At 43.0% G+C, this 46,853-nt stretch carries 48 protein-coding genes and 3 tRNA genes; 21 read left to right on the forward strand and 30 right to left on the reverse strand.

Features of this window, described 5'->3' with window-relative positions:
- Positions 1-72: 72 nt before the first annotated feature.
- The 3 genes from BUB28_RS15575 to BUB28_RS15585 are packed head-to-tail and all read right to left on the reverse strand — an operon-like array spanning position 73 to position 3,056.
- Positions 73-867, reverse strand: a complete 795-nt coding sequence (locus tag BUB28_RS15575; protein ID WP_072952444.1) for a TIGR02452 family protein — start codon at positions 865-867, stop codon at positions 73-75.
- A gap of 12 nt (positions 868-879) precedes the next feature.
- On the reverse strand, positions 880-1,977 hold the full coding sequence (locus BUB28_RS15580) for a metallophosphoesterase (protein ID WP_072952445.1): 1,098 nt from the start codon (positions 1,975-1,977) through the stop codon (positions 880-882).
- Positions 1,965-3,056, reverse strand: a complete 1,092-nt coding sequence (locus BUB28_RS15585) for an iron-containing alcohol dehydrogenase family protein (protein ID WP_072952446.1) — start codon at positions 3,054-3,056, stop codon at positions 1,965-1,967. Before BUB28_RS15585 ends, BUB28_RS15580 begins: the two co-directional genes overlap by 13 nt.
- 230 nt (positions 3,057-3,286) lie before the next feature.
- Between BUB28_RS15585 and BUB28_RS15590 the strand changes: the two genes are divergently transcribed.
- Positions 3,287-4,477, forward strand: a complete 1,191-nt coding sequence (locus BUB28_RS15590; protein ID WP_242940013.1) for a glycoside hydrolase family 5 protein — start codon at positions 3,287-3,289, stop codon at positions 4,475-4,477.
- A gap of 29 nt (positions 4,478-4,506) precedes the next feature.
- Here BUB28_RS15590 and BUB28_RS15595 read toward each other — a convergent pair whose 3' ends face one another.
- Together BUB28_RS15595 and BUB28_RS15600 are read right to left on the reverse strand one after the other, a co-directional pair.
- Positions 4,507-5,814, reverse strand: a complete 1,308-nt coding sequence (locus BUB28_RS15595; protein WP_072952447.1) for a hypothetical protein — start codon at positions 5,812-5,814, stop codon at positions 4,507-4,509.
- Positions 5,815-5,837: 23 nt separating this feature from the next.
- On the reverse strand, positions 5,838-6,416 hold the full coding sequence (locus tag BUB28_RS15600; protein WP_072952448.1) for an RNA polymerase sigma factor: 579 nt from the start codon (positions 6,414-6,416) through the stop codon (positions 5,838-5,840).
- A 222-nt stretch (positions 6,417-6,638) separates the two neighbouring features.
- Between BUB28_RS15600 and BUB28_RS15605 the strand changes: the two genes are divergently transcribed.
- From BUB28_RS15605 to BUB28_RS15630, 6 genes are all read left to right on the forward strand, one after another.
- Positions 6,639-7,106 carry a DUF2975 domain-containing protein gene (locus tag BUB28_RS15605; protein WP_072952449.1) on the forward strand — a complete coding sequence of 156 codons (468 nt, stop codon included), beginning with the start codon at positions 6,639-6,641 and terminating at the stop codon, positions 7,104-7,106.
- A 15-nt stretch (positions 7,107-7,121) separates the two neighbouring features.
- Positions 7,122-7,328 (forward strand): helix-turn-helix domain-containing protein, encoded by a 207-nt coding sequence (locus tag BUB28_RS15610; protein ID WP_028517547.1) that lies wholly within the window; start codon positions 7,122-7,124, stop codon positions 7,326-7,328.
- Positions 7,329-7,339: 11 nt separating this feature from the next.
- Entirely contained in the window at positions 7,340-7,708 is a 369-nt protein-coding gene (locus BUB28_RS15615; protein WP_072952450.1) for a hypothetical protein, read from the forward strand.
- 98 nt (positions 7,709-7,806) lie between these two features.
- Positions 7,807-8,100 carry a hypothetical protein gene (locus tag BUB28_RS15620; RefSeq protein WP_072952451.1) on the forward strand — a complete coding sequence of 98 codons (294 nt, stop codon included), beginning with the start codon at positions 7,807-7,809 and terminating at the stop codon, positions 8,098-8,100.
- 12 nt (positions 8,101-8,112) lie between these two features.
- Positions 8,113-8,508, forward strand: coding sequence for a hypothetical protein (locus BUB28_RS15625; protein ID WP_072952452.1), 396 nt, complete (start codon positions 8,113-8,115; stop codon positions 8,506-8,508).
- A complete protein-coding gene (locus BUB28_RS15630; protein WP_072952453.1) occupies positions 8,498-10,021 on the forward strand; it encodes a DUF4153 domain-containing protein in 1,524 nt (507 codons plus the stop codon). The genes BUB28_RS15625 and BUB28_RS15630 overlap by 11 nt, the downstream gene beginning before the upstream one ends.
- Before the next feature lie 415 nt (positions 10,022-10,436).
- Here BUB28_RS15630 and BUB28_RS15635 read toward each other — a convergent pair whose 3' ends face one another.
- Together BUB28_RS15635 and BUB28_RS15640 are read right to left on the reverse strand one after the other, a co-directional pair.
- Positions 10,437-11,711, reverse strand: coding sequence for a sensor histidine kinase (locus tag BUB28_RS15635; protein WP_072952454.1), 1,275 nt, complete (start codon positions 11,709-11,711; stop codon positions 10,437-10,439).
- A 1-nt stretch (position 11,712) separates the two neighbouring features.
- Positions 11,713-12,426, reverse strand: a complete 714-nt coding sequence (locus BUB28_RS15640; protein ID WP_072952455.1) for a LytR/AlgR family response regulator transcription factor — start codon at positions 12,424-12,426, stop codon at positions 11,713-11,715.
- Positions 12,427-12,773: 347 nt separating this feature from the next.
- On the opposite strand from BUB28_RS15640, the gene BUB28_RS15645 reads away from it, so the two are divergent.
- On the forward strand, positions 12,774-13,733 hold the full coding sequence (locus BUB28_RS15645) for a glycosyltransferase family 2 protein (RefSeq protein WP_072952456.1): 960 nt from the start codon (positions 12,774-12,776) through the stop codon (positions 13,731-13,733).
- A 184-nt stretch (positions 13,734-13,917) separates the two neighbouring features.
- Here BUB28_RS15645 and BUB28_RS15650 read toward each other — a convergent pair whose 3' ends face one another.
- On the reverse strand, positions 13,918-15,195 hold the full coding sequence (locus tag BUB28_RS15650) for a sensor histidine kinase (protein ID WP_072952457.1): 1,278 nt from the start codon (positions 15,193-15,195) through the stop codon (positions 13,918-13,920).
- 2 nt (positions 15,196-15,197) lie between these two features.
- A complete protein-coding gene (locus BUB28_RS15655) occupies positions 15,198-15,875 on the reverse strand; it encodes a response regulator transcription factor (protein ID WP_072952458.1) in 678 nt (225 codons plus the stop codon).
- 199 nt (positions 15,876-16,074) lie between these two features.
- Between BUB28_RS15655 and BUB28_RS15660 the strand changes: the two genes are divergently transcribed.
- From BUB28_RS15660 to BUB28_RS15675, 4 genes are read left to right on the forward strand one after another with little or no spacing between them, the layout of a single operon-like run.
- Positions 16,075-18,264, forward strand: a complete 2,190-nt coding sequence (locus BUB28_RS15660; RefSeq protein ID WP_072952459.1) for an extracellular solute-binding protein — start codon at positions 16,075-16,077, stop codon at positions 18,262-18,264.
- Positions 18,265-18,266: 2 nt separating this feature from the next.
- Positions 18,267-19,124 carry a carbohydrate ABC transporter permease gene (locus BUB28_RS15665; RefSeq protein WP_072952460.1) on the forward strand — a complete coding sequence of 286 codons (858 nt, stop codon included), beginning with the start codon at positions 18,267-18,269 and terminating at the stop codon, positions 19,122-19,124.
- Positions 19,121-19,972, forward strand: a complete 852-nt coding sequence (locus tag BUB28_RS15670) for a carbohydrate ABC transporter permease (protein WP_072952461.1) — start codon at positions 19,121-19,123, stop codon at positions 19,970-19,972. The genes BUB28_RS15665 and BUB28_RS15670 overlap by 4 nt, the downstream gene beginning before the upstream one ends.
- A 4-nt stretch (positions 19,973-19,976) precedes the next feature.
- Complete coding sequence (locus BUB28_RS15675; RefSeq protein WP_072952462.1) at positions 19,977-21,374, forward strand: efflux RND transporter periplasmic adaptor subunit; 1,398 nt, start codon at positions 19,977-19,979, stop codon at positions 21,372-21,374.
- 155 nt (positions 21,375-21,529) lie between these two features.
- On the opposite strand, the gene BUB28_RS15680 is transcribed toward BUB28_RS15675, so the two are convergent.
- The 6 genes from BUB28_RS15680 to BUB28_RS15705 form a co-directional block, all read right to left on the reverse strand.
- Complete coding sequence (locus tag BUB28_RS15680) at positions 21,530-22,060, reverse strand: hypothetical protein (protein ID WP_072952463.1); 531 nt, start codon at positions 22,058-22,060, stop codon at positions 21,530-21,532.
- A 212-nt stretch (positions 22,061-22,272) separates the two neighbouring features.
- Complete coding sequence (locus tag BUB28_RS17170; protein WP_175547874.1) at positions 22,273-23,427, reverse strand: proline-rich domain-containing protein; 1,155 nt, start codon at positions 23,425-23,427, stop codon at positions 22,273-22,275.
- 62 nt (positions 23,428-23,489) lie between these two features.
- Entirely contained in the window at positions 23,490-24,395 is a 906-nt protein-coding gene (locus tag BUB28_RS15690) for a PP2C family serine/threonine-protein phosphatase (protein WP_242940014.1), read from the reverse strand.
- A 35-nt stretch (positions 24,396-24,430) separates the two neighbouring features.
- Complete coding sequence (locus BUB28_RS15695; RefSeq protein ID WP_072952465.1) at positions 24,431-25,312, reverse strand: vWA domain-containing protein; 882 nt, start codon at positions 25,310-25,312, stop codon at positions 24,431-24,433.
- Positions 25,313-25,356: 44 nt separating this feature from the next.
- Entirely contained in the window at positions 25,357-26,700 is a 1,344-nt protein-coding gene (locus BUB28_RS15700; RefSeq protein ID WP_072952466.1) for a protein kinase domain-containing protein, read from the reverse strand.
- Between the two features lie 20 nt (positions 26,701-26,720).
- On the reverse strand, positions 26,721-27,764 hold the full coding sequence (locus BUB28_RS15705; RefSeq protein WP_072952467.1) for a leucine-rich repeat domain-containing protein: 1,044 nt from the start codon (positions 27,762-27,764) through the stop codon (positions 26,721-26,723).
- Between the two features lie 514 nt (positions 27,765-28,278).
- Here BUB28_RS15705 and BUB28_RS15710 point away from each other — a divergent pair.
- The 5 genes from BUB28_RS15710 to BUB28_RS15730 all read left to right on the forward strand — a co-directional run bounded on the left by BUB28_RS15710 (position 28,279) and on the right by BUB28_RS15730 (position 34,432).
- Positions 28,279-29,403, forward strand: a complete 1,125-nt coding sequence (locus BUB28_RS15710) for a substrate-binding domain-containing protein (RefSeq protein ID WP_072952468.1) — start codon at positions 28,279-28,281, stop codon at positions 29,401-29,403.
- A gap of 15 nt (positions 29,404-29,418) precedes the next feature.
- Positions 29,419-30,624, forward strand: coding sequence for a GGDEF domain-containing protein (locus tag BUB28_RS15715; protein ID WP_072952469.1), 1,206 nt, complete (start codon positions 29,419-29,421; stop codon positions 30,622-30,624).
- Between the two features lie 206 nt (positions 30,625-30,830).
- On the forward strand, positions 30,831-31,388 hold the full coding sequence (locus BUB28_RS15720; protein ID WP_072952470.1) for a hypothetical protein: 558 nt from the start codon (positions 30,831-30,833) through the stop codon (positions 31,386-31,388).
- A 196-nt stretch (positions 31,389-31,584) separates the two neighbouring features.
- Positions 31,585-32,679 carry a GumC domain-containing protein gene (locus BUB28_RS15725; RefSeq protein ID WP_072952471.1) on the forward strand — a complete coding sequence of 365 codons (1,095 nt, stop codon included), beginning with the start codon at positions 31,585-31,587 and terminating at the stop codon, positions 32,677-32,679.
- Positions 32,680-32,719: 40 nt separating this feature from the next.
- A complete protein-coding gene (locus BUB28_RS15730; protein ID WP_072952472.1) occupies positions 32,720-34,432 on the forward strand; it encodes a [Fe-Fe] hydrogenase large subunit C-terminal domain-containing protein in 1,713 nt (570 codons plus the stop codon).
- Between the two features lie 81 nt (positions 34,433-34,513).
- On the opposite strand, the gene BUB28_RS17545 is transcribed toward BUB28_RS15730, so the two are convergent.
- Positions 34,514-35,482, reverse strand: a complete 969-nt coding sequence (locus BUB28_RS17545; RefSeq protein WP_081373570.1) for a leucine-rich repeat protein — start codon at positions 35,480-35,482, stop codon at positions 34,514-34,516.
- Positions 35,483-35,716 carry a leucine-rich repeat protein gene (locus tag BUB28_RS17665; protein WP_081373571.1) on the reverse strand — a complete coding sequence of 78 codons (234 nt, stop codon included), beginning with the start codon at positions 35,714-35,716 and terminating at the stop codon, positions 35,483-35,485.
- A gap of 379 nt (positions 35,717-36,095) precedes the next feature.
- On the opposite strand from BUB28_RS17665, the gene BUB28_RS15745 reads away from it, so the two are divergent.
- Positions 36,096-37,817 (forward strand): MutS-related protein, encoded by a 1,722-nt coding sequence (locus tag BUB28_RS15745; protein WP_072952473.1) that lies wholly within the window; start codon positions 36,096-36,098, stop codon positions 37,815-37,817.
- Between the two features lie 141 nt (positions 37,818-37,958).
- Here BUB28_RS15745 and BUB28_RS15750 read toward each other — a convergent pair whose 3' ends face one another.
- From BUB28_RS15750 to BUB28_RS15770, 5 genes are all read right to left on the reverse strand, one after another.
- Positions 37,959-38,714, reverse strand: coding sequence for an N-acetyltransferase (locus tag BUB28_RS15750; RefSeq protein ID WP_072952474.1), 756 nt, complete (start codon positions 38,712-38,714; stop codon positions 37,959-37,961).
- Positions 38,715-38,854: 140 nt separating this feature from the next.
- Positions 38,855-39,724, reverse strand: a complete 870-nt coding sequence (locus BUB28_RS15755) for an AraC family transcriptional regulator (RefSeq protein ID WP_072952475.1) — start codon at positions 39,722-39,724, stop codon at positions 38,855-38,857.
- Positions 39,725-39,838: 114 nt separating this feature from the next.
- Complete coding sequence (locus tag BUB28_RS15760) at positions 39,839-40,300, reverse strand: hypothetical protein (RefSeq protein WP_072952476.1); 462 nt, start codon at positions 40,298-40,300, stop codon at positions 39,839-39,841.
- Positions 40,297-40,935, reverse strand: a complete 639-nt coding sequence (locus tag BUB28_RS15765) for a methyltransferase type 11 (protein WP_072952477.1) — start codon at positions 40,933-40,935, stop codon at positions 40,297-40,299. The genes BUB28_RS15760 and BUB28_RS15765 overlap by 4 nt, the downstream gene beginning before the upstream one ends.
- The gene (locus BUB28_RS15770; protein ID WP_009983273.1) at positions 40,932-41,444 is read right to left on the reverse strand and encodes a P-loop nucleotide/nucleoside kinase family protein; all 513 of its coding nucleotides are present in this window, start codon (positions 41,442-41,444) and stop codon (positions 40,932-40,934) included. The genes BUB28_RS15765 and BUB28_RS15770 overlap by 4 nt, the downstream gene beginning before the upstream one ends.
- On the opposite strand from BUB28_RS15770, the gene BUB28_RS17175 reads away from it, so the two are divergent.
- The gene (locus BUB28_RS17175; protein WP_175547875.1) at positions 41,431-41,601 is read left to right on the forward strand and encodes a hypothetical protein; all 171 of its coding nucleotides are present in this window, start codon (positions 41,431-41,433) and stop codon (positions 41,599-41,601) included. The two genes, BUB28_RS15770 and BUB28_RS17175, sit on opposite strands and share 14 nt — an antisense overlap.
- Before the next feature lie 570 nt (positions 41,602-42,171).
- Here the strand turns inward: BUB28_RS17175 and BUB28_RS15775 are convergent.
- From BUB28_RS15775 to BUB28_RS15795, 5 genes are all read right to left on the reverse strand, one after another.
- Positions 42,172-42,909 (reverse strand): ATP-grasp domain-containing protein, encoded by a 738-nt coding sequence (locus BUB28_RS15775; RefSeq protein ID WP_072952478.1) that lies wholly within the window; start codon positions 42,907-42,909, stop codon positions 42,172-42,174.
- Positions 42,910-43,040: 131 nt separating this feature from the next.
- Positions 43,041-43,115 (reverse strand) — tRNA-Gln (locus tag BUB28_RS15780).
- A 117-nt stretch (positions 43,116-43,232) separates the two neighbouring features.
- Positions 43,233-43,306, reverse strand: a tRNA-Cys gene (locus BUB28_RS15785).
- 101 nt (positions 43,307-43,407) lie between these two features.
- Positions 43,408-43,481 (reverse strand) — tRNA-Gln (locus BUB28_RS15790).
- 33 nt (positions 43,482-43,514) lie between these two features.
- Positions 43,515-43,745: a helix-turn-helix domain-containing protein gene (locus BUB28_RS15795; protein ID WP_028519945.1), complete on the reverse strand. Its 231-nt coding sequence runs from the start codon at positions 43,743-43,745 to the stop codon at positions 43,515-43,517.
- A gap of 446 nt (positions 43,746-44,191) precedes the next feature.
- Here BUB28_RS15795 and BUB28_RS15800 point away from each other — a divergent pair, with 446 nt between their 5' ends.
- Positions 44,192-45,082, forward strand: coding sequence for a Fic family protein (locus BUB28_RS15800; RefSeq protein WP_072952479.1), 891 nt, complete (start codon positions 44,192-44,194; stop codon positions 45,080-45,082).
- A 7-nt stretch (positions 45,083-45,089) separates the two neighbouring features.
- A complete protein-coding gene (locus BUB28_RS15805; RefSeq protein ID WP_072952480.1) occupies positions 45,090-45,587 on the forward strand; it encodes a methylated-DNA--[protein]-cysteine S-methyltransferase in 498 nt (165 codons plus the stop codon).
- A gap of 51 nt (positions 45,588-45,638) precedes the next feature.
- Here BUB28_RS15805 and BUB28_RS15810 read toward each other — a convergent pair whose 3' ends face one another.
- The 3 genes from BUB28_RS15810 to BUB28_RS17185 all read right to left on the reverse strand — a co-directional run.
- Positions 45,639-46,259, reverse strand: a complete 621-nt coding sequence (locus tag BUB28_RS15810; RefSeq protein ID WP_072952481.1) for an MBL fold metallo-hydrolase — start codon at positions 46,257-46,259, stop codon at positions 45,639-45,641.
- 32 nt (positions 46,260-46,291) lie between these two features.
- Positions 46,292-46,582 carry an ATP-binding protein gene (locus BUB28_RS15815; protein WP_072952482.1) on the reverse strand — a complete coding sequence of 97 codons (291 nt, stop codon included), beginning with the start codon at positions 46,580-46,582 and terminating at the stop codon, positions 46,292-46,294.
- Positions 46,579-46,853: hypothetical protein (locus BUB28_RS17185; protein WP_207647070.1), on the reverse strand; the 275-nt coding region annotated here is incomplete at its 5' end. The genes BUB28_RS17185 and BUB28_RS15815, both read right to left, overlap by 4 nt.

Below are 46,853 nucleotides of genomic sequence, written 5' to 3' on the forward strand. Positions count from 1 at the left end.
TCTTCAGAAAGGTTTCCCCCGATAAATAGTATAAGCTTCTATATTAGTACCACGGCTAAGTATACCAGCTTTTTATTGTTCCAATATTTCCTTGAAGATTTTATACTTCTTATCGTTTTCGCCTGAGTAAATAGCGAAGCATACGTTATCAAACAGCTTTCCGTACTCCTCGTCTATAATGACCTTTCTGAAATAGCCTGCAACGTCCTCGGATTTATTGCCGAAAGCTCCGCAGCCCCATGCGCCGAGGACAATATTCCTATGACCGTGCTCTGCGGCGACTGCAAGCAATATCCTTATGCGTCTTGTCATGGCTTCGGCTATTTTCTTGTTTGAAGCAAATATAGCCGCACCACGTTTGTTCGGAGCAGGAACAGTTATAACAGAAGCCATGAAGGGAGTTTCCAGCAGCTCGCATCTGTGATCGCGGAATACACATACATCAGGAGAATATAGCATATAATCCGACTCTATGGGATTTATATGGAGATTATTGTACCTGTACATCTCTTTAGCCTTATCTGAGGTTATAGAAGCATAAAGGGTACTGCATCTGCAAAGAGCCTCCTCCTGAGCATTTGCGCCAAGTCTGAATCCGCCGCCTGCATTATGAGCATTGGCGAAGTTCATAACAAACGGGCGTTCAAATCTGCTTGCGGCTGAGAAAGAGTCCTCCTGAGTAACGGTAATATCACACATTTCGTCACCGTCTATAACGAGAGCTTCTATAAGCTCTGTACCTTTTTTTGGGGAAATAACTTCAACTGCACGGGAATCACCGCTAAGGTCTATGCGGTTGTCGTCCAGCTCGTAAAAGCCGTTTTCGGTAATTTTTATGGTCTCATTTGCAATAGAAATATTGTTCATAAGCTCACCTTCTTAATTTTTTACGTCAATGACAACATATTCAGAGACACAGCCTGTCTTGAAGGGGATAGCCCAGCCTGAGATGCCCGAGGTAACGATGAAATCAGTATTGTCTATGGTCTTTGAACCGTATACGAAATCGTTTGCACCTATGAGGAGACCGATATAGCCTGATGGCCATATATGTCCGCCGTGGGTATGTCCCGAGAATACAAGGTCTGCACCCACAGCAGCTTCGTTGTCGTAGTCGTTGGGCTGGTGGTCGAGAACAAGCTCAAACTTGGAATTATCAAGGTCTTTAGTGAGAGTTTTGATGTCCTTGCGTTCCTTGTAGTGCTTGTCAAGTCTGCCGACTATGCGCAGAGAGTCGTTTACCTCTGCGGTCTCGTCCTCAAGGACTATAACGTTATTTTTCTTCAGCTCATTTTTCATGTCATCAACAGTGAAGTCACGTTTGCTTGCAAAATAGCCCTTGTCGTGATTTCCGACTGTGAAATAAACGCCATAGGTGGTTTTTAATTCACCTAAAGCCTTGCAGGCTTCCACCATATCTGCACGGCAGGAATCATCGTCAACGAAGTCTCCTGTGACCACTACGATATCAGGATTTTCAGCCTGTATACGTTCCATTTCCTTTGCGAACTTTTCACCGTCAAGGGTTATGCCTAAGTGAGAGTCGGCAATGCCTACTATCCTGAGACTACCGTTTGCAAGGGGCTTGTCCGTGTGGAATGTATAGGCAGTTCTTACCACATTATGGGCGTTATACCAGCCAAAAGCAAGATAGACCGCAGTGAACAGTATAGTGAAAACGCCTTCTGCATAGAAACGGCGTTCTTTTTTTGTTATCCTGCGGATAATTTTTCCTATGAGGTCTGCCACAAGCCAGAAGGCTATGAGGTGGAGCAGTATGATTATCACCGCATAGGTGTTTATCACGGCAAAGCAGCATATTCCCCCGAGTGGCAAAAGACACAGCAGCCATGAGAGCTTCTTGTGCTTTTCGGCTATTTTCTGAATAATACCAAATTTATGAAATCTTGTGATAAGATAAAATGTGCCGCTGAGACATACTATAAGCAGAACTGCGAAAATTATCAGCCAGAACATATGACACCTCCCGTAATATCATGGATAATGTCTGCATCAGCCCTGTAGGGGCAGACAGCAAGCTTTTTAGGATTGCAGAGCAGTTTTTCTGCCGCTTGTTCCAGAAGCTCCGCTGATACGTTAACAGGGCTTATGTCAGCAATGAACTTTCCAAGCTCGTCCGTATCTGCAAAGCCTGTCAGGGACAGAACCTGTTCGCGGTCTGAGGGGGCTGCGTTTCTGATATATCCGCTCTGAAAAGCTCCAACAGCAGCACCGTGAGGGATACCGCCTTCATAGGTGAGAGTATAGCTGAGGGCATGAGGCAGGGAAGTACCTGTCTGTGCGATAGCCATTCCACCAAAGGTAGAGGCGGTAAGCAGGTCGTTTGCAGTATCTATATCAAGGGGAGCATCGCCTGTGAGGAAGTCCTTGCAGCTTTTCCAGAGCTTCATTCCGCTTTCTGCACACATACGGCTGAATGGTGATGCGGAAACGTTTATATAGCTCTCTATCATATGGCTGAGAGCGTCCACGGCAGTATTTGCAATAAGCTGTTTCGGCGCGGTAAGCAGATACTTTCCGTCGCAGAGAGCAATATCGGGGAATACCTTGTGTACCATAGATAGCTTTGTTTTCAGGTCGTGTCGTGTGAGCACGGCTACTCCTGTGACCTCGGAGCCTGTTCCGCAGGTGGTGGGGACAGCGGCTAAGGGGAGATGCTCCGGGACAGCAGAATTGTCATACATGAGCTCCCACGAGCTTTCGGGATTTTTCATCATTACTGATACAGCCTTTGAAGCATCAAGAGCAGAGCCGCCGCCTATTCCTATAACAAAGTCCGCACCTTTGGTCAGACCAATATCCCGAGCTTTCATTATAGTCTCAACAGAGGGATTTTCTTCTGTCTCATTGAAAACAGTATACTTCACCCCGTTCATATCGAGCACTTTTGTAACATCGGCAAGTGAGCCGTTTTTTTGTGAAGAATTATGTCCTGTGACTATAAGTGCGTGAGTACCGAGGGCTGCAATATCTCTGCCGTGAGAAATAACGCAGTCAGGCTCATATATTACCTTTGTAGGCATATAAAACATCATTTTTTTACCTCACTTAGTATAAAAAATACGCATTTGATATCCTAATTATTATTTTACTTGTTTTGATGACCCGTGTCAATACATGGGTAGAAAAAACGCTTTTTTGTTGCATATAATCTTCTGTTTGAACTGACAGTTGAAAATGCTGAGCATAATATGTTATAATGAGGTGTAGCATAAAGCTGATATAAAAGGACAGGATATGTTCTGCGAAAGGAGATACCGACGTAATGGATACAACTGACAATAGAATATTTACAGCTTCGTCGGCTGATATCGCGGAAAAAATGGGTGTTGGCTGGAACTGCGGCAATACCTTTGAGGCAAATATCGGCGGTATCCCTGATGAGACCGTATGGGGAAACCCAAAGGCTTCGCAGGAAATGATAGATGCTGTTGCCGATGCAGGCTTCAATACCGTAAGGATACCCATAACCTACCTCAGCAAGATAGACGATGATAACGATTACAGGATAGACCGTGAATGGCTCGAAAGAATAGCAGAAGTAGTGGATTACTGCTATAAAAGGGATATGTTCGTGATAATCAATATCCACGGTGATGCTTATCATACCATAAAAGGCGGCTGGCTGTTCTGTGATGAGGAAAATCAGGACGGCATAAAAAAGAAGTTCGGGGCTGTTTGGAAGCAGGTGGCTGAGCGCTTTGCCGACCGTGACGAGCATCTGATATTCGAGAGCATGAACGAGGTCTTTGACGGCATATACCATGACCCTGTGCCCGAGTATTACGTGAATATCAATGAGTATAACCGTATATTCGTTGATACTGTCCGCGACTGCGGCAAAAACAATACTCACCGCTGGCTGATGGTCTGCGGCTGGAATACCAATATAGACTATACCTGCGGGGATTACGGCTTCTGTTTTCCTGAGGATAAGGGCAATACTGCCAATGAAGGAAGGCTCATCCTTTCGGTGCATTTCTACGACCCGTGGGACTACTGCGGCGAGGAGGGCAAGGACGTTTTCCTCTGGGGCGAAAAGGGGCAGGGCATATCCGAAGAGTACGGACTCTCTCCCGATAGTGTTGCCAACTGGGGGGACGAAAATCATTTGCAGTTTCAGTTCGCAAAGCTGAAAAAGAAATATATTGATAAGGGCATACCTGTTGTTTTGGGTGAATTCGGCTGTATCGACAAGGGCATAGCAAATGAGGCTATAGCAGGCAAGATAGAGGAAAACCGTGCATACTACAACGGTTATGTTGCCGGAACTGCCGCAATTAACGGTATCACGCCTATATACTGGGATAACGGCTATAACGGACGGTATGGACTTGCACTCTTTGACAGACGCAAGCTGGTTCAGACTCAGCCTGCTATCATAGAAGCTATAGTGAAAGGCGTAAAAAATAAAGACCCTATGGCAGGTCTGTGTATAAGTAATAAAAAGAACTGAAAAAGCTCCCGATATCGGGAGCTTTTTTATCAGTTTATTTGTTTTATTGACACATTGGTCAATTTAAATCCGGAACGATCATGTATACTCTTGTCATAGGTAAATCCGTCACATGAGAATATTACATTGCCCTTGAATTCAAGATAAGCTTTTTCATTTTTATCTTTTATTATACAGTACGTCTTACAGCTTATATCATCATCATTGCTTAAAATAATAATATCTTCTTCCAGATCATTAGTAAACAGATTCTTTGTGATCATAAGGTCATCGACTTTATAATCCTCACAAACATTTATGAAATAGTCCTTTACAGCGTATGCTGCTGCGCTTTCCATATTACGTCCCACATCTATATCACTGATCTTCCATTCGCCGTTTTCGCAGACAAAGTCGAATTTGAGCTTTGTGCCGACTCTTGAATTGTCACTTTTGACAAACGGAGCAAAATTAGCAAATATAGTTGCCGAGAAAGAATCATCGTCTTTCTGTGTTATATGAGGATAGCTTGAATAGCTGCTGCCCTCCGGCATCTTGTTATAGAAGTTGGAAACGTAAAATCCGCCGTTATAGGTAATAAAATCCATTGAATGATAATTCACATCTACAATGTCTATCTCTGAGTTGTTTTCGTATTTGCTGAGATCAACATCGAAATCCGAGCAGAGATAAAGGTAAATATTATCAGGATTTATTATAAGTGTCTCATAGTTTGAGTTTGAGAAAGAATTTACTTGTAACAGCCTGTTGTAAAGCTCGTCTGTAAATAACCCCTTTAAAGCATTCTTCAGATCTTCGCCTGACTGGAAATCAGCATCAGTTACTCTGTAGAATTTTTTTTCTTCAGCTTTTCTCCACGGCATATCGGAAGTGTAAACATTAAATGTAAGGGTGTCATCTTTATCTACACTCAATGCATGATAATAATACTTATTTTCGATTTCGGCAAATTTGTTTGTAAACTGGTAAGCTATATTTTCGTATTCGGATAAGAGCTCGTCTTCTTTATTTGTGACCCTTTCCGTAACAGCTTCGGTAGTTTCAATATTTGTGTTTGCAGTAGAATTGCTTTTTCTGTATTTCATAAATGCTGTACCGCCTGAAACTCCTGCTGTCAGTATTGCAGCCGCAGCTGCTATGCTTGTTAATCTGGACAATATTGGTCTGTTGTATTGCTCGACTCCTCTTACCTCTGTATCTTCTGTATTCTCATCGAAAACCACATTATTTTTTTCTTGGTTATCCATGTTGTACTTTTTTTCGCTCATTGCAAAAATTCTCTCCTTCTCAGCTTCAGTGAGAACAGGGAATTCCTCCGAAATTTTGTCAATGATCATGTTATCAATCTCCTTAAATAAACTCAAATCAATCCCTCCTTGCCAATGCCTGCTTCAGCGAGAAGTGATTTAAGTCGTTGTTTTGCGCGGCTGCTGCGTTTCTGAACGGCAGCAGATGACATAGAAATACTTTCTGCGATCTCTTTAGCTGTCCTGTTGTAATAGTACTGTTGGATAATAATAGTTGAGTCGGGCTCTCCCAATTCCTTGATCTTTCCGAGAATGATACGTGATTGTTCCTTTTTTTCTGAATTTTCCATGAGTGAGTCATCAGAGCGTAGTTCTTCCATATTGTCTTCATCAATTGAGAAATTTCTGTTGTTATGGACGCTGAGTCTGCGAAAAGCGTCAATAGCGGTATTTCTTGATATTGTACCTATATATCCCTTGAGGTTACCTGAAAAGTCCGTATTTACGTCGAAACGCTTATATAATTTCATAAAGATATCACTTACACAATCCTCTATATCCTCACGAGTCCCACAATTCCTGAGGATATCTATAACGATCGCATAGACATAGTTACAGTAACGATCAAAGACTGCTCTGTGACATTTGGGTACAGACTGAGACATAAGCTCTTTCAGTTCGGCATCTGTCATCAGAAACTCCTCCTTTTTTTGAATGCATTCAATAAAAATAATCGAATGAATAGGTTAATTTCAGACACCTTATTATACAATTTTTTCATATAAAAATCAATCGTTTTGAAAAACAGAAAAAAATTATTGAAAAACGATAATTTTCTATTGACAAATGATATTTTGTGTGTTATACTATAGTCACAGTAAGAAAAACGAAAAAACATGAAGGAGCGAAGATATATGTGGAATAACAATAAATCACTGTTTTTATCCCGCGTACTTACTATAACGGCAGCAGGTGTGGCGATTTTCGTTGCATTTTTCATACCTACAATAGCCGAATGGTATCAGTACATGATGACGGTTGAAGCAGCAGGCATACTTGACAGGGAAACGATGTATGTGCCTATGTGCATTACCCTTTACGTATGCGATGCTCTTGCACTTGGAGCGCTGTGGAATTTGCACGTACTTCTCGGCAATATCAGCAGGGACGAGGTATTCATACCAAAGAATACAAGCTGTCTGAGAAGGATATCATGGTTGTGTATGGGAGCAGGGTCGGTATGCATCATATTCGGGCTCTGGAGCTCCATATTTGCCTTTGTAGGAATGGTGGCTATAATGTTCGGGCTTATCATGCGCGTGCTGAAAAACGTGTTTGAGAAGGCTGTAGAGATAAAGTCGGAAAACGACTTTACTATATGAACGGAGGTGCTTTCCATGCCGATTATAGTTAATCTTGATGTAATGATGGCAAAGCGGAAGATGTCCTCACAGGAGCTTGCGGAAAGGGTAGGCATAACGACGGCAAATCTTTCGATACTGAAAACAGGCAAGGCAAAGGCTGTGCGCTTTTCGACTCTTGAAAAGATATGCGAGGAGCTTGAATGTCAGCCGGGGGATATACTGGAATTCAGACGCGAGTAAAGGGGGCAGACATGAAATTCATATGGAAATGCCTGAAAATAATGGTAGGAATGATATTTATATGCGGAGTTGTCGTAGCAGGCTATACAGCCTTTCAGATAAAGCAGTATCAGAAGGTGCCTGTGATAACTCCAAAGGAGCAGCTTGCATTTTCGGCAAATTCCGAGATATATATAAGTGAAATGGCTGATTTTGAGAGCTGCTACAATGCGGAGATAATGAGTGCTGAATGGGAAGACGGCGGATACGAAAAGCTTACGATAATGAGCGACGGAAAGTCTATAATTATCGGAGACAGAAAAGGCAGGCTCAATGTCATGGTAAAGGCTAAAGGGGACAGACAAGATATTTCGTGCGAGATCTGTCTTACAATAAAATAGTGCAGAAATAATACAAGGGTAAAGAATTTCTGCGCATCGGGGCAAATTCTAAACATAGTATGCAGATATTTATAATAGGCTTTTGAGGAGGGATCGGTATGAAAAAAACGGCGGTAAACAAGGTACATGAGCTGAGATACACATATAATATCGACATGGCGCTGTGTATATTTGATTTTCTTATCTGCTCGGTGCTGTGCGCAGGTGGCAGCGAATATGTGAATATTGCAGGCGTTATAGCTCTTATTACAGCTGTCATACCCATAGGCTTCAGAAGGCTTTACTTCAAGGACGAGATTATCCCTAAGTCGGTGGGGGCTGTTATGACGGTTTACAGAGTGCTTCTTGGTGGACTTCTGCTGTACGGCATAGATTATTTTCTTGTAGCATAAGGAGTGATAAAAATGAAAGAGCAATGGAAAAAGGTTCGTTACTGGTTTTTGATGTCCTTGCTTACTACAGTTCTTATATTCATGCCGATGATGATATTTTTTACGGTATACTGCGTTATGAACTTCATTTGCAGTCTTGTAACGGCAGTAGTGGTATCTTTTGACAACAGCGCAAAGCCTTATGTGTGGTTTTCTGGTACGGCGGTATTCATAACGATACTGCTGACTGTATATATGGCAGGTGATATTGCTGCTGCTGAACCAGGCTCATGGACAGCTGCCGGAGAGTTCATGGCAATAATACTTCTTATGCCCATACCGCTGATAACGGGACTGAGAACATACAGAAAAGGAAAAAGAGAAGAAGCAGAAATGCTTCAGAATGGAGGAGACAGTTATGGAGAATAATATGCTGAGCGGATTTAATGAGAGCAATGCTTTTGCAGCACAGCATGATGAAGGCGAAAAGCCCGAGTATACAAGGTCGGAGGTGATACTTTCCGTATTTGTGATGATAGCGTCATTTTGCTTCATTAGGTATGTGCTGTTTCATTTGATGGGATTTATCACAACGGGGCTTTTCATAGCAATCATTTCCGCGGCAATCATCTACATGAAGAAAAAGAAATATGAGTTTTCGGGCTTCAATAAGCTTTTGGCGGCTGTACTCTATATTTTCAGCATGGTATTTTCGATAACGGCGAATAATCTTGTAAAGAATCTTGACGCTGTATTTCTCATAGGTGTAGGAGCGTATTTCGTGTACTCTGTGGGAGCTTCAAACAATAAAATAGACCGCTTTTTACCTTATGCCATGTTTAAAGCATTATTGGAGTATCCTTTTTCACATTTCGGCACGCAGGGAAAAATAACCTCAGATGCCATTTCAAGCTCAAAAAAGGGCTCGGAAGCAAGGTATATACTCTTAGGACTTATTATTACTGTGCCTCTTACAGCAATAGTTGCGGCACTTCTTATGGCGGCAGATGACGGACTTGAGCGTATGCTAAGCGGCATAGCTGACCATATTTTCGGCAATGGTTTCTGGGATATCGTGCTTCAACTCATATTGGCAATACCCTGCTCAATGTATCTTTTCGGACTGCTTTACGCAAATGCTCACCGTAACGAGCTGAATAAATTAAACGAGCAGGCTTGCACTCAAAAAATATACAATATGCGTTTTCTCAGCAATCTTGTGGTATATACGGCAGTAACTCCCATATGCATACTTTATGTTTTATTCTTTATATCACAGGCAAGTTATTTCCTTTCAGCCTTTACAAATTCACTTCCCGAGGGCTTTACCTATGCGGACTATGCAAGACGAGGATTTTTCGAGCTTTGTGCAGTTGCAGTCATAAACCTTATAGTTACCTGCTTTGTGAGCCTTTTCTCAAAGAAGGCAGGCAAGGAGAAGCCGCTTGCTCTTAAAGTCTACAGCGTTATGATAAGCGTTTTCACACTTATCCTTATAGCTACAGCTATGAGCAAAATGGTAATGTATATCAGCAGATACGGTCTCACAGCACTGAGATTATACACGAGCTGGTTCATGGTACTGCTGGCAATAGTATTCGTGCTTATCATTGTTAAGCAGTTCAGGTTCGATATGAAGCTTTCAAGGGATATATCAGTAGTATTTTTGTTTATGTTCGGACTTTTGTGCTTCTGCCGTCCCGAAGCTGTTATAGCAAAGTACAATATCGAGATGTACAAGTCGGGCAGCCTTGAAGAACTTGACACAGATACGCTTCTGAGAATGTCCGATGATGCAGTTCTTACGGCATATGACGAAGGTGTGCTGACGGCTGAGGAGATAAAGGAATATAAACTGGATAGGATATATCTTGTAGGGTACGGTGATACGCTGAAAAAGTACAATCTATCCTCTGTGATACTTGAAATGAAAATGAACTGAAAACAAAAAAGCTCCCGAAAAAACGGGAGCTTTTCGCTGTATTTATGAAGAAGAAAACAAAAAATGTTTTCAACGTTAGATTTCCTATCACGGAGACACCATTTCGGTATAGGGGGGAAGTCCGAAAGACGGTAGTCCATTGGATCTCCGTGGGGGACAAAGCCAAATTAAGCGGAGTTCGTTACGGCTCAAAGCCGTAATTAAATATCTGCTTTCAGACGGAGCAGATATTAAACATTATAATACAGCAAAAATAAGCATAAATCAAGCCTTTTGCGTGAAATGTAATTTTTGAGCGTGAAATGCACATTTTTGTTCATTATTCGTTAACATTTCAAAACTGTCCGCAGATGAGGTTCTTTATACAAGCAAAAAGCAGCGCGTAGAACGCGCTGCCTGAGATGACTTATAAGCTTCAATATGCTATCATTATATCAGCAGTAAAGATGTTATTCTCCCAGTTGAATGAGAGTATGCCGTCAAGCTGATCTACGGCATCACGGATACTGCTTACGCCTATACCGTGTCCTGCACCTTCCTTGTTGGTGATGAGGTTTTCTGTATCTACTTTGTCTGAGGAGTTCATAACGCATATCCTCAGCTTGTTATCGTTCTGAACTATGGACACATATATGAATTTTTCTTCCGATGAGGAACGAAGCACTCCCTCAATGGCGTTATCAAGGAGATTTGCGATTATTCGGCAGAGCGGAAGCTCGTCTATATCCATTTTATCGGTTATTATTACCTTGCATGAGAACTGTATGCTGTTAAGAAGTGCCTTTTTCCACTTCATATTTACGATAGCATCAACGGAAGATATACCCGTATAGCAGATACGGCTTGCAGCAGAAAGCTTTGAATACAGCTTGTTTAGATGCGCTATAGCCTCGGGACCCGAGCCCTGCTTGAACATTCTTCTTGCAGCAGCAAGCTGATTGCTTATATCATGCTTTAGCTGGCGTATCTCGGTGTACTTCTCTTCGATGAGTCTGTAGTTTTCTTCCTCCGATTTAAGACGCTGTTCCATAAGTCTGAGTTTAATGGTGTTGGAATAGGTGTCAAAGAAATCGAAAACGAATATATTCAGCAGGAATATGCCTGCTACAGACATCAGATACATGATCGACCTGCGTGGAGAGATCTCTGCGGAGATAAAGATACTGTTAAGGATTATCAGACTCAGCAAAGGTACGAATATGACCAGAAGCCAGTTCTTGAACGGTATCTCGCGCTGTTTGGGTTTAAGGTATTCCGCGATATATATAGCCGCCCAGAAGCAGAATATCTTAGCAATAGCCATGCATATGTATCGTCCTATACCCGATGAGGTATTGTGCTTGGTAGCGCCTATATTCATTATATTCAGTACCGCGGCAGGTGCTATTTCCGCCACAAGGAGCACAACTGTAAACAGCAGGCAGTAGAATATGATACTTCGGACCTTGCTCTCGAACATTACAAACGATACTACAAGCATCATGGCAAGTATTATACCGATCTTTATCCATGAATTGATCTGTGTGAACGTCATGGCTTCGATAATACCGAATAAACCGATAGCAGGGACTATAAGGAATTTAAGAGGATACCTGCACTCCTTCTTCATTATAAGGAAGAGATAGAATATGATAAGACAGGCATCAAAAAGACAATTGACGGTTTCTATAATAAATTGGGAGGTACTCATATCAACTCCACCTGCTTCTGCTGTAATCCATAAAACATTGCTTGATGTTTTTGATATGGTTTCTGCTTGCGAAGAGAGTGTCTCCGTTTGTCAGAATGATCTCGTTTTTCCGTATATAGTCGATATTCGTGATATTCACGATACTGCTCTTGTCGAGACGTGCAAACAGCAGGTCTGAAAGCTGGGTCTCTATTTCCGAAAGTGTACCCTTTGTGAAATAGTTGCCTTTTTTGGCGTGTATGAGCAGCTTATGCGAAAATACCTCTATATACATGATATCATCTGTAGGAAGCTTTTCCTCCTTTGTGCTGCCGTCTGCGGTAGCTATAACATATCGTGTATTACGGTAATATTCATGCACAGCATCACTCAGCTGTTTCATGTAAATAGAATGGGGCTGATTTTTCAGTATATACCTGAAAGCTCTTACCTCATAGCCCTGACAGGCAAATTTTTCATAGCTCGTTAAGAAGATGATTATGACTTTCTCGTCGATATCACGGAGAAATCTGGCAGTTTCCACTCCGTTGAGACCTTTCATCTGGATATCAAGGATTATGAGAGCATACTTCCCGGCGGTAAAATCCAGTATCAGTTCTCTGCCTGTTTTGAATTCAAAAAAAGCGAATTCTCCTTCATAGGACTGGAGGGCGACAAGGTCTTCTTTAACTTTAGTTATATATCTTTGCTCATCGTCGCAAATTGCGATATTCAACTTTTTGATCCCCCTTAATGAAACTGTCCTGCTGTTCAAAAAAATGACAAAAACAACGTAGGACGGTTGATTACACAATATGTCATGTAACGATTTAATTATACTATGATATTCATACTTTGTCAATGCTTTGAGGCGATGATAGCAGGAAAAGTGAATGAATTATGAACAAAAGTGTACATTTCACGCTCAAAAATTACACTTCGCGCATTTTTATTGAAATTTACACCCAATTAACGCTATAATAGTCACAGTTATGGTTGTTATATATCTGCTTTCAAAAGCAGGGGATTACTTAAAACGGTATGGGGATACCGTATAAAAAGATATTTGACAGGAGAATCAATATGAAATGCAGCATAATAATACCTTACTCTTACTCTATTGACAGAGCTGTAAGAGTATTCCATTCACTTGAAAACCAGGATTTTGCTCACGACGAATACGAACTCATCTTCGTAAATTACGGCGACAGTGATGACCTTTCGGAATATATAACAAAGTATGATCCAAAGGTAAGAGTCCGCTGCTTCACACTTCCAAACGGAAGGATCGGTCAGGCAAAAAATCAGGGAATAAAGAGAGCTTCGGGAGAGCTTCTCATATTCCTTAACGGTGACGATATCGCTTCAAGGAACTTCGTTTCGGGACACTATGACACATATAAAAAGTGCGGCAGACCAATTATGCAGTTTGGTCTTACAAAGGAAGTTTTTGAGGAAGACGATAAGGTATTCTACGAAAACAGAGAATTATTCAGGAACGGCATACGCTATTGGCTCACAGAGCCCGAAAAATACGGACTCGACAAGAAAAAGAGCTATTACTTCATAAAGGATATCCGCCTTAAAATGCTGGAGCCTTACAGCTATGATTTTGATAAGGTTCAGTATAAGATGATTTTCACACAGACATCAAACCTCTCTATACCTATGGAATGTATCAGAAGATACGGCAGTATAGACGAAAACTTCCGCGAGCAGGATATAGAGGACTGGGAGTTTGGTTACCGTATGATGAAAAACGGTGTGGATATCGTATATAATCCTAAGGTAGCAGTTCTTCACCTTTACGAAAAGAAGAATTACGACATAGACCGCTATGTTGAATGGAAAGACAATCTTGATACAATGCTGAGAAAGTATAACGACAGCTTTCTCAATGAGCTTGAAGAGTTCAAGAGCTTCTTTGACCCTGTACGCAGGGAGCGAATAAGAAAAAGTGAACCAGGCAAGAATATATGGCTTGAGATCTATAAGCACCTTGAGCGTACTGCGAAAAAGCCTGTTCTTGTAAGTGCAAACTGACATTTTCTTTTCAGCTGAGCCCTTGACCCTTCCCTGACATCAAGGGTCAGCTTTATTTAAAAACAGGTCTGTGAGCATTCACTCACTCACAGACTTATATACTCCTTCCTAAAGCTCCGTATATCGGAGCTTTTTCTCTTTTACAGAAAAAGTGCAGTAAGGCGGTTTTCCTTACTGCACTTTTTTATTGTGTAAACGGAAGTGATATAACAAAGCAAGCACCGCCGAGGGCACTGTCCTCAACGGTAATACTGCCGTTGTGGAGATCCATTATCTCCTTTGCAATGGACAGCCCGAGACCGAAATGTGAGCGGTCGGTTCTGGAGCGGTCTGCGCGGTAAAAGCGTTCAAAGATATGCTCACGCTCCTCTGCGGAGATACCGCAGCCGCTGTCCGAGACACGTACCATATGTTTTGAATTATCCACGCTGTAGGCTATCTCTATTTTTCCGTTTTCGGGAGTATAGCTTACGGCGTTATTCAACAGGATAGATATTACCTGACTTATCCTCTCTGCGTCCGCCATAGCCTTAGGGATATTTTCCTCGGGGAGCTTTACGGAGATGCTTATATTTTTCTCCTTTGCAGGTGAGAGGAAAGCCTCATAGCAGTCAAGAACAAGGGTGTCAAGCTCTGTAGGAGCGGTTTTAGCGGTGAAGCTTCCGTTGTCGGAACGTGCAAGAGTCAGCAGATCCTCGGTGAGGAGTGCAAGGCGTTTGCCCTCTTTTCTGGCTATCTTTGACAGGTATTGCTGCTGCTCGCCGTCACTTGTCTCCATAGCGTCAAGAGCGGAAATGATAGTATTCACAGGATTTCTTATCTCATGTGAAGCAGCTGCGATAAAGTGCGCCTGCTGCTGGTGAGCCTGTTTGACAGGTCTTAGAAGCCGCTTTGTGAAGAAATAGGAGAATACGAAAAGTACGGCGGCTGCGGCTGAGATTATGAGAATAAAGTATATTATGAGCTTTTTAAGCTGGTTTTTCTGGTTTTCGAGTGAATTAACGGCGTATACTTCAGTTATGCCGTTTTCGCCCGATATGCATATGATACCGATGTAATAGCTACGATTATTTACTGAATATCCGAATTCGTCATGGGCTACAGAGCCTGTATATTTCAGACGCTGGATATCCGATGAAAATTTTTCCTTTATACCATCTATAAAGGCTGTATTTTTATTGTTAAGGCTTTTCGATGTAAACAGCATGGGCTTGTCATTGTCATAAATGAAAAGCTTATAGCTGTAATTCATGTTTATATTTTCAAGCCAGTTCTGTGAGATAATGTGGTCTTTTGAAAGAGCTGAGCTGAAATTGGCTATATCTGTCCTGAAGCTCATAAACGTGTTCTTTCTTATATTGCTCCAGCTAAGGTAAAGGTACAGTACTGACATAACGGCGATAACAAGGGTGCATACCCCAGTAAATAGCATAGTCAGGCGGATATGTACTTTTCGGAACATATTCAGCCCTCCGTTGAAAGGCGGTAGCCGATGCCGTGTACAGTTTTTACGGAGGAGGAGCTTCCTACCTTTTTAAGCCTTCTGCGGACAAAATAGATATAGTTGTCAAGGTTGCCGTCCTCTATCTCATAATCTGCTCCCCATATCCTTGCAAGGATAGTCTGACGGGAGAGAGTCTGGTTCGGATTTCGCATGAAAAGCTCAAGCAGCTCGCTTTCCTTATTTGAAAGGGTACAGCTCTCGGCAGGACCTGTCAGCATCTTACCCTCGGAATTATAGCTGATATCGCCCACGGTAAGCTTTTCGAGGCTCTCGATGCCCGCAGGACGGCGCAGTCTGCACCTGATACGCGCCATAAGCTCGCCGAATTCGTAGGGCTTTACGATATAGTCATCAGCACCGCAGTCAAGTCCCGTTATCTTGTCGCTGAGCTCTCCGAGAGCCGTGAGCATTATTACGGGAGTCTCATTGCCGTTTCTGCGCATTTCCGAAAGTATGGTAAGACCGTCCTTGTGTGGGAGCATACAGTCCAGCAGTACAAGGTCGTATGCATTGCGGCTGAGGTAATAGTCTGCGTCCTCACCGTCATAGCAGAGGTCTGCGGAAAAGCCTTCTTTTTCAAGTCTGAATTGCAGAAGAGTACATTGTTCCTTGTCGTCCTCTATAATAAGTATACGCATAGAAGCTTTCCTTTCGTTTTTAGTTATAATAACGCTTGTTTATAATGTTTGTCATACGAACATTATAGCATATATTTTCCGTTAATGAAAGATTTAGAGAAAAATTAGAGATTAATTAGAGAAAAAATAGAGATTAATTAGAGGAGTTTTAGAGATTGATATGATATTATAGAAGCATAAAGACAGGAGGTACACAAAAATGGATACAACGAGAAAAACTTTAGCTGTTATATTATCACTTGCAATGCTTGCTCCCGTTACCTCATGCGGAAGTAAAAAGGAGCCGGCAGTAAAGCCGCTTTCGTCAAAGGGCGGCTATGTCGAAAAAAGTCTCAGGAATTCCGATACGGGCTTGAATCAATATGCTTCGGAATTTACTACAATAGGCGAGAAAACAGGTGTTTTTGTGCCGTCTCCGCCGGAGCTTATGTATATTTCCAAGGACGGTACGAGAGTGTTTTTCAGTGAAGATGAGCACATTGACCAGAACAACAATGATGATATTTATAATGTCATTGCAGCATCTGAAAAAGGCTTTCTTTTAAATAAGGTGGACGGGACCTATGTTATAAATCCTGACGGAAAAAGCAGTAAGGTCGAAGGTATTGAGTTTTATGTATTCAATGCGGAATTTACCGAAAATGGCAGGCTTTTTGCAGAAAGCCGAGTGCATTTATATGAGATAGATGTCAATACAGGCGTAGCGAAAAAGCTTGGCGATATCAATGGAGATAATGTGTATTTCTTTGATATTATCGGAGATAAGATAATTTACGGCGACGGTGACGGAACACATATCTACGATATCGAAAAGGAATGTGAGACAGAAGTTCCCGAGGTATTGGCGGAATTGCTGGATAAATACAACAGCAGCGAGATAGGCAATGTACTGGACATATGTGAGGGAAATGACGATGATATATATATTGCCTGTGCAGACGGTGTATATCACTATTCATGGGGCGGGAACTATGTCGAGCAGATAATAGACGGACTTGTTAGCCGTTTCGGCGACCCGTCGGAAACTCTTGGTTCTATATATTATTCCGATGACGGAGTTATCTACGCTGTTTTTGATAGCGGTATGTACAGCTATACCTATGACCCAGAGCTGGAAAATGCCGTGACATCTGAGCTTAAAGTATACAGCCTTGAAAAGAATGACAGTATTTCACAGATAGTCAGCAGCTTTGCTGCAAACAACAGAAACGTAAAGGTCGATTATCAGGTGGGCATGAAAGACGGCATTACCTACAGTGATGCCGTAAAGGCTCTGACAACACAGATAATGTCGGGAAATGCGCCTGATGTCATAGTCCTTGACGGTCTTGACAACGAAAATCTCATAGAAAAGAATATGCTCATGGACTTGTCGGAATGTGAGGACAAATGGCTTCCCGAGGGCGGTATTATTGAGAATGTCGCAAAATGGAACACAAAAGACGACAAGCTTTACAGTGTTGCCTGCAAATTCCGCATACCTGTAATAGGTGTGGAAAAGAAAGAACTTGATAATATAAAGAGCTTTGCCGATGCAGCAGACCTCTGTGAGAAATATCGTAAAAATGATGACCCGAAATATACTATCATGGACTTTTTGGAGGAGACAGACCCTATCCGCATGGGACTTATGTATGAGGGCAATAAGCTCCTCAGCGGTACTCCCGACAAGGCAGCCTTTGAGAAATTCTATGAAAGCTGCGAAAAGCTTTATAACAATGATAAGTCTGAAGACGGAATGGCATATGCAACTATAGTAGATTCAGAAGATGCGGATCCAATCTCGGAATATTTCTTCGGAACGAGATTTATGTGTACAAAGACAAGCAAGGACTGCATCGCATTGGGAGCAATGAACGGCTTTGAAAAAGATCTTAATATTGTTTTATCAATGAGAAAATCAAAAAGCGGAATAGATGCAGACTACAGGTACGGTATGGAAAATGACAAAAGCTTTGTCCCCAACTGCAATATCGCGGTCAGCGGAGCTTGTAAGAACAAGGAGGAAGCATTCAGATTCATTGCTTCTGCACTTGGCGAGAAATCGCAGGAAATATCTCATTCAGACGGATTCCCTGTAAACAAGGCAGCACTTGAATGGTTCTATGAGAAAAATGACAACAAGGATAATGATTACATGGTTATGAGGTCAAGTCTTGATAGCGATGATCCTAATGTTGGAGACGAATACGAGATAAAATGGATAAGCGATGAAGAGGCAGAGGAATTCAATGATTATATACAGACGCTCAATGAGCCTGTATTCATAAAGTATTCCGTAAGGGATATCATCGAGACTGCAGGAAAGAAGTGCATAGAGGGTGCTGTGACTGCGGAGCAGGCTGCGGAGGATACCGTAAAGCAGCTTGAGCTGAGAATGAAAGAATAATTATGACAAATAAGATCATTTCGAGGAGAAAATGGGGATTTCTGCCATTTTTGCTGCCGAGCCTTACAGGAGTATTGCTGTTCACTTTCCTTCCTTTCGCAGACTCTATGCGCAGGTCGTTCTGTACAGCTGTAACGGGAGATTTTGTTGGGGTAAACAATTATAAGGCTGTATTCAGCAACGAAGCCTTCAGGCTTGCTGTAAGCAATACTGCAAAGTTCGTGGGAGTATGTCTGCCGCTGCTCATATCCGTTTCGTTTATAGCGGCATACATACTCAGCAGACTGAAATACATAAGGCTGATAAAGTCCGTGCTGCTTTTTCCGCTGGCAGTACCTACCGCAGCACTTGTGCTGGTGTGGCAGATACTATTCAGCGATACGGGCTATATAAACAATATCCTTGCATCTCACGGACATGATACGGTAAGCTTTTTAAGCTCGTCATCATCGTTCTGGGTGCTGGTGGGGAGCTATATCTGGAAGAACTTAGGCTATACGGTGCTCTTATGGCTTACAGGCATAATGAGCGTTTCTTCAGCTGTGATCGATGCTGCAAGGGTAGACGGCGCAAACGACAGACAGATACTTTTCCGTATCATACTGCCCGAGCTGAAACCTACGCTTTATACTATTACCATAATATCATTCCTCAACTCCTTCAAAGTGTTCCGCGAGGCTTATCTTGTAGCAGGAGCATATCCTGATCAGCGTATCTACCTTTTGCAGCATCTTTTCAATAACTGGTTCGTGAATATGGACCTTGACAAAATGGCAGCAGCGGCAGTTATAGTATTTTCGGTGATATTTGCGGCAATAATGCTGCTGAGGAAAGCTTGGGACAAGGGGGAACAGCTATGATAAAAAGGCTGCGTACCTTCTCGGTATACGCCGTAATGGCGTTGATATGCGCGGCGGTCATATTTCCTGTATTACTTGCAGTCATACTTCCATTACAGTCCGACGACGAGCTGAGAAAGACTCTTTCGCCTCTTATCAGATTTACAGGGCAATACTCGAAGATAGACTATATCGCGCAATATCCGACATTCAACAATTTCAAGGAGCTGCTGCTGTATTCTCCTGATTTTTACAAGGTGTTCTGGAATTCCTGTCTGATAACTGGTTCGATACTGGTATTTCAGACTCTGACGGCAATACCTGCTGCGTGGGCGTTTGCAAGGTTTAAATTCAGGGGAAGAAGGCTGCTTTTTGACATATACATAATATTCATGCTCATACCCTTTCAGGTAACGATGCTGTCGCAGTACCTTGTGATAGACGGTATGAAGCTTATGAATACCCGTCTTGCGGTGATACTGCCTGCTATCTTCTCGACCTTCCCTGTTTTTCTGATATACCGCGGCTTTGCGGATATCCCCCGTGATGTGGCAGACTCCGCAAGGATAGACGGTGCGAACGAATGGCAGGTACTCCGATATATAGGGCTCCCACTGGGGAAATCAGGTATTCTTGCCTGTGTGGTGCTGAGTTTTCTCGACCTCTGGAATATGGTGGAGCAGCCGCTTACATTTCTCAAGAATAAGCGGCTGTACCCGCTGTCACTGTATCTGCCGATGCTGGGCGCGGATAATGGAGCATTGCTTTTATCTGCGGCAGTAGTAATTCTTATACCTGCGGTGTTTGTATTCATCATAGGTCAGGAGGAGCTTGAACAGGGAATAATCGCTTCAGCACTCAAGGAGTAGACAAATGAAAGAAAAGATAAAACAGAGAGCAATAAAGTATTTTCTGATATTTCTTGCAGCAATGCTGGTGCTTACCTTTGTTTCACGAATGGTATACACGGAGCGTATGCCCCGTGTCAGTTGTATGCAGATAAAAGATCAGAGCATTTCCCATGAATTTGAATATGCCGGAACAGTTGAGGCTCTGAAGAGCCAGCCTGTATTCGTACCCGAAGGGCTCAGGATAATCGATTCAAAAGTTAATCAGGGAGACCGTGTAATAAAAAGTCAGCTTATAATGAAGCTTGATATAGAGTATCTTCACCGAAAGGCTGCAATGCTTGAAAAGGAGATAGCCGAGCAGCTCGAATCTGCTTCAGCTTACTCCTCTGAGGGAAGTATACCCGTGTTTACAGAGGCGGGACTGCGTATCGCAGAGGTCTGCGTGAAAGCAGGGGATAGCGTTTACGCGGGACAGAAGCTGCTGCGGCTTGACGGTGAGCATCTGGGCAGGCGCATAGCTGACCTGCAAAACGAAATAAACGCGGATATCTCCACCCGTGACGGCTATTATGATAGCGAGGATCAGCGTTCGGCGGAGGCTATTTCAAATCATATTGACGAAAAACAGCGTGAGTTAGACCGCTATACGGAGATATACAACAACGGCTGCAATGTGTACAGCAGCGCAGGCGGTGTGGTCGCAGGCGTACCTGTAAAAGCAGGCGATGTCACAACAGATTCCGCGGTGGCACTTATAAGCAGTGATCCGAGTGTGAGCTGCGGGCTTTCCGAAAAGCAGGAGATGCTCGAAGAACTAAGAAAGCTTGACGAGAAAAAGGGCTGCATATACAGTCCGACAGACGGTGTAATAACGGCAAAGAACGCATCTATAGGCGAGTTTACAGCGGCAAATGCAGTGTTTATAGTCTCCGATATATCCGAAGGTATCGTTTTCAGGACAAATATAGAGGAGAAAGATCTGAGGTACATATCGGTAGGCGATGTTTTCAAGCTGAAATTCAGAAACGGCAAGATAAATGCAGAGGGCTGCGAGGTAAAGAGAATTACCAAAACGGCTGACGGCAGCGGATATACAGTGGAATTAACGCTTCAATCCGACAAGCTGGAAGCAGGAGAGGTAGGCTATCTGAAGGGAACTGTGCTTTCTGAGGAAAAATACAGCTGTGTACCGCTCAACGCTATTCATTTCGTAGAAAGCGATGTAAGGGGAGAGATATTTGTCGCAGAGGAGACAGAAGGATTTTTCGGGAAGGAGTATACCGCAAAGAAGTATTCTGTGACCATTAGAGAAAAAAATGATGCCGATGCAGGCATAGAGGATCTCGGACTTTCTCCGAATTCAAAGGTCATAGTTTCATCATCAAAGAAACTGTACGACGGACAAAAGATAAGAATATAATAAATAAAAACGCCCCTTAAAGGCGGACATATAGCTTGTCCGATGCCTTTAAGGGGTGTTGTATTTCTTTATGATAGACTGTTATAGGTGGGAAGTGCGCGTAATAATAATATTAAAGTGATGAAGCTATTTTAACAGTAGCTTGTGTGGGGGAGTTATTCAAAAACTACGCCCCAACCCGCGCTGACCTTACGATACAAGCGCATTTTTTCCTTCTTTTTCTGGACTTTAAGCAGTGCAAAGGCTGCAATAAAGACCACAACGGTGAGGACAGAACCGATGATTATTCCTACCACGCCCTTCACAACGAAGAGTGATACGCACCAGATAATGATAGCAGCAATAATAATGATCGGGAGACAGAAAGATACAAAGCTTCTGTTCTTGATCTTGATATAGTGCTGGATATCTCTTAAACTGAAGCACTCATAATTACGGGCAATAAAGTTATCAGGCTGTGCCCATTTACAGAATGCGGCGAGGTTTTCAAATTTTGCCGTATAGTCCTGATAATCATGGAATTTCTCGTTATATCTTGTAACGCGGTAGTAAACAATAACTGCTGCGCCCTGCTGTTCGGCGTCCATGACATGGATAATAGTACCCACATCAGCCTGACCCCTCATAGCTTTTGTAACGAGAAATTTACGGTCTATCGCTTCATCAATATTGAGCAAGTAATTCATGGCTATCCCTTTCCTTAACGCGAAATATTCACTGTATATTTACACACAAAATATAATATCTTCATATTCCTGAGACCACATAATGACCTCATAAAATTCATTATAGCACAAAAATACGAAAAATGCAATACTTTACTTAATTAATTTGTGTGGCTTAATGACAGTACATTAATTTATCATCTATAAAGGTAAAAAACGAGGCGAATAAACTATCAGAGCTTCTTTTTGAAGTTCAGATTAGCTTTTGCGACTTTCTTTCTGTCTTTAGCCTGCTTGAGCATATCTTCCTTTGACATACTGTCGCCTGAGCCGCCTTCGCTGCCTGTACTTGCATCATCATCGTCAAGGAAACTGTTAAGTCTCTTTCTGAAAGCATTTTCGCCGTTAGACTTAGAGGTAAGTGTAACGCTTACGCTCTGCTGAGGCTGCTGGTAGAGACTTCTCATTGTTGAGCTTCCGCCGTGTACCGAAGGACCCTGATAACCCTGTCTGTAAGGAGCAGCGTTCATACCCTGCTGATACATTGAGTTCTGCATATTTCCGCCGTAAGGTCCCGGCTGAGGATAGCCCTGCTGAGGATAACCCTGCTGAGGATAGCCGCCCTGCTGTGGGTAGCCCTGCTGAGGATATCCCTGCTGTGGGTAGCCGCCGTGAGGATAGCCGCCCTGCTGAGGATAGCCCTGCTGTGGGTAGCCGCCCTGCTGAGGATAGCCCTGTTGTGGGTAACCGCCCTGCTGGGGATAACCCTGCTGTGGGTAGCCCTGCTGAGGATAACCCTGCTGCTGTCCGACAAGATTCGGGAAGCCGCTTGCGCCCTGCTGCTGAGCCTCTTCGGGATGCTCATAGAGTGAGTTAGCTGCGCCCTCGTCCTTATTTTCTGCATTGAATGGATTAGAAGTATCAACGTTAACGTCATCTGCAAAATCAGCGGGAGCGCCGAGTGATGACTCATCATATCCGCTGAGGAAATCAGGAGCTGCCGATGCAGGTGCAAGAGTAGCTGCTGCAACAGACTCATCAGGTGAAAGAACTACCTGACAGCTGCTGTTATCAACGCTTGAATTTACAAGCAGAGACAGAGCCTCATCTTCAGGCTTGAAATAGCTGAAATCGTCAAGAGAGATAACGATCATCTGCTTAGCGATAACGTGTTTTGCAGTAATAGCTGACATTACTGCGATCCTTTCTGCGGGTACATCTTCTACAGAACCTTCATTGATCGAAACAGTGGAAACTCCCGAAAAGATATCGCCCGAATCAGCGATAATAAGACATAAACAAGCATCGTAAGTTGCGAGCTCAGGTCTTTTTTCTTTTAATGTTTCAGCAAAATTCTTGGCTGTATTGTAGAGAGTGCTAATTTCCATATCAAACACCACTTTTCTAAATTTATTAAACGCTTCCTGCGTTATGTTACGTAAAGCTTATGTCAGACTTTTTTCTCAAGCATAGCTGCTTTTCTCTGTGCTGCAGCCTTCTTGTTTTCCTCGACCCTTTTATTTACAAGGTCGATCCTGTCTTTCAGAAGATCCTCATTATATATACAAGAAAGAGAAATATCGTCCTCTGTACCAAAATGAGATCTTTTGCTGAGATTGTTTACTATGATGTTTTTGAAGGTCTCAAGGTTTACGAGCTGACTTGTGATTATTGAATGATAATCAAGGAAGTCATACTCACTGCCGAAGGAAGTATACAATCCGTCGGTAGAACCGTAAAGGGCGATGAGTTTTTTGTTCGGTGCGTAAAAGCTGCTGAACAGTGATGCAGCGTTTGAATTACATACCGAAGCGGTAACGTTTGCAGGTGCGGATTCGTTATACTCCATAGGCATAACAGCTCTTCCGTCCTCGAATATAGCTACGAGACTTCCGTCACCGATCTGTACGCCGAAGGTATAATTATCTCCTGATATTCCTGCAACGAGGGTCGTGCCATAATATGACTCGGGCAGGATAGCCTCAAATTCTTCAGGTGTAAAGCCGCTTTTTTCATCATCGGTTACAGGGTTTTCAGCCAGATGTTTTTCAACCTTCATATTCCAGTTTGAGATTATCTGCTTTTCTATATTTTTAATAATGAACTTATGGTTAGTAGGAAGATTTGCTTCCAGAGCCTCACGATCCTCATAAAAACGGTCTATAGCTTCTATAGTAGCTTCAACAGCGAATTTTGATCCGAGGTGGCTTCTGAAATGCTTTTTGCTTCCGTGACCATCAGCAACTACCGCTATAGCGTAGTGATCGCCGACTTTAAAAGCAGAGCTGTCCTGACAAACCAGATTGGTCTTTTCGTGGCTTGCGCCCATGACCGAGTGGTTAAAGCCGTTGAACATAATTTTTCAGTCCTCCTCCCGAAATTATAATGATATTACCAACCTGTATCGAAGGGGACGTCATCTCCATCGGTCTGGGTGCTTACAAGCTCCTGGATCTGCTGACCGAGGAGTTTCTGTTTAGCAGCAAATACGTCTTCTTCTCCAAGCTCGTGGCTTGTATCGTCTGAGAGCGTCATACTCTTGCTTCCGATCTGAGAAGATGTTACAGCGATGATCTTTATCATCTGAGCCAGCTGTCCGCCTGAATAAGCGTGAACAACTGTATCCTTTGAGCCTGTGAACTCAGCAAGGATATTGTCATTAGCTTCCTGACCGATACCGAGAGCGGCTTTAAGACCAAACTTATACCAGCTGTTGGTCTGGAGCTCTCTAAGACCTTCCTTATAGTCATCGGAAGGATATCCGTCTGTCATAAGGAATATAACAGGAGCGAATGACAGAGAAGGTGAATTAAGGAAGCTGTTTCTTGACATTCTGTGGTTGAGCTCCTTGAAGGCTGCGCCCATGCTGGTAACGCCGCTTGCACGGAGTCTTGCCCACTCAAAATCTTCTATCGGGATAGGATTTGAATACATCCATCTTACCTCGGTAGAGAAGGTAAGAACAGCTATTTTTACATCAGTATCAGCCTCGCCGACTCTGCGTATCTCAGGGATAAGCTCTTCCATAACCGTATTGAGCTCGCCCATTTTCTTGCCCTTCATACTTCCTGAAGTATCAATGAGGAAGAATATAACGAGGCTCTTTTTGGAAACGCTTGTCGCGCTGAGTGGATCGTCGTCAAAATCGAGAATGCTGTCGTCGGATACGGGAGCTGAAGAAGCTGCAGAAGAAACTGTCTCTGCATTATCGAAATCGTCCAGAGGAGAAACGTTTTTGTTCACTTCCGGTTCTGTAAAATGTTCATTGCTCATAATTTACATACATCCTTTCAGTAATACTGCTTTGAAACAGCAGGTTAAATCTGTGCTTTCACTTCGCCGAAATCGATCTCAAGCCCCTGCCATACAGGGAAGCCTTTGCCCGGAGCGATATCGTAGAAAACTCCGTCAGGCATTTTTGCCTTCCACTGTCTGTCCGAACAATTCTTGATACCGAGAACGCCCTGTTTCAGCTTATTCTCAACGAGCTCTCCCGCAACGGCTGTAAAGTCGTCTGATTCGGGAACTATCTCACATTCATAGAATTTGCAGCCCAGATATAGCGGTGTGCGGTAATCGCGGTTGCTGAATCCGATAGTAACGAATTCCATGCCGCATTTCGGACACTTGAATGTCTTTTCGTTCTGATGAATGAACATCGAACTAAAATTTGTTCTTCCACAACCGCACTGTATGATCTCTGACCTGAGGCGTATGAACAGTTTCTGCCATTCATTCTCTATGATACGCTTTGTAGGGTCGCTTATACCAGTAGTGAAGGAGCGGATAAATGCGTCTTTTATATAATCGGGGTAGATTCTCCAGAACTTGATTATATTATCGTGTATACCTCTTACAGGACGATTTGAAGCGTCGTCCGGGTCATACACGAAAACAGCGTTCTGACCGTAGTGTTTAAGCTCTGATGACTCTGTAAGGCAGACATCACGAACGACTTTTTCGCCTTCCATCGGGTCGCCTCTGAAGAGGAGCTTAAAGAGTACTACTGCAAGTGAGTATTTATCGGTCTGGACATTTGGCTGTGCGATGCCTCTTACGACCTCGGGAGCCATATATCCCGGCTTACCGCCGATACCGAAGTTGCTTCCGTCAGGTGCGATGTTATCACAGTCGCAGACGAGGACAGCTCCTGTATTTACATTGATGAAGAAGCCTCCGTCGTTAAGGTCCTGATAGCTCTTACCTGCACGGTGAAGCTGTCTGAAAGCGTTAACAATATTGATAACGCAGGTGACCATAGCACTGAGGGTATTGAATTTTACGGGACGCTTTACGCCTCTTCCCGTAAGTGGGTCTATCTCAAGCTTATATGTGTTGAGGATGTCTACAAAGGAGTCGAAGCCCTCGGGTTTGAGCTCCATAATATAGCCGAATGTTCCGTCTTCCATCTCTTTTGTGAGATATTTTGGCCAGAGGAACTTATTGCTTGGGGGACCATCGTTTATGTTATTCTGTAAGTTCTTGCGGAATGCAGCAGGCTTTGCCATCTTGTTGATGTCATACCATTTAAGAGCCCATTTCTGTCCGTTGAAGCGAACCAGGTAAACGATACCCTGACCACCGCTTCCGATGACGCTGAGCACCTTGGCTTTGCCTCCGAATTCCATTTCGACTTCCTGACCTATTTCAAGCTCTATCATATGATCTCATCCTTTCTTACTTAGTCAAGCTCATATTCTTCAGCCGAGGTCACGAGGACGAACCTTATTCCAGTGGCTAAACAGTATTTATGAACGTATGAATTTTCTATGCAGTAAATAACAAGGTTGGGGCAGTATGAGAAAGCATTTGCGTCGATAAACTTTATGCTTTCGGGGAGGAAGAGCTTTCTCAGCTTATCACAGCCTGAAAATGCTTCCGCGCCGATACTGCTGACACTTGGCGGTATCTCGATGACCTCAAGGCTTGTACAGAAAGAGAATGTACTGTCTTCGATCTCAAGAACGCCGTCAGGGATCTTTACCATTACCAGGTTTGCACACTGGCTGAAGGCACCCTGCTTGATTATTCTCAGACCCTCTGGAAGCTCAAGACCTCTCAGACGCTTACATGATGAGAAACAATACTCACCGATAGCAAGAAGCGTTGACGGGAGCTTGATAGTTCTGAGCGAGCCGAATTTATCGAAACAGAAAGCTTCGAGCTTTGTATATCCGTCGGGAATGGTGATATTTCCGCTGAGCCTGTATCTGAGAGCGTTACGCGGCATAAATACCATCTCGTTGATATCCACAGGTCTCTTTTTTACTTCTTCTGCCTTCTTATCGCCGTCCTCCTCGCTTTCCGGAAGGACCTTCAGCGGTGATTCGTAAGGCCAGCAAAGAAGGTATGTAAAACAGGCAACCACGAATTCCGAAGCATTTTCTGCGAGGAAAAGATCGCCGAGCATATAGCTTTTAGCCTTCATAACAGCTATTTCGTGATTTTTTTCCTCAAGCATCATTTTGAGTATGCCTGTACGATACATATTAATAAGTAAGCGACGCTCCTTATCATAATCAGGGATATGATCGTTGAGAAGACCGATAAATCTATCCCTGTTAGTTACAGCACGGGGGCCGTCGTTTACAACGATAGCACGCAACTCATGCTGGAACTCCATAGTATTTTCAAATCCCTCGATATTCTGCGGGACAGGTGCACCGCATTGAGGGCAGGCAGTAAGCTTTGGGTCAAGTGGTGCGTTGCATTTCTCGCATTGCATGATCTCTCCTCCTGACGTATAAATAAAGCAGCGCAATAATTATATATGCGACTTTATATTGTTATCACATTTAGTATAACACTTTTCAATATCAATGTCAAGCGTAAAGAAAATGAACAGGCAAATTTGAATTAACTTTTACAAAAATGACTGCTATAGTTTGTGCAATATTAAAGCTCCTTTTACCGAGCGTAATATCGGGGAAAAATATCACAAAAAGCAAATCGGTTAAGCAAATCTGTAATTTATTAAGCTAAATTAACGCGATGTATAAAATTGATTAAAATGCATATAAATTTTTTGATATTTTTGTGTATGCCGCGAATAATCAATTTACAAAATAGTGTTGAAATTACGGAAGAAATGTGATAAAATGAGTTATGGATATCAATAAATAGCCTGACTGGGGGAAATACCGTAAGCTCATATGTTCCATGATATGAGGATGTAAGTGGAATATCAGCAGATATCCTGCGGTGTATCGGGTTTAATTGATTTAAGGAGGTTCAGTATAATGAACAGAAGCAAAAGAAAAGGCATATTCAGAACAATTGCTGCTTGCACACTTTCTGCTATGATGCTTATTTCAGCCGGATGCGGAAAGCCTCAGAATGCAGGTGGAAACGGTCAGCAGGGCGGACCGCCGGCAAAGGTAGCTGTTATCACAAAGCAGCAGCTCAGTTATTGGGATGACGTAAAAAAGGGTGCTGAGGACGCAGGAAATGAGCTCGGCGTTCAGATTATGTACACCGTAGCAACAAGTGATAACGATTATGTATCACAGGTAGCTGCTATAAAGGAGGCAATTGCTGCAGACGCAAAGGCTATAGTTATTGCACCTAACAGCGATACAGAGCTTAATTCTGTTTTGGACGAAGCAGTTGCAAAGGGCATCAAGGTCATAAACATAAACTCAAAGGTAAAGGACTACGGTAAGATCGAGTCATTCATAAGATGTTCCGACTCGGATAGTGGTGCGGTAGCAGCAAGAAATGTTGCAAAGATCCTTGAAGAAAAGGGCGCTGACTATGAAAAGCTTGGCAAGATAGCTATTATCGGCCATACAGCTTCTACAGCTGAGGAGCGAATCCAGGGCTTTATCGGCGTACTTACTTCATACGCAAGCCATAATATCCAAAAGCCTTCTGTAACAGAGACAGATCCTGAAAAGCTTGTTGAGGCTAATGCTGCTGCTGAGTCAGAGTATAACAGCAAGCTTGAAAAGTTCTCAAAGAACTTCGTTCAGGGCGACCGTGTTGCAGACCGTGAAAAGGCTGCGAAAGAAGCTGAAAAGCTCCTCAAGAATGACGGAAACGGTATCTCTATCATGTTCGGTACAAACACAAATACTACTCTCGGTATCTGTGATGCCGTAAGCTCACTCAAGCTTGATGACAAGATCATCGTTGTAGGTTTTAACTCTGATGAAGAAGAGCTCAGCTACATCAGAAAAGGTACTCTTAACGGAACAGTCGTTCAGAACCCATACATCATGGGATACGTTGGCGTAAGATATGCTAACAAGGTAATAAAAGGAATGACAGTTCCTACCGAACTTGATGTAGGTGCTACCTTTGTTAACGGAAGCAATATGAATGATGATTACATTCAGCTCTTGCTTTATCCTGATAAATACTAATGGAGGTAGGAAATAATGGCTAAGGAAAAATCAAGATTTAAAGGCTCGGGCGCATACGTCTTTGCGGGAATCCTTCTTGCAATCGTATATCTCCTGAATACATTCCTTGTTGAAGGAATTTACTGGGGCAATCAGAACGTTTCACAGACGACCTCCAAAACCATGAACTCGCTTAATAGTATCAACGGACAGCTTTCAGAAATCAATAATGATGCTATCAGTATCGCTGCCGGCATCAAAACGAATATGGACGCTATAGTAAAGGATACTAACAACCGTTATGCAAATATCGTAGATGCTGAGCACACATTTGAGTCTATCTCCGATATTTCAGATACAGCTAAGAGAAGATATACCTATGCTAAGAACATCATCAATACCTATAAAAAGCGTCTTGACGATATGGGTACAGGTGCTGTAACATCAGGTAACTATGAAGAAATGGGATATATCCTGAAGCAGGATATCTACCCTATGCAGGTCGTTGCATCAGAAATGCTTACATCAACTATCGACGTCGTTTCTAGGGATACAGGAACTATCATGCGTAAGAACACTATCAGATCTTACGCCCTCATGACACTTATGATGGTTGTTGCTATCCTCGGTGAAATTGCTATCTGGCTCTTCGCTAAGAAGGCTAAGAAGGCAAGACTCGAACTCGAAGAGCGTGAGAGAAGCCTTGCAGAGGTTGACGCAAAGCTCAAGACAACTCGTCAGAAGGCAAGCGACCTCGCTGTTATCAACGTTCTTACAGGTATGAAGAACCGTTATGCTCTTGATAACGATATCTCAGACAGACTCGAATCAGGCAGATTCCAGGTCGCTGTATTCGATATGGATAACTTCAGAAGCATCAACGATACTTACGGATATGACTTCGGCGACGAATACCTCGCAGCAGTTGCCGAGAAGCTCAAGGAAGAATTCAGTGAGGTTGCCGAGATCTACAACATCACAGGTAATGAGTTCTGCTTCGTATTCAACAAGAATATCTCCGAGAGCCAGGCAATGGGTATCGCACAGAATATCCAGCGCGTAATGAGCAGTCCTTACGAGGTGCTCAACCTTGCAGTTCAGCTTCCTTGCTCAGGTGCTGTTTACCACTACTTACCGGGCGATTGCCTTAACGTAAACTCTCTCCTTGTAAAGCTTGATACAGCTATGAGAAACGCTAAGATGAACGGCGGTAATATGATAAGCACAGTAATGAATATCTGATCTGTTTAAGATCATCAGGCGGCTGTCAGATATGGCAGCCGCCTTTTTTGCCTGTATATGTGCAAATTACACAAAGATATCGTCGTTTATGGATATTATTCTATTTGACAGAGAGTAGGAAAAGTGCTAAAATATACCTGTAGCATAAATATAGCGTATTATACCTTTAAATGTGCATATATATACAAGAAAGGCAGGTGTTTAAGGTGAAAAAATATGCAGTATATGATTCCCCTACGGGAAGCTATTGCTATAGATACGCCGATACCCTTGAGGCTCTTGAGGGAACAGGCTTTGAGGATATAATCACCGAGGAACAGCTGCCCGTAGTTTTTGACGGAAGAGGCGGATATTACCGCTTCCGACCTGATGAATACGGCTTCAACAGGATAATAGAGTCCGATAAGGATACCCCTCTTGAGCTGGAGGAGATGTATACTCTCAATGATCCCGAATTCAAGCTGGGCTGGATATCTCCCGACGGTGATACCTATTCCTGCGGATATACCAACCATAACAAGTGTGCAAAGATGATAGTAAAGAAATTCTATCCCGATTCAAGATTTCCTGAAAAGACCCTTGACAGAAACGGCTGGCTCCAGGTCATTGACTCATGGGACGGTACACAGCGTCAGCACGGACAGTTTGTGTTTACCGAGCAGGGAAAGATAACCAAGAAACAGGCTGACAGACTCTTTGATCTGGGGCTTTACAATAATGAAGAGGTAAAAAAGCTTATTGCAGACAGCGAAAATGATTGGTGATTTTTAAATTCAGAACAAATTATTTTATTATTGGGCGGTTTACATAAAACCGCCCTGTTTTTTGTGCAGTTTTTTTATTGACTATATTCTCAATTTGGTGTATAATGATTATATATCAATACTCGATAAATGCGCTTGCTTCTGCATTTCACTGCAGATCACCATTCGGTCGGGTGAAGCAAGGAGGATATCTTTTATGGCTGAGCCAAGATTTATAAAAACTGTTCCCTTTGGCGGATATGATAAGGAAACCGTTGTCAGAAGAATGGAGTTTCTCAATACTCAGATACATGACCTGAGAAACGAACTCAGAGAGACAAAGCTTCTGCTTGAAGCATACAAGAAGGGATCGGATCAGGAAAAGGCACATGAGACCGTTCTGGCTGAGGAACGTGCCAAGCTCACACAGGTTCAGGTCCAGAACAATACCCTTAATCTGAAGCTTAAAGCAACCGATGATGAGAACCGCAAATACGAGCAGCAGCTGAAGGACAAGGAAGCTGAGATCGACGACCTGAAGGATAAGCTGAAGGCTGCTGAGACAAAGTGCGCCGCATTAATGGCTCAGGACGAGGCTACAGCACTGAGCAGCGTATTTATAGAGGCACAGAAGTCAAGATCAATGCTTGAAAGCGATGCAAAGACAAAGGCTGCTGAAATTGAGTATAAATCGAAAAAGCTTGCCGAGGATATCGTTTCCGAAGCAAACCTTGAGGCAGAGCATATCATATATGAGGCAGAGATGACTGCTGCCGAGAGACTTGCTGAGGCAAAGAACAGAGCCGAGCAGATGGAGGTAGCTTCCAATAACCTAAGAGCTGCCGCAATAGATGACGTACACGTACTGAAAAATCAGGTGGAATTCATGGAGGAGGCTTTCGAGCAGCTGAGAAATGAAGGAATAGACAGACTGCTGAAGGCAAAGGAGCTCCTTAGCGATACAGAGACAAAGCTGGTCAACGGCGGTATCCCTGTATTCAAAACGCCTGAGCACTATAATCCCGAATATCCCGAAAAGCCTGCAAGCCTTGCTGATAAGATACGCGATAATATGAACAGCGAGGAGGAAAAGCGCAAAAAGCAGGAGGAGCTTGACAAGCTCAGACAGATGGCTGAGTCTATCGGTGCCAAAAAGGACAACGCGGATAAAAATACAGAAGAAAAAGAAACTGCCGATGCCAAGCAGGAGAACGCACCCGAAACAGAAAAGAAGCCTGAGGGCGGAGAGAAAAAGGGTAAAATAGATCTTGCTGCACTTGCGGCAAAAGCAAATTCGATAGCTAAAAAATAAAGTATAGATTTTTCCGTAAATTTTTAAGGAGTATGGATATATGAGTGAACTTATCATCGTAAAACCTGAAAAATGCGTCGGCTGTAATGCCTGCGTAAGAGAATGTCCTGCGCCTGAGGCTAATATGACCAAGCAGCTTGAGGACGGACGTTTCATTACCATGGTCAATCCCAATAAGTGTATTGCCTGCGGTGAATGTGTAAAGAAGTGCAATCACGGCGCAAGAGATTATATAGACGATACAGAAGAGTGTATCGCAGAGATCGTAAAGGAAAAGTTTATAATCATGGCTTCTCCTGCTATAAAGACTATTCTTCCTACAAAGTGGAAGGGTGTGCTTGACTGGTTCAAGAAGCAGGGATGTACTATATTCGATGTATCCTATGGTGCTGATATATGCACATGGGTACATATGAGAACTCTCGAACAGGACAAGATAGGCAATATCATCACACAGCAGTGTCCTGCTGTCGTAAAGTATATCGAGACCTATCAGCCTAAGCTTTTGCAGAACCTTTCACCTATTCACAGCCCTATTGCGTGCAGTGCTATATACATAAAGAAGTATCTGAGAAGGAATAATCCTATCGCAGTTATTTCACCATGTATTGCTGAAAAGAACGAGGCAATAGATACAGGTCTTATAAATTATACTATTACTATCAAGAAGCTTCTTGAGTATTTCGACCGCAACGATATCAATATCGACATTGATACATCTGAGGATTACGAGTACAAGTTTGACGAGGCACAGGGACAGATGGGTTCTGTTTACTCACGTCCGGGCGGACTCAGAGATAATATGTGGCTCCACGATCCTGATATGAATATCACTAATTCAGAAGGCGTACATAAGGTATTTGCCGAGATCGATATGTACGGAAGAATGCCGGAGTCAAAGCACCCGAGGATATTCGATGTACTTTCATGTGAATTCGGCTGTAATATCGGACCTGCATCAGGTACAAAGCAGACTGTTTTCGATGCCATGACAACTATGAGAGCTATCGAAAACGAGGCAAAGAGCCGCCGCAAGTCTACAGGCATCATGGGCAGAGGCGATGACAGACTCTTCAAGAAGTTCGATGACGAGCTGAGAGTTGCTGACTTCCTCAGAAACTACAAGCCGTCTATGCCTACTCCTATACCGAGCAATGCACAGCTGGATCCTATTTTCGAGAAAATGGGAATGCATAACGATGATGACCGCAAATACGACTGTCATGCTTGTGGCTACAATACCTGCCGTGATATGGCAATAGCTATTTACAGAGGTCTCAATACTCCCGATAACTGTATCGTTCATGCAAAGTCAGTTCTCCTTGCAAGACACTCTGCACTTAACAGACAGAATGAACAGCTGGAGGAGATCACAGAGGAATGTCTCGCACTTTCAGACAAGCTGAAGGACAACGTTGCAAGGATCAACGAGAATATGCAGAATATCGGTGAGTCCACATCGGCTACAAGTGAGAGAGCGGCTGTAGTTAAGGATCTGCTTGAGAATGTTGTTGCTTTCTGTAATGACAACTCAACTATGGACTCCGACAGCGTAACACAGCTCATTTCAATCCTTGAAACAACTATCGACGCATTCAGTGCTCTTGATGACAACGTTACTACAACTAACGAAAGCTCTGAAATGATAAATAAGTCTATCAATGATATTATTTCACTGGTTGGTGAGATAAACGAAGTCCTCGTTAAGACAGGACAGACCGAAAAGGTAGACGTAAGCGATATTCACAAGTAATAAAAATAAGGCACAGATATTTCCGAAAGGAGTATCTGTGCCTTATTTTTTTGCTTAAATCGACATTACTGCCGCGCAATTTTATTTATCAGACTTGGGAGCGGCTTTTCCGAGGAGGAATAGCTGTATTTTTACAGCGTCATTATTGGTAACACTGCCATTGTTGTTTACAACTGAAGCATTGCTGAGTCCCGCTGATGTTATGTGATTTTTGTCAGTACCTGTAACGCCGTACTTATTGGGATTTGCAAGGCTCTGCATTATAAGAACCACGTCTGACATATCAACTTCGCCGTCGCAGTTTGCATCGCCCCATACTGTTTTTACAGGAGCAGACACAGTCGTTGTTGTCTGTCCGCTGCCTGATGAAGAAACAACTGTTGAAGATGTGGTGGTAGTAGTTGTGGTTGAAACGGCAGTTGTCGAAGTAGTTGTAGTAGTTTCAACCTCTTCGTCGAGGGCAACGAAATTGTATTTTACAGTTCCTGTTTTGGTAAGTGAATAAAGAGTAGAGCCCTTATAACCGTAGAATGTACAATTTTTCAATATAGAATTATATTTTTTTCCGTTTTCATCTTCTTTTTGACTTGATATCATCTGTTCCATAATATTTGCCTGAAATCTGCATTTTGGATTGAGAACTGTAAATTTTTCCACATCAGGGCAGTCCAGAAATATATGCTGCTGCAATAAATTGACATTTTCCGGAATAACTATTTCCTTAAAGTTATTGTGGTAAAAACAGGAATTAGGCAGAGTTGTAATTCCTTTTGGGATATCAAGATTTTCAAGCGCACATTCATAAAACGCCCTTTCTCCGAGAGTTTCGAGCTTTTCAGGGAGTTTAGTTTCTTTAAGAGAAGTACATTTATTAAAAGCATTTTCATATATATTGGTTACACCCGCAGGAAATTCGATACTCTGAAGAGAACTGCATTTTTCAAATGCACCGGGATATATATCGGTAAGAGCTTCGGGAAACTTTACGCTTTTGAGACTTGTACAGTCTCTAAATGCATATTCTCCTATTTTTGTAACTCCGGAAGGTATCTATATTTCCTCAAGCGATTCACAGCCGGAGAACATACGCGGTGGTATGTAGGTAATGTTTGCAGGAAGCGTTATGCTTTTAAGATTTTTAAGACCATAGCATATTGATACCTTTAATTCATCAATAGTATCAGGTAAAACGATAGATGTTATCTTATCACAACCTGCAATGGAACAAAAAGAAAAGCTTATTTTTGTTACAGGTACAACGTTTACCTCGGCAGGGATAACTATAGCTCATTTTTGTTCAATAAAAGCTATTTCTGCGTGATCCTTGTAGACATCGTAGCTGATATTATCTAATTTTACAGCTTCATATTTATTCTCTGACTCTGCATAGACGATATTATTGGTTTCATACGGTACCTGTGCAGCACCGAATGTAAGGCAGGTTGCGCTTAGTATAGCGATTGTTTTTTGTTATTTTCATTTCCATATCTCCTTATAAGTAATATAATTATGAATTATAACATTTTTGATTATATTTGTAAACTATTTATTCTGATGCAGAATATTGCAGTTAATTGACATTACTGCTGTAATGTGATATAATATAAAAATACAAATGTTGTAGCGATATTTTTGTGAAATAATAACTAAAGGAGCTGAAGCTATGAGATCAAATAATCATTTCAGCATACTGTTTCCTTACTATGAGGATACCGAATATAAACAGCTTTCCGAATCAGCCTGCCATGATCTTGGCTTGGATACCCTGTGCCGCGAGCTTTCCAATGACCCTAAAGAGCAGAACATCATAATGAACATAATCTCGAATATGACCAACGACCCGCGTGTGGCAGCCTACAGGCAGAAGGTTTTTGTGGATATACTGGGATTTCCCAAGCTCAGAAAGCAGCTGTCGGAGCTTTTTGAAAGGATAGAATTTTTAAGGAAGTTCAGCGGCTCAAATATCCAGACAGATGAAAAGCTTGGCTTCTGGCACCTTATGCACAGACTTGACGAGCTCGATGACTATATCAAGTGCGTGGAGGCTATGAGAGAGTGCCTTTCCGACAAGGAGATAAAGTCTGAGGGACTTCAAGGCTTCAAGGAATATATCGACGAGCTGTATAACGATGCTTGCTTTGCGGAAATGAAAAAGGATATAGCGGAGCTTAAAATAAAGTCGCTTAATATACAGAGCGTTACTCTCGGAGTCAATGTCAACAGCCGATTTGAGGCTGTCAGCATGGGACTTGTCTCCATAAATGACAAGCCCTTCAAAAAGTCCAATATCGTTACCAATTTTGCCGATGCGATAGCATCGAAAAGCAAGATACAGGAGGGCAATGAATGGGACGGCGATATGCACTATCATCAGGTGGATAAGCTCAACGAACATAAGATATCGAACTTTATTCAAAAGGCAGGGGGCTATCTTGCTGTTACAAATACACCATTTATAGACGGCAGGATAAGAGCTACGGTAACAAAGACTCCCGACGGCGACGGTTCGGCAAATGCAACGTGTTACCTTGATAAGGTGATAAACAAGATGCTGGACTCACTTGTAAAAAAGCTCCGTGATACCTTTTCAAAGTATGCGGATATCGCAATTGTCAATATATCGCAGATAATACCTGAATTCATGTATTATATAATGTTTGCGGAGTTCATAGAAAGGAGCATGGAAAAGGGCTTCAGATTTTGCGAAGCTCAGCTTATTGACGGCGAAAATGTTTCTATGGACGCAAGAGGACTGTATAATCTAAAGCTTGCGGTGAATATGCAGAACGTTGATGATATCGTGTACAATGACCTTGTATTTGACAAGGAGCATACCATATATATCCTTACAGGTGCAAACCGCGGCGGCAAGACAACTATAACTCAGGCTGTGGGACTTATGTATGTGCTTGCGCAGGGCGGCATATATGTGCCTGCATCGTCCTTTGAGTATAAGCCTGTGGACTGTGTATATACTCATTTTCCTGCGGACGAGGACAAGACTATGGATCTCGGCAGACTTGGCGAGGAGTGCGTGAGATTTAAGGCTATATACTCGGAATGTACGAAAGACAGCCTGCTTCTTCTCAACGAGACCTTTTCCACTACCTCATTTGAGGAGGGCTTCTATATAGCAAATGATTCTGTAAGGGCATTGCTCAGCAAGCAGGTAAAGACGATATACAATACACATATGCACAAGCTTGCCGCAGACGTTGACGAGCTTAATAAGGGAAACAGCGGTGTAAAGGCTTCGTCGCTTATAATGAAGAGCGATAACGGAAAACGCTCCTTCAAGGTGGAGGTGGCGTCTCCCGAGGGACTTTCCTACGCAAAGGATATAGCGGAGAAGTACGGCGTTACATATGAAATGCTTGTAAAATAAGAGAGCGGCTGTTTGAGTACAATTTTGATGATGCTTATAATATCAGTATCTGTCATTATTTCATTTTTTATGTTATTTTAAAACGAATATTATCAAAAATTATCGGGAACAGCTCAAAAAGCCGTTTCCGTATTTTATTATCTAATCTTTTTGCTGTGATACGAGCTTAATGAATTTCTTGTCGTTCATCTGCTCGTTGGTCAGATATTCGCCGTTGTAAAACAGCGCGTAGGTGGTTATGGGAGTAGGAGCGCTCTGCGCTTTTTCTTTAGTTTCGATGTGGACAGCATTGAATGGTACGCCCAGCTCATTTGCAGTCTGTTCGACTATCGGAACATACTTCGCATTGAAGGGACATTGGCTCGTGTAATAGAGGACATAGCCTGTCTCGTCAGTATGGGGGTGCTTGGCGCAGTCCTTGAACCTCGGCGGTTCTGCATCATCGGTGAATGGCAGATACCAGAGCTGTATGCCGTTATCAGCTTCATCGCATACAGAAAAGCCCTTGTATTTCAGGAATTTCGGCTCTGCGAGAAAAGGCTTCTTCTTTGCGGACGACAAAATGCAGAGACCCTTTTTGCCTTTGGCTTTGCTGTCCTCGATGCAGGCGCTCAGCAGGTCGTTTGAATAGCCGTGCCCCTTGAATGAGCCCGATACCCACAGGCAGTCGATGTACATATAGTCCTCGGCAATGATCGGATTCCATGCATTTTCGGCAGGGATATACTCGATGAAGCACTTGCCGCGCTCGGTACTTTTCAGGAACACAAGACCTTCGTCAAAGCGCCCCGAGAGCCATGCCTTTTTGGACGAGACCTGTATATCCTTGTTGTTGGAAATAGCACAGCAGATGTGCTCGTTTTCGATGTTTTCCTTTGTAACTCTGACGTATTCCATGATGTCCTCCTTTTAGCTCATTACGTGTATTTCCGCTTGACGAAATATATTTTTAAAATTATAGCATATATCAGCAGAGATATCAAGCAACTTTCGGTTGCTAACAAAAAACTGCCGCAGGCTATGCGGCAGTCAGATGCTTATTCACCTACAACAGTTATCCATATCTGACTTTTGTAGTCAGGGGAGGTCATATCACCATAGGGATAAGCCTCAATGTCCATTTCGTAGGTGGGAGTGTAGTCCGATGTGGGGAAGAACTCCGCACAAAGCTCGTGCCAGAGCTGCTGTATAGCCTCGGGCATAGGACCTGTACACTCGGCAACTACCCACGTTCTTGCAGGGATAGTGTTCACGCGGAAGCCCTCGGGAGCCACCGTATCGGGAGCACACTCCACAGCGATACCGTAGTCGAAGGTCTCAGCGTTGGAGTGACCGTTGCCGTAGCAGGTTCCGTAGATGTAAGTGCGGTCTGATGCGTGTTCAAGCAGAGTTGTGATAGTGCCGTCTGAGTGGGCTCTGCCCCAGAATTCGGGGATAGAATTCAAGTTCTGCTCGCCGATAACTGTGTGCTGCTCTACCTTTTCAAGCACTGTGAATGCGTCCTTTTTAACGATGTTATAATTCATAGAATTACCGCCTTTCAAAATGATCTGCACCTTGAAGCGGGAAAATGAACGAAGCTTACCGCCCTCACGCTTGGCTTCTGTAGGTGTTATACCGTGGAAGCGCGTGAATGCTCTTGTAAAGCTTTCGGGAGATTCATAGCCGTATTTCAGAGCCGCGTCGATTACCTTCACGTTGGGCTTTTTCAGCTCACTGCCGGCAAGTGTGAGCCGCCTGTTACGAATGTATTCGCCTACGGTGATACCGCATAGTATACCGAATATCTTCTGGAAATAGTAGGGCGAGCAAGCTGCCTGCCTTGCGACCTCCGCCATATCAAGTTCGTCGGTGATGTGTACTTCGATGTAGTCGATAGCTTTCTGAATACCTGTGGCTAAGTTCATTGTTTTCCCTCCTTTAGTGTGATTCCATTATAACATCGTGAGAGTTTTCTGTCCTGATATTTTGTGGCTTTTGGTGTCAGGTCAATACTTATTTATTTCTCTTTAAAATCTGTATTAATCTAAGCCGTAATCCTTGTTATATTGGCATTCATCACATAAACTATTAGAACCGTTATCTGAGTGCATACCACATTTTTTACATTTTACCATTGCAGCATCTATTTCAATACTTTCGGCTGTTGAATTGGGGCGAGTTCCATGATATCCTGTCCCTCGCAACTTATCAGCTTCTTCTTTTGTTAATGCCTTTTTAGTGTTTATTTTTTTCTTTGCTGTTGAACTGTTGTATTGATTTTTATGATTAGCGCTTCTATCAATGTGTTCAGCACAAAAACGATCTTCCCAGTTAGAGTAAAGTGGTTTCTTGCCACACCCATTATACCTACATACAATAGGAGTACCGTCAAAATTGTGCCATTCATCGTGATTATCATCTTTTCCAAATAGGGTAATACATTTAAAAACAACGGTCAATGATAAAATAATTAACAAGGACTTTAAAGATTTGTTATTCATATCAGAATCTCCTCATTTCTCGCAAAATCCACCCTCACCAGCGCCTTGCCATTCGGCAGGGGATAGGTCTCCTGCAATATCAGCGAGTAGCCTATCTCGTCCATAGCAGCCGTCAGCGCCTTTTCCTCCATCTGGTGATGAACCTCGTCCAGCCTGTCGAATGCGTGGAGATAGGGCGACTCCGACACCCACTGGTCCTCGTTTGTATTTATCTGTATCACGCAGGAAACGTACTCGGGAGCAGTCTGCAAAACTGCTTTCTGAAACGCTCCGTAACCTATGTATTCGATAAGCAGATTGGCTATGAGGAGCTGAGTCTGCGGCAGTTTTTTGACTTCGTTCACAAGGTCGATGTGCAGGCACTCCAGTACGCCCGAAAGCTCCGTATATCGCTGAGACACCGCGCGTAGGTAATCCAAATTTATATCCACTCCGTAGACTGTGCGGAACTTGTCGGTGCCAATGTGTTCAAGTCCGTTTCCGCCTGCAACTCCCAGAACTGTGGCAGTCTCCACAGGATAGGCGGAGAACTGCTCCTGCATTATGGAATCAAGCGCCTGAAGCTGCCGCACAGATTCAAGGCTCATGTGCTTTTCGTAGTCGTCAAGACTTATTTCTTCCCATGGGTTGCTCATATACAGCACCTTTCCAAATCGTATTCATCATTTATCAGAAAATAGTCAAGTCCGTAACTGATACAGCCGCGGAGATATTCCTGATTGTCCTGTATTATATCCTTAATACTGAGGTCATTGGAGAGCCTTTTCTCGATAGCGTTCCCGAAGCTGACAATGTCACTGAAATGGCTGGTTATGTAGCTTTCACTCATAACAAGGCAGATGTATTTTATCTGCGACAGATAGTCGGCGTCAAAGCTGTTCTTCCAGTCAAAGGGAATATAACAGCCCTCGATTATGAGATCCTGTTCGTTTTCAATGGCAGTCTTTATCATCTCTTTCAGGATATTCCAGAGGTATGCCGTCAGCTTGTCGTCGTCATAGGGAGTGAGCTCGGTCTGACCGCTTCTTATAAGTCCCATTTTCAGGTGGTCGATAGACAGGTAAGGGTACTTGTATTTTTCAAGCAGTTTCTGCGCGAGAAGCGTTTTCCCCGTATGAGAAGCTCCTGTTATGAGTATTATCATAGGCTCGGACTCGGTTCCTTTCTGTAATTTTTATAATTATACCATATTCGGAGTTGTTTTTCAATCGCAGATACTGACTATGGATAGTGAAACGATAGCTTTGGTGCTTGATTTCAGCAAGCCCGATGATGACAAAGGACAAATCAAAGCTGTATAATGGACAGATAATGAACTTCAAACCGTGTTATGGTAAAAAAAGAACTCCTAAATGACAAAATATCGTCATTTAGGAGCCTTTGTAAGGATGACCCGTACGGGAATTGAAAAAATCCCGAGCCTTTCAGCAGCTTTTAGTAAAATGCGAAAACGGCTGTATTTCGGCAATTTTTGAAACTTCACTTTTAGCATCTTCAAGTGATTTTAAGCGATTTTCAGTGCCAATAAGTGGTAAATAAGTGGTTGGATCGGCGCGTCTCTACCGGAAAAAATGACCAAAGCAGCTCTGATTATACGGGCAAATCCCGAACGGAGCTGCTGTGTTTTTTATCAAATTTAGTTGGCGTAAAAGTCACGATTATCGCCTCGAAATTGTATTTAATACAATTTCGAGGAAAAAATCAAGAGAATCATGAAATATTATTGAAATTTTCAGAATACCAATAAATGGTTGAATTGGATCTCAGTCACCATTTTTCAGCAGATACCTGTTGCTTACTACCTTCATACTCAGTTCAGCGCCGATATTTTTACAACAAACGAGACCGCAGGGGCTCCTGCGGTCTAACTATTATCTTATATCAAAAGCACATTCGTCCTTTGTTTCTGTCAGTTCAGCCCAGCGAGCTGACAAAAGTTTAGCGTATAATAAAGGATCTAATCCATAACTTCCGAGGGAATATCCATCGTTTACTTCAACAATGATAGTCTCCTCATTATCGGTAAGCCCTATATCAATTGAGTACGCTGACGGAGCATCTGCATAAGACAGCACCATATCTTTAACAGCTTTCAAAGAATATATCTTTCCGAGTTCGCCCTTGTAACGTCGTATATCAAGTATGTCTCCATATCTTATGAAACAGCGCCATTCAGTGACGATATTTCTGACCTCACTGCAATAAACAGAAATGCTTTCTTCCGGTGAGAAGCGTCCGGCGATATCTGTTTCGCTATTACATATAAAGCCTGTAAACAGTTTTCCTTGTTTTGGCTTGATAAATAAAGGGAAGCTATTTTTCTCAGCAAGGAATGTATCAGATGTTGTCTCCCATATCTTGCGTCCGAAATACGCGGATAGGCTTTCGGGATAATCAATGTCATTAACAACAATTCCTCTTTCTTCAAGGAACTGTTTTACTCTGCCTACACCCCCGACAACAATATCAGAAAGAGTAACATCGACTAATTCGTCTGCTTCTTTAAACAGTATAGTTTCAAATCCCATTTGCTGAAAGCCAAGCATAGCAGAAAAAGTATTCATATTGTAGGGCAATTCATTATTGCCGCATTGAATATATGCCTTCACTTCATCACTTCCTTGTTTTTTCTAATTATAGCACAATTGGCAGTTTTTAGCAATAAGGAACGCGACAGCCTCAGGATGATCTTTTGCGTGAAAAAAGTGGAAAAGCTTTTTTCATAGTATAATTGATGTAGTGGTTCCCGTTGGAAGGCTCGAACTTCCATTATCGGAGTCAAAGACCGATGTCCTGCCCATTAGACGAAACGGAATGTGTGAAAACTATCTGTAAAACATGACAGTGCCATAAGCGAAAGCAGACTGACAGGCTCATAAAAAGTGAGCGAGTAAAACGAGCGCCATCGTGGAAGGGAGCACAGGCACTGTGCTGGAGACTGTGACAGGATTTGAACCTGCGCTCATGGAGTTGCAGTCCATTGCCTTTCCACTTGGCTACACAGTCATCGTTGGGTATATGTTGCAAATCAGATATGGCTTAATGCGCGTAAAAAAATTGCGAATCAGAAAAACTGAACCGCGAAACTGCACGGACTCGCTCTGCGTTGGTTCCCGCTGAAAGAATCGAACTTACATCTTCTGCGTCAGAAGCAGATGTCCTACCATTAGACGAAGCGGAATTATCTCACCCCGCCCGACATGGGCGGGAGTGTCTAATTAGTTATAATTATCTCGTCAATAGGCACATCAAGTATATGTGCCAGTATGACTATGTTGTCGATAGAGGGCATAGCGTCTCCTCTCATCCACTTGAATATCGCTTGCGGCGTGTTGAAGCCGAATACTGTTTGTACATCAGCCACCTTGAGTCCTTTGCCTTTTATCAAAGCTCTTATGTTTGCGCCTGTTGCTATCATATCGATAGTCGGAGCTGCTATAGGCATAAAAATAACCACCTTTCTGAATAGAATAATAAAAACCGCCTGTGTGAGTTGATACTGCACACAGACGGCTATGTTCTATCAGAAGATGGTTTACAATGCAACACTATCTCTGCTCACCTTTTTAGGATGACCGAACAAGCACTTTTCTGTCCTGTGCGCAGCAAAACTGAGCCATTATCCTCCTGCTGGAAGAAATAGCTTGACTGCTGGAAATCAAAAGCACAAATGTATGCAGACATAGCGTTGTTCATGATAGCTTTCATTGTTTTCACCCTTTCGTTAGTAAGAATTCCGGGAGCTTTTCCCTTGTGTTGACATCATTATATCACGGCATTACGGAAATGTCAAGTAAACCTGTGGTATAGTTTTTATCGGCAAGAATTTCTATATATTATCATTGATTTTTTGCCGATAATGTGATATAATAGAACTATGGAGGTGATACCGTGAAATACAGAAGCGTAGCTGAAATGGCTGAATTATGGGGAATATCCGAGCGTACAGTCCGCAACTACTGTGCGGAAAGACGCATCGAAGGCGCTGTCCTTATCGGCAAAACATGGAAAATTCCTGCCGATGCCAAAAGACCTGAGCGCCGCAAGCTGAAACGTCCAGAGACACTGCTTGAGATCCTGAGAGAACAGAAAAGCAGTAATCAGCACGGTGGTATCTATCACAAGTTACAGATCGAGCTGACCTATAATTCCAATCATATTGAAGGAAGCAAGCTAACCCACGACCAGACGCGCTATATCTTCGAGACCAACACCTTAGGCTTTGAGAATGAAGCGGTAAACGTTGACGATGTAGTTGAGACAGTCAACCACTTCCGCTGTATCGACTATGTTATTGAGAACGCAGAAAAGCCTTTAACAGAGGCGTTTATCAAGGAGCTTCACAAGATGCTGAAAACAGGTACATCTGACAGCAGGAAGGATTGGTTTGCAGTTGGCAAGTATAAAAAGTTCGCTAATGAAGTCGGCGGCGAAATGACTGCTGCTCCCGATGAAGTGCCTGCACAAATGAAAAAGCTCATATCACAGTACAACGACTTGAAAGAGATCACGCTTGAAGATATAATCGACTTCCACTATCAGTTTGAGTCCATACATTCATTTCAGGACGGCAACGGCAGAGTTGGCAGGCTTATTATGCTGAAGGAGTGCCTGAGCCGTGATATAGTTCCGTTCATCATATCCGACGATCTGAAGATGTTCTATTACCGCGGACTCAAAAACTGGGAACAGGAACGTGGCTGGTTGACGGATACGGTACTGACTGCACAGGACCGCTTCAAGGCTTATCTTGATTATTTTCAGATCAGATATCAGGAGTGATGAAAGCATGAATAACACATTTCACTATACCTCTCCCCTCGGCGGTATCACCCTCTCCAGTGACAGTGAAACACTGACAGGCTTATGGTTCGACGGGCAGAAATACTTTCCCCATAAGCTCATATCGGAAAGCACCGAAGCAGAGCTGCCGATATTTACCGAAACCGTCAAATGGCTCGATATTTATTTCAGCGGAAAAGAGCCGGGCTTCACACCGCCTATAAGTCTGCACACAACACCGTTCCGAAAGGCAGTATATGATATACTTCTGACGATACCTTACGGACAGACTATGACCTATGGCGAGATAGCAAATATCATCGCAAATCAGCAAGGTGCTGAGCATATGTCGGCTCAGGCAGTCGGAAGTGCCGTCGGACATAATCCCGTCTCGATAATAATTCCCTGTCACAGAGTTGTCGGAGCAGACGGCAGTCTGACAGGCTATGCAGGCGGTTTGGATAAAAAGACAGCCCTTCTGAAACTTGAGAAGTACGAAATATAATGAAAAAGGCAGCCGCAATGGCTGCCTTCTTACTGTTCACGATATTTATCATCAGATTTTTATAACTACCTCTATGCCGCTGTCCACAGCCTTTCGGAATTTCTCTCCGTCAGCAGGACTTCCTACGACTGTTCCGTAGTGGATAGGTATCGCGTACTTCGGACGGATAGTGTTAGCGAGCTCCGCAGCCTGTGAAGCATCGGTAGTGTAAGTTCCTCCGGCAGGAATGAGCGCAATGTCGCACTTCAACTGCTTGTTGTCGGGAGTGATGTCCGTGTCGCCTGCGATGTAAATGCGTCCGTGGTCGGGACTGTCGATGATGTATCCCAGCCAGCCGTTGGACTTGGGGTGGAAGGGCTTGCCTATATTGTATGCAGGGACAGCCTCAAATCTGATACCGAGTACATCAAACTGCTCGTCTGCGGAGACCTGCTTAACGGTCAGACCAAGTTCCTTCGGCTCGTTTACAGTGTCCGGACAGACGATAACAGTGTCGGACTTCATCACCTTGCGGATATCATCTGGGGAGTAGTGGTCGAAGTGGCTGTGTGTGATGAGGATAATGTCGGCATCGTGCGGTGCGCAGTTGATGTTGTACGGATCGGAGTAAATGATCTTTCCTTCGTCAACGCGGATACTGCTGTGTTCGTTTATGGTTATGAAATCAAGCATGGTGAGACCTCCCTGTCGGTATTTTTCTACAATTATAGCATAGATTGGCGTGGATAGCAAGCAATTTTTTCGCTGACATTTTCAAGCCTTGTCATATCAAACTCGTCAAGTGTTTTCATTGACGGGAATTTCGCAGCTTTTATCCTGCGTTTCTGACCTGTTACCGAGCGCTCTGCAAGTTCCTGTTTCATCAGTTCTATCAGGAACTGCTCATAACCGTCATCAGCTGAAAGATGGCGGATTACCTTATCATAGTTATTGAAAGTAGGCACTCTGAGCTGCTTTGCATATAGCTTGATCGTTTCTTTCTGTACGCTGTTCATACTGCATCACCGCCTTTCAGCAGCGAATCGTATCGTTTAAGATCTGGCAGTATTATCTTTACCGATGTTTCTATCGGCGCATTATTTACTGTTTTACCGATAACGCAGGCGTACAGCGTATCATATGAATCAGCATAAGACAGGTGCTTCAATAATTCATCGCCGGTATCAATATACAGTCTCAATACCTTGACTATCTCCTTTGGGCTATCCAGCTTCATAAGAAAACCATAGAGTTCTCTGGGAACAGTTTCCTTTATCGGTGAAGCAT

The sequence above is a fragment of the Ruminococcus flavefaciens genome (assembly GCF_900143025.1).
GTDB classification, from domain to species: Bacteria; Bacillota; Clostridia; order Oscillospirales; family Ruminococcaceae; genus Ruminococcus; species Ruminococcus flavefaciens_I.

What these genes read in the sequence shown, in the direction of transcription:
- BUB28_RS15765 (WP_072952477.1), bottom strand. Translation starts at nt 40,935, where the DNA reads ATGAGCAACCCATGGGAAGAAATAAGTCTTGACGACTACGAAAAGCAC.
- BUB28_RS15610 (WP_028517547.1), top strand. Translation starts at nt 7,122, where the DNA reads ATGCCGATTATAGTTAATCTTGATGTAATGATGGCAAAGCGGAAGATG.
- BUB28_RS15665 (WP_072952460.1), top strand. Translation starts at nt 18,267, where the DNA reads ATGACAAATAAGATCATTTCGAGGAGAAAATGGGGATTTCTGCCATTT.
- BUB28_RS15600 (WP_072952448.1), bottom strand. Translation starts at nt 6,416, where the DNA reads ATGACAGATGCCGAACTGAAAGAGCTTATGTCTCAGTCTGTACCCAAA.
- BUB28_RS15710 (WP_072952468.1), top strand. Translation starts at nt 28,279, where the DNA reads ATGAACAGAAGCAAAAGAAAAGGCATATTCAGAACAATTGCTGCTTGC.
- BUB28_RS15725 (WP_072952471.1), top strand. Translation starts at nt 31,585, where the DNA reads ATGGCTGAGCCAAGATTTATAAAAACTGTTCCCTTTGGCGGATATGAT.
- BUB28_RS15760 (WP_072952476.1), bottom strand. Translation starts at nt 40,300, where the DNA reads ATGAATAACAAATCTTTAAAGTCCTTGTTAATTATTTTATCATTGACC.
- BUB28_RS15795 (WP_028519945.1), bottom strand. Translation starts at nt 43,745, where the DNA reads ATGCCTATAGCAGCTCCGACTATCGATATGATAGCAACAGGCGCAAAC.
- BUB28_RS15590 (WP_242940013.1), top strand. Translation starts at nt 3,287, where the DNA reads ATGGATACAACTGACAATAGAATATTTACAGCTTCGTCGGCTGATATC.
- BUB28_RS15620 (WP_072952451.1), top strand. Translation starts at nt 7,807, where the DNA reads ATGAAAAAAACGGCGGTAAACAAGGTACATGAGCTGAGATACACATAT.
- BUB28_RS15660 (WP_072952459.1), top strand. Translation starts at nt 16,075, where the DNA reads ATGGATACAACGAGAAAAACTTTAGCTGTTATATTATCACTTGCAATG.
- BUB28_RS15750 (WP_072952474.1), bottom strand. Translation starts at nt 38,714, where the DNA reads ATGGAATACGTCAGAGTTACAAAGGAAAACATCGAAAACGAGCACATC.
- BUB28_RS15630 (WP_072952453.1), top strand. Translation starts at nt 8,498, where the DNA reads ATGGAGAATAATATGCTGAGCGGATTTAATGAGAGCAATGCTTTTGCA.
- BUB28_RS15700 (WP_072952466.1), bottom strand. Translation starts at nt 26,700, where the DNA reads ATGATAGAGCTTGAAATAGGTCAGGAAGTCGAAATGGAATTCGGAGGC.
- BUB28_RS15690 (WP_242940014.1), bottom strand. Translation starts at nt 24,395, where the DNA reads ATGTTCAACGGCTTTAACCACTCGGTCATGGGCGCAAGCCACGAAAAG.
- BUB28_RS15770 (WP_009983273.1), bottom strand. Translation starts at nt 41,444, where the DNA reads ATGATAATACTCATAACAGGAGCTTCTCATACGGGGAAAACGCTTCTC.
- BUB28_RS15615 (WP_072952450.1), top strand. Translation starts at nt 7,340, where the DNA reads ATGAAATTCATATGGAAATGCCTGAAAATAATGGTAGGAATGATATTT.
- BUB28_RS15575 (WP_072952444.1), bottom strand. Translation starts at nt 867, where the DNA reads ATGAACAATATTTCTATTGCAAATGAGACCATAAAAATTACCGAAAAC.
- BUB28_RS15650 (WP_072952457.1), bottom strand. Translation starts at nt 15,195, where the DNA reads ATGTTCCGAAAAGTACATATCCGCCTGACTATGCTATTTACTGGGGTA.
- BUB28_RS15595 (WP_072952447.1), bottom strand. Translation starts at nt 5,814, where the DNA reads ATGATCATTGACAAAATTTCGGAGGAATTCCCTGTTCTCACTGAAGCT.
- BUB28_RS15815 (WP_072952482.1), bottom strand. Translation starts at nt 46,582, where the DNA reads ATGAACAGCGTACAGAAAGAAACGATCAAGCTATATGCAAAGCAGCTC.
- BUB28_RS15655 (WP_072952458.1), bottom strand. Translation starts at nt 15,875, where the DNA reads ATGCGTATACTTATTATAGAGGACGACAAGGAACAATGTACTCTTCTG.
- BUB28_RS15755 (WP_072952475.1), bottom strand. Translation starts at nt 39,724, where the DNA reads ATGAACTTAGCCACAGGTATTCAGAAAGCTATCGACTACATCGAAGTA.
- BUB28_RS15580 (WP_072952445.1), bottom strand. Translation starts at nt 1,977, where the DNA reads ATGTTCTGGCTGATAATTTTCGCAGTTCTGCTTATAGTATGTCTCAGC.
- BUB28_RS15705 (WP_072952467.1), bottom strand. Translation starts at nt 27,764, where the DNA reads ATGCAATGCGAGAAATGCAACGCACCACTTGACCCAAAGCTTACTGCC.
- BUB28_RS15745 (WP_072952473.1), top strand. Translation starts at nt 36,096, where the DNA reads ATGAGATCAAATAATCATTTCAGCATACTGTTTCCTTACTATGAGGAT.
- BUB28_RS15715 (WP_072952469.1), top strand. Translation starts at nt 29,419, where the DNA reads ATGGCTAAGGAAAAATCAAGATTTAAAGGCTCGGGCGCATACGTCTTT.
- BUB28_RS17175 (WP_175547875.1), top strand. Translation starts at nt 41,431, where the DNA reads ATGAGTATTATCATAGGCTCGGACTCGGTTCCTTTCTGTAATTTTTAT.
- BUB28_RS15805 (WP_072952480.1), top strand. Translation starts at nt 45,090, where the DNA reads ATGAATAACACATTTCACTATACCTCTCCCCTCGGCGGTATCACCCTC.
- BUB28_RS15680 (WP_072952463.1), bottom strand. Translation starts at nt 22,060, where the DNA reads ATGAATTACTTGCTCAATATTGATGAAGCGATAGACCGTAAATTTCTC.
- BUB28_RS15605 (WP_072952449.1), top strand. Translation starts at nt 6,639, where the DNA reads ATGTGGAATAACAATAAATCACTGTTTTTATCCCGCGTACTTACTATA.
- BUB28_RS15810 (WP_072952481.1), bottom strand. Translation starts at nt 46,259, where the DNA reads ATGCTTGATTTCATAACCATAAACGAACACAGCAGTATCCGCGTTGAC.
- BUB28_RS15585 (WP_072952446.1), bottom strand. Translation starts at nt 3,056, where the DNA reads ATGATGTTTTATATGCCTACAAAGGTAATATATGAGCCTGACTGCGTT.
- BUB28_RS15730 (WP_072952472.1), top strand. Translation starts at nt 32,720, where the DNA reads ATGAGTGAACTTATCATCGTAAAACCTGAAAAATGCGTCGGCTGTAAT.
- BUB28_RS15625 (WP_072952452.1), top strand. Translation starts at nt 8,113, where the DNA reads ATGAAAGAGCAATGGAAAAAGGTTCGTTACTGGTTTTTGATGTCCTTG.
- BUB28_RS15645 (WP_072952456.1), top strand. Translation starts at nt 12,774, where the DNA reads ATGAAATGCAGCATAATAATACCTTACTCTTACTCTATTGACAGAGCT.
- BUB28_RS17170 (WP_175547874.1), bottom strand. Translation starts at nt 23,427, where the DNA reads ATGGAAATTAGCACTCTCTACAATACAGCCAAGAATTTTGCTGAAACA.
- BUB28_RS15670 (WP_072952461.1), top strand. Translation starts at nt 19,121, where the DNA reads ATGATAAAAAGGCTGCGTACCTTCTCGGTATACGCCGTAATGGCGTTG.
- BUB28_RS15675 (WP_072952462.1), top strand. Translation starts at nt 19,977, where the DNA reads ATGAAAGAAAAGATAAAACAGAGAGCAATAAAGTATTTTCTGATATTT.
- BUB28_RS15635 (WP_072952454.1), bottom strand. Translation starts at nt 11,711, where the DNA reads ATGAGTACCTCCCAATTTATTATAGAAACCGTCAATTGTCTTTTTGAT.
- BUB28_RS15695 (WP_072952465.1), bottom strand. Translation starts at nt 25,312, where the DNA reads ATGAGCAATGAACATTTTACAGAACCGGAAGTGAACAAAAACGTTTCT.